This is a genomic window from Sphingomonas benefaciens (assembly GCF_052907485.1).
Map to the genome: position 1 here is coordinate 1 of NZ_JBREIC010000003.1, position 56,707 is coordinate 56,707.

Below are 56,707 nucleotides of genomic sequence, written 5' to 3' on the forward strand. Positions count from 1 at the left end.
CCGTCCCCGGATATCCAGCAACACTAAAATTGCCATGGATCTCCAAGTGTCGCGGGGTGGAGCAGCCCGGTAGCTCGTCAGGCTCATAACCTGAAGGTCACAGGTTCAAATCCTGTCCCCGCAACCAAACACCCCCGCAGCTCACGCTGACGGGGGCTTTTCGCGTCCCCCAAACCTCCCGCCGCACCCACCCTCCGCAATGGCCGCGCTACCGGAAGGACGGAACACGCCCCAACGGTGCAATCCAAATAATTCCACTTCGGACCCGTCCACGGGCGAACACATCGGCCCGTCGCGAGTTGGGCGAGGGCGAGGGTGCATTGGCTTCACAATGGTTTTGCCCCAGCGCCGCCATGACCGCACGGGAGCATCGTGATGAATGCCGCTTGGGCCTACCCCTTCATCTTCGCCGCCGGCATGCTGCAGGCGGTTGGTGCCGCGATGGGCGGTCAGCTCAACAAGTCGCTGCACAATCCATGGTTGGCGACTTCGATATCCTTCATGCTGGTGATGTTCACGACCGTCGCCCTCTTTGCCTGCATGCCTAAGCCGCTGCCTTCGGTCGGCGATTTTGCGCAGATGCCCTGGTGGGCGCCGCTTGGCGGTGTGGTTGGCGCCGTCGCGGTGTTCGCCGGCTTCATGCTGATCCAGAAGCTCGGCGCGGGGCCGGTCAATGGCGTCACGATTACGGCCAACATCATCGCAAGTCTGGCCATCGACCATTACGGTCTGCTGCGTATGGAGCAGCATGCGATGAACCCCTACCGTCTCGTCGGCGCGGTGTTGATGATCGCGGGCGTGACCCTCATCGCCATATTCTGATGGCCAGGGGCAATCAGCACGTCGGGCGGATCGCGCTGATCGTCGCACTGGTGGCGGCGATCGGCTTTACGGCCGTTCATGCCGTGCGCCTCGTGCGCGACGCCATCTATTGGAATGCCCATCAGGATGAGCCGATCGAGGGATGGATGACGATCGGCTATGTCGCGCATTCCTACCATGTTCCACCCCATGTGCTGTTTCTGGCGCTGGGCATGCCGCCGGGCCCGCCCGAGCGCCGCAACCTCGCGGCGATCGCGGCCAGTCGGGGGCAGAGCATCGGCGAGATACGCGCGATCCTGAACCGGGCGATCGTCCATGCGCGGCCGCCATATCCGCCGCCCGGGCCGCCGTCGCGCGCCGCTACTCCGAGCGCCGCCCGGTGAACGGCGAGCTGCTGGCGCTGCTGACCAGCTACGGGTTGCCGGCGCTGTTCATGATCCTGTTGATCACGTCGGCGGGCGCACCATTCCCTGATTCGCTGTTGCTCGTCGCAGTCGGTTCGTTCGTCGCGCAGGGCGATCTGGCATTCGTGCCGGTCGTGATGGTGGGAACGCTGGGCGCCGTAGCGGGAGACCAGATCGGCTATGCCATCGGTTATTGGGGCGGCCGCCCGCTCGCTGGCAAGGTTGCCGGCGCGGAGCGCATCGCAAAGGCGGAGGCGTTCTCGCGCAAATGGGGCGGCCCGGGTATCTTTTTCAGCCGCTGGCTGGTCGGGCCGCTCGGCCCGTGGATCAACATCACCAGCGGCATGACCGCCTATCCCTGGCCGAAATTCCTAGTGCTGGACGTCGCCGGCGAATTGATCTGGGTGATGCTCTACGTCTCGCTGGGACGCCTGTTCAGCGACAAGGTGCAAGCGATCGCGGATCTACTCGGCAATCTGACCTGGGTGGCGCTCGGTCTCCTGGCGATCGCCGTGCTCGGCTTTCGCCTATGGAAGGCCCGGTTGCGCCCAGGTGACGAGGGCGGGTCGGCCGATCATCAGCCAGGATAAGCCGCGCCAAGGCGCGTCACCGTCATCCGCCCCTTTGGCGGCCCGCAAGCGGCTCAAGCCGGCTCGGATACCGCTACCGTCCCCATCACCTGTGTGGCAAACCGCTCCATCTCCTCAGCCTGCGGGCTCATCTGCAGCAGCAGCAGGTCGAGGCCGGCCTCTTCATATTCCGCGATCCGTTCCTTCAGCTGTTCGGGCGTCCCAACCAGATTGGGCCGCAGACCACGGTTGGACACCGAATATTCCTGCAGCTTCAGCTCCCGCTCCAATTGCGTGCCCGACAGCCATTGATCGAAATTGGCGTAGCCTGGCGGCAGTTCGGTGACGCTGGTAATCCGTTCGAGCTCGCGTCGCGCCTCCGCCTCGCTGTCGCGGACGATCGCATAGGCCGCCATGCCATAGTGCATGCGGGGGCGGCCCATCGCGGCCCGGCGGGCGGCCATGTCGGCGATCTTGGGCGCGATCGCCGCCACTGGATCGCCGTGCATCACATAGGCGTCGCAGCGTTCCGCGATCATCGTCTTGGCCGCTTCGCTTTCGCCGCCGGCATAGATGGTCGGCCGCTTGACCGGCTTGGGCGCGCAGATCGCGGCGTCGGTGGTGTAGAACCGGCCGTCGAAGCTGAAGCGCTCTTGCGTCCACAGCCCGTCGACAACCTGTAACCATTCCGCCGTGCGGGCATAGCGGTCGTCGTGCTGGTCAAATTGCAGGCCATATTGTCGCGCCTCGTCCGCCCACCAGCTGGACACGACGTTGAGCGCCAGGCGACCGTCGGAGATGCGATCGATGTTGGCCGCGGCCTTGGCGAACAGCGCGGGGTGATGGAAATTGGGTCGCACCGCGACCATCAGTTCGAGCCGCTCGGTCACGGCCGCGAGCGCCGCCGCCGTCGACCAGGCGTCGAGCGCGGGCTGTTCGACACCCTTGATGTCGTTGAGGTTCAGTTCGGCGATCAGCGTCAGGTCATAGCCCCAACGCTCCGCATTCTGCGTCAGCGCTTTGGCATAGGCCCAGCTCGCCTCCATTCCCTCGTCGGGGACGTTGCGCAGCCAGCCGCCGAACACCGGCATCCAGAATCCGTATCGCATCAGCGTGTCTCCCCGATCCAACCGACGATCCGATCGACCAGCCGGTCGTGCGGGTCCCAGCCCAAGACGTCGAGCGGCTTGGCGACGAAATTCGACAGGGCGTTGACGTCATAGAAGCGTGGAACGCCATCGCGATCATCGATCATCACCTCTACCCCGCCGAGATCGAGTGTGGCGGCCTGCGCGATCGCCTCGGCGGCGGCACGCAGCTCGGCCGCGGGTTCCACCGCGGTCATGGTGATCGTGCTGCCGGGCACCTGACAGGCGTCGGCCGGGCAGAGATCAAACGCGCCGCCGCCAGCGACGTCGATGGCGTACAGATAGCGGCGGTCGAGGGTTTCGATCCGGGTGATCGTGCCGTTGCGGGCGGGGACATAATCCTGGACCAGCAGGACGCCGTCGATGCTGGTCGGTAGCAGGCCATCGGCGACCGCGGCCTTCAGTTCGTCGGCGCTGTCGAAGCGGGCGATGCCGGCCCCGGCACCGCCGATATTGGCCTTTACCACCAGCGGGAAGCCCACTGTTGCTGCGGCGGCTGGTACGTCGCCGGCGCGATGGACGACACGGGTGACAGGGATGGCGAGACCGAGGGAGGCGATCAGCGCCAACTGACGCGCCTTGGAGGTATCCACCGCAAGAGCGGCGGTGCCATTGAGGACGCGCGCGCCGGCGCGTTCCCATTGGGCGAACAATGACTGCGCCCAGAAGATCGGGTGTTCGGCATCGCGCAGAAAGGCCGACATCGCCAGCCGGCTGAGCACGAGCGGTGCTGGGCATGTAACATCCGCCGGATCGAAAGCGAAGTTGGTCGTCAGCGCCTGATAGGCGACACCGCGTCGATCGAGCGCCGCGAACAGCGGGGTAAACCATTGCGGATGTTCATAAAGAATGGCGAGATCGGTCATCAACGCAGCCATGCCGGAGTTGCCGGGCAATGCAATGGGTCTGCGCTTTTCTGTCAGAAAGAAGAGATTGTGCCGCAGCAAGGTGGAGATGATCGAACGGGCGATGACGCTCCTCCACTAACCGCATTCCGTAAAAGCTTTGCAATTCTATCCATTCCTGACTAAAGGCCGTCGCCTACGGTCAACGTAGCGGGGCATGGAAACCTCGGAGATAGCGAGCCGGATCGATCGACCGGGTGGCGGACGCGCATGTCCAGGCCATCCGGCTAAAGGCGTTCGCGCCTAGCGCTATCTAGGTTTCCAACACCCGGTTCCGAGCGACGACGCACCGTCCAGTGCGTCGCCGGCTCCGCATAGGGATTGCCATGGAAGCGATTGAACGCGCGCGTATCGTCACCTCGGCGCTCGATCTAATCGAGACGGCAGCCAAGATGCTCGACCTGTCGGGAGAGATGCAGATGGCGGTGCAGATCAGAGGCGTGATCGCTGCGGCGCCCAGCGCTCCGGCACGATCGACCATTCGTGCAGAACTGCGTGTACCACTTGCACTGACCGGCCTGGCGCTCGCTATCCTGGACGACGTGGGCGAGGGGAGCACGGGGATCGCGTGCGATCTGCAATCGGCGATCGATCGGCTCCATCGCACCGGCATCATACGGGCGGAGCCGATCTAGCACCGGCGCGCCTCCGGACGGCCGTTTGACGCGTTCTACACCGCCGCGCAGCACGTCACCGGCGTGCCAACCTGACGCGGGCGGCAATGACCGGAACCGGTCGCCCCGGAAGGCTTACAGTGCCAAGAACCAGGGTTAGGGCCACGATCGGCGATATCGCCGAGGCGGCCGGCTGGTCGAAGATGACCGTGTTCCGGGTAACGAGCAGTTCGGGGAGCGTGCGCCCGACAGGCGCGAGCGCGTCGTAAAGGCCGCTGAGGCGATGCGTTATGTGCCGAACCGCTCGGCGCAGGTGCTTTCGGGGGCGCAGCAAATCCGGGCGAGCCATAGCCATATACGCATGAACGGCTTCGCCGAGGCGATGGCGGCGCATCGCTTGCCGGTGCCCGATGTCTATGTCGCGCAGTTCTATCTTACCTATCGTTTCGGCCTCGATGCCGCCGAGGCAATGCTGCGTCTCGACGCGCGCCCTACACACTGATCGTGCGCCAGGCCGACGGGCCCTATACGGCCGTCGCCCCGTCAGCCTGACCTTCATTGCCATCTGAAGACGATCTAAGTCACTCAATTTCGCAGCGTTGGGAACCAGCGCCCGCCACGTGCACTTCATCATGGATCAATAAAACATGTGAAGGCGCCGCGGGTGACGAGACTGTTCTTCCTCCACGCGCTGGGCGCGAGTGCGCGCGAATGGGATCAGGTGATCGCCGGACTGGGCGACGTCGGGGACTGCGTCGCGCTCGACCTCCCCGGCTTCGGCGACAGCCCGGACGCCGACCTCGATGTCGCAGGACTGGTCGATTGGTTCGCGACGCAGGTGTCGGCACGGCAACCGCAGAGCTGGGCAGTGATCGGTCATAGCATGGGTGGCAAGATCGCCACGCTCGCCGCCGCCCGCGCGCGCGACGGCGATCCGGCCTTCGCCGGCCTGGCCGCGGTGGTGTTGCTCGCCGCCTCGCCGCCCGCACCCGAGCCGATGGCCGAGGAGCGTCGCGCCGAGATGATCGGCTGGTTCGCCGACGGCAAGATCGATGCGGACGAGGCGGCGACGTTCGTCGATGCCAATACCGCGCGGCGCCTGCCCGAACCGCTGCGCGATCAGGCGATTGCCGACGTGGAGCGCTCCGGCCGCCTGGCTTGGACCGGCTGGTTGGAGCGCGACAGCCGCGAGGATTGGCAGGCGGTGGCGGGGACGCTCGCGGTACCGGCGCTGATCGTCGCCGGCGGCGAGGACGGTGATCTGGGCGAGGATGCGCAGCGGCGGCTCAACCTGCCGCACTATCGGGACGCGCGCGTCGAGGTGGTGGCCGGTGCCGCGCATCTGTTGCCCTATGAACAGCCCGCTGCGGTCGCGGCCCTGATCCGGGACCACGTCACGCCGGCCTTTGCCCGAGCTTTGCCCGCGCCGTTCGTCGCGCTGCTCGCGTCCGATCGGGTCAGCCGCCGGACACGCGCGGTGATGACCGAGCGACACGCCGCCCCCGCGCCTGGCAAAGTGCTGTCGCCGCAGCAGCGGGCGGTGCTCGCCGCCCTGGTTGAGACGGTGCTGCCGGGCGCCGCCGATCCGGTCGACCTCGCCGCACGGATCGATGCGATGCTGACGAGCGGGATCGGCGACGGCTGGCGCAGCGCCGAACTGCCTGCCGACGTCGAGGTCTGGACGTCGGGCCTCGACACGCTCGACCGTCTCGCCCGCGGCTTCGCCGACGCCGCCCCGGCGGATCGCGAGCGATGCCTGCGGTCGATCGCCGACGGAACTGGCGACACGAAGGGCGATGACCTCGATCCGCGCCAGATGCGACTGTGGTTCGCCGAGGCGCGCGCGGAGATCGCGCGGCAATGGATGGCGCTGCCCGCGACCATGGCTCGGATCGGCTATGATGGTTTCGCGGTCGGCGGCGACGAACCGCACAAGCAGGGGTATCGGTTGACCGCGGCCGACACGATCGAGGATTGGCAGCGGCTGGAGTCGCGAGCATGAGCGCCGCGGCGGACGTGACCGACGTCGTTATCGTCGGCAGCGGCGCGGGCGGCGCGCCGCTCGCCGCGCGGCTGGCGGAGGCGGGCGTCTCGGTCGTCGTGCTGGAGGCGGGGCGCGCCTTCCGGCCCGACGATCATGTCGCCGACGAGCTCGCCGCAGACATCTATTGGATGGAGGAGCGGCTGAGCGGCGGTGCCGACGCCACCGCCTTCGGCGCCAACAATTCGGGGATGGGCGTCGGCGGCTCGACATTGCACTGGGGCGCTTTCTGCCCGCGGCCCGACGCGCGCGACCTGCGACTGCGCAGCGAGAGCGGGCAGGGTGAGGACTGGCCGATCGCGCATGACGAACTGATCGGCTATGTCGGCGCGGTCGAGCGCTTCATCGGCGTGTCCGGCCCGGCGCGCTATCCGTGGGACGAGGGGCGGCGCTACGAATTGCCTCCGGTCGCGCGCAACGCCCCCGCCGACGCGATGGCACGCGGCTGCGCGGCGCTCGGCATCGCCACGACCGACGCTCCCGCCGCTCTGATCTCGCGCGACCGCGTGCAGCCACACTGGGGTGAGCGCAAGGCCTGCATCAACTGCGGCACCTGCCACCAGGGCTGCCGCACGGCGGCCAAGGCGACGACCGACACGAGCTGGCTGCCCCTTGCCGTAGCCCATGGCGCCGAGGTGCGCGCGGAGTGCCGCGTCGTCGACATCGAACGCGACGGCAGCGGCCGGGTAACCGGCGTCGTCTATGTCCGCCGCGGCGAGCGTCGACGATTGGCCTGCCGCGCGCTGTTCCTGTGCGCGGGCGGAGTCGAGACGCCGCGGCTGCTGCTCAACCTCGATCTCGCCAATTCGAGCGGTCAGGTCGGCCGCAACTTCATGGCGCATGTCGCGACGCAGGTATGGGGCCGGTTCGACGCCGACATGCGTATGAACCGCGGCTATCCCTCGTCGCTGATCACCGAGGACATGATGCGGGCCGACGACGCCGATCACGCCGGCGGCTATCTGATTCAGAGCCTGGGCGTGATGCCGGTGACGCTCGCCGCCAATCTGGCGCGCGGCGCCGGGCTTTGGGGGCAGGCGCTGGTCGAGCTTCTTGACGGTTACAACCAATTGGGCGGGATCGGCATCAACGGCGAATGCTTGCCGTCCGACGACAACCGGCTGACGCTGGCGGACGAGACCGACGCCTACGGGTTGCGCAAGGCGCGGGTCGACTTCAGCTACGGGCTTAACGAGCGCGCGATCGACGCGCATGCGCGAAAGACGATGACCGCGATCTGGGAGGCGGCGGGCGCGCGCGACATCTTCGCGGTCGACCGCTCGGCACACACGATCGGTACGTGCCGGATGGGTGATGACGCCGACCGCGCCGTGGTCGACGCCGATGGACGCAGCTTCGATATCGATAATCTCTTTGTCTGCGACAATTCGGTGTTCCCGAGCGCGCTCGCCGCCAATCCGGCGTTGACGATCATGGCGCTGTCGCTGCGCACCGCCGACCGTTTCCTCGCAACGCGAGGCTGAAGGAGAGAGACATGGATTTGGGTATCAAGGGCCGCATCGCTTTGATCAGCGGGGCGGACTCGGGCATGGGCAAGGAAACTGCGCGGCTGTTGCTGGAGGCGGGCGTGCGCGTCGCGATCACCGACAAGCCGGACGGCACCTTGGACGAGGCGGTTGACGAACTGTCGCCGCTCGGCGAGATCGTGGCGGTGACCGGCGACGTCACCAAGCTCGACGAGGTAGCAGAGATCTGGCGTCAGGTTCGCGAGAAGCTGGGCGAACCCGATATCTACGTCAATGCCGCCGGCGTCACCGGCGCGACCGGCGACTTCCTCGACGTCGAGGACGCCGGCTGGCTCGAGACGCTCAACATCAATCTGATGGGCGCGGTGCGCATGTGTCGGGAGGCGATCCCGGCGATGCGCGAGAAAGGTTGGGGCCGGATCGTGCTGTTCGCGTCCGAGGATGCGGTGCAGCCCTATGTCGACGAGCTTGCCTATTGCGCGTCCAAGGCCGGGATCCTCAGTCTCGCGAAGGGACTGTCCAAGGCCTATGGATGCGACAACGTCCTGGTCAACACCGTGTCGCCGGCATTCATCGCGACGCCGATGACGGATGCGATGATGCGAAAGCGCGCGGAGGAGAAGGGTACCTCCTTCGACGAAGCGATCGCCAGCTTCCTGGAGGAAGAACGGCCCGGCATGGTATTGAAGCGGCGCGGCAAGCCGGAAGAGGTGGCGGCGGCGGTTGCCTTCCTCGTCTCCGAACGCGCCAGTTTCATCAACGGCGCCGGTATCCGCGTCGACTCCGGCTCGGTGTTCACGATCGCCGGCTGATCAAAAGCCGAAATGTCCCGGCGCCCTATGGCGCCGGGACGATATCCGTCAGGCGACGCCGGCACCGCCGGTGACACCATAGACCTCGCCGCTGATGAAACTCGCTTCCTGGCTAGCGAGCAAGACATAGACCGGTGCGATCTCGACAGGCTGACCGGGGCGGCCGTATTGGCTCTCCGATCCGAACTGCATCACCGCCTCCGGCGGCTGGCCACCCGACGATTGCAACGGCGTCCAGAACGGCCCCGGCGCGACCACGTTGGCGCGGATGCCTTTCTCGAGCAGCTGCTTGGCGAGTGCCTTGGTATAGGCGACGATGCCCGCCTTGGTGGTCGCGTAGTCGAGCAGGATCGCCGACGGTTCATAGGCCTGAATCGAGGCGGTGGTGATCACCGACGCACCGGCGGGCAGATGCGGCACCGCCGCTTGGGCGATCCAATGCAAGGCGTAGAGGTTGGTCTTCAGCGTCTTGTCGAAATCCTCCGACGTGACCTTGCTGATGTCCTCGCGGTTCTGCTGACGGCCGGCGTTGATGACGAGAATGTCGAGGCCACTGAGCTTGGCCATCGCCTGTTCGACCATGTCGCGACACCAATGCTCGTCGGTGATGTCGCCAGGCAGGTCGACTGCGATGCGACCCTCCGCCTCGATCAGTCGGATCACTTCCGCCGCATCATCGCGCTCCGCGGGTAGATAGGAAATGGCGACGTCCGCGCCCTCACGCGCGAAGGCAATCGCAGCGGCACGGCCGATGCCGCTGTCGCCGCCGGTGATCAGCGCCTTGCGACCGGTCAGCTTGCCGGAGCCCGTGTAGCTGGTTTCGCCATGATCTGGCGTCGGGTCCATCTTCGCCGCCGAACCGGGCACCGGCTGCGGCTGGCGGGGGAAGGGCGGGCGCGGATATTGCGCGCGCGGATCCTGCATCGTCATGCGGTCGGTCATCATCGTCTCCTTTTGGGGGGAAGGCATCAACCAGAAGGCGGTCGATCAGTCGCAGACGGCGTCCTCGTTGAGCACGGAGAGCGCCATCAGATGGGCCAGATGGCTGAGGCCCTGCGGCAGATTGCCGAGGAAGGCACCGCTGTCGGGGTCGACCATTTCGGCGAGGATGCCGTGGCCGTGCGACAGCGCTGCGGTCAGCCGGTCGAGCGCGGTTCGCGCCTCCGCGCGCTGGCCCAACAACGCGCGCGCCTCGACCATCCAGAAGGAACAGGCCAGGAAACAACCCTCCTCGGCCGCCATTCCGGTATAGCGGTAGTGGAACGGTCCGGCGCCGAGTTCCCGGTCGATCGCGTCCAGCGTCAGGCGCAGCCGCTCAGCACCGTCGAAACCGAAGCGCACGGCAAGGGCGAGCGAGGCATCGATGGCATCGCCGCCCGGGTACATGACAAACGCCTGCCGATCCTCCGACCAGCATTCCGCCTCGATCCACGCCTTGATCCGGTCGCGTTCGCGCTGCCAGCGTTCGCGGCAGGTGGTCGGCAGCTGGCCCTGATCGGCGAGCTCGACGGCGCGGGCGAGCGCCTGCCAGCAGCTGATCTTCGACATCGTGTAATGGCGCTGCTCCTGCAACTCCCACATGCCCGCGTCAGGCAGGCGCCAGCGATCGGCACATTGATCGGCGAGATGCGAGAGAAATTCGGCGCTGGCGCTGTCGAGGATGTTGCCGCTGGCGACGAAACAGGAGGCGGTTTCGAAGATGTCGCCATAGACGCCATGCTGCGCCTGGTCGGTGGCGAGATTGCCGGTGACGACCGGTTGGCTGCCGCGATAGCCCGGCATCGCCCATTCGGACACCTGAGGCACGACGCCGCCGCCGAGCGTGTAGCAGACGCTCGTGCCCGTCTCGCGAAGCTGACCAAGCAGCCAGGTGAAGGCCGCCTTGGCCTCTGCCTGCGCACCGGCGGTCAGAAAGGCCTTGATCGTATAGCCGGCGTCACGGACCCAGGCGTAGCGGTAGTCGTAATTCTTTTTGCCGCCGATCCCTTCGGGTACCGACGTGGTCGCGGCCGCGGCGATCGCCCCAGACGGCGAATAGAGCAGCAGCTTGAGGGCGAGGGCGCTGCGCAGGAAGGCCGCGCGATCCGCTCCCTGATAGGTGACGCCGGCCGCCCAGTCGCGCCATTCCGCGTCGGAAACGTCGATGCGCGCGTCGATCTCCTCGATCGGTGGCGCCACCAGCGGCTCGTCGCGACCCGCGACGATCGCGACGGTGCGTCGGTCGCCCGCCGCGACGGCGACCTCGCCCGTGATGCCCTCGTCCGACCAGCGGCAGGTGATGCGCGGATCGTGCACGAACAGGCCGAGCACGCGTTCGACGTGGAAGACCGTATGCTTGCCGATGGTCGAATGGTAGGGATTGACCGTGTCGCCGCGGCGGCCGGGCCGCATCGTCAGCAGGAAGCGGACCGTGCCGTCCAACCCTTCGACGCGGCGAGCCAATTCAGCCCAAGGTAGCCGCCCGGCGGTGCCGCTGTTGAGCGATTCGGTCAGTCTCGCGCGGCCGCCGGCGGTGGTGAACACCGTTTCCAGCACGTTGCTGTCTTGCCGATAGCGGCGCTCGACGGTGAAGTCGCAATCGGGGATCAGGCTGAAGCGGCCACCCTGATCGGCATCGAGCAGGCGATCGAACAGCGGCGGAGAGTCCATATTGGGAACGCACCACCAATCGATCGAACCGTCGCTTCCCGACAGCACCACCGAACGGCCATCGCCGAGCGCACCGTAGCGGGCGAGCGGCAGATAGCCGTCGACCCGGGCATCGAGCACACCCGCGTCGTGCGGTCGCCAGCGATCGAGCAATTCGGTCAGCATGCCGAGGGTCGTGATCCCGTTCGCCGTTGCCCGTCCTGCGCCATGCCCTGCCGCCCAAGTGGTTGAGCGGCTTATAATGTTCTTGATCCAGGTTGGTTCTGTCGGACACCAAATCAATTGTGCGCGGCCGTCGCGGTGGTGTGGTGAGGGAACCGCGATGCCCGGCAAACGCTTCGGCCTTCACCTACATCAATAACCGGAGCATCATGGTGGCCGCCACGGACGAAGCCCAGCCGCAATACAAGATCGACTATCGCGAGATTCAGCCGTTCGGCACGCTCAAGGAGCTGCCGCTCGGCCTGTCCGACAACGCCCGCAAGCAGAGCGTGTCGATCCTCAATCAAGTGCTCGCGGACACGATGATGTTACGCGACCTGTACAAGAAGCATCACTGGCAGATGTCCGGCGCGACTTTCTACCAGCTGCACCTGCTGCTCGACACGCATTACGAGAAGCAGGTCGAGTTGGTCGATATGGTGGCGGAGCGGATCCAGGCGCTTGGCGGGATCAGCATCGCGACGCCGCACGACGTCGCCGAGATGACGCGCATCCCACGCCCGCCCAAGGGACGCGAAGACGTGCCGACGATGCTAGCGCGGCTGCTGGAGGCGCACCGCATCGTGCTGGAACAGGCGCACGAAGGTGCCAAGGCGGCCGATGAATCGGGTGATGATGGCACCAACGACCTGCTGGTCAGCGACATCATCCGCTCCAACGAGCCGCAAGTCTGGTTCATCGGCGAGCATCTCGCGGCCACGGCGCTGCAGCGCGCCGACTGATCACCAGCGAAGGGACGGGCGAGGCCATGACGGAACGCAATTTGGCGGACGGCATCGCCTCGTCCGAACTCGACGACGGCGCTATCGTCGCCGGTAAGATTGGCGAGCAGGATGTCGTGCTGTTCCGCAGCGGCGGCAAGATCTGCGCCCTGGCGGGCGTTTGTACCCATGCCGGGGCGCCGCTCGACAAAGGACTCGTCGCCGACGGTACGTTGCGCTGCCCCTGGCACCATGCCCGGTTCGACGTTGAGACCGGCGAGGCGGTCGGCGCTCCGGCGTTCGAACCGCTCGACCGGTTCGCGGTGGTCGAGGACGGCGACACGATCCGGGTCGGCGACACGCTGCCCGCCGTCGCGCCGGTCTCTGCCGCCGGCCTATTGGAACGGATCGTCATCGTCGGCGGCGGCGCGGCGGGCCATGCCTGCGCGGAAATGCTGGCGCGGCATGGTGCAGGCAGCACGGTGACTTTGCTGTCGGACGAACCGGACGCGCCCTACGACCGCACCGCCTGCTCGAAGCAATATCTCGCGGGCAAGGCCGAGCGTGATGCGCTCATACTGCCCGAGCCGAAGGGCGCAACGATCCGCCTAGCAACGCGGGTGTTGGGGATCGATCCCGAGGTACGATCCGTGCAACTCGGTGCGGGCGAATCGGTCCCCTACGACCGGCTGGTGCTCGCGACTGGTGCCGAGCCGATCCTGCCGTCGTTCGATGGTGCGAACCGCGACGACGTCCATGTCGTGCGCACGCTCGCCGATGCCGATGCGCTGGTCGCGGCGGCGCGGGAAGGGCATCGGGCAATCGTCATCGGGTCGAGCTATATTGGGCTGGAGGTCGCGGCGTCGCTGGTCGGGCGCAAGCTGGCGGTGACGGTGGTGTCCGACGCCGACGTGCCGCTGGAGAAGACGGCCGGGCCGGAGGTCGGCGCGATGATCCGGCGGCTGCATCAGAGCAAGGGCGTCATCTTCAAAACCGGCCGCACGGTGACGGCGTGGGATGGGCAGGCGGCGACCCTAGACGATGGGACGCGGATCGACGCCGACCTGCTCGTCGCCGGCACCGGTGTCCGCCCGCGTACGGAGCTGGCGGAGGCGGCGGGCCTGACGCTGGCCGACGAGAAGGCCGGCGGCGGCGTTCAGGTCGATGCGCTGCTGCGCACGTCCGATCCGGTCATCCATGCCATCGGCGACATCGCCAGCGCCCCCGATCCGCGCCTTGGGCATCCGATTCGGGTCGAACATTGGGTCGTCGCCCAGCATATGGGTCAATGGCTCGCACGGCATTTGCTGGGGCTGGTCGACGGCGCTTATGCCGACGTTCCGTTCTTCTGGTCGGGTCATTATGACGTCAGCCTGCGCTACGTCGGGCATGTCGAGTCTCCCCAGGATCGCACCGTTGAGGGCGATGTCGAAAAACCGGACTTCGCCGTCTTTTTCGCCGAGGATGGCGAGCGGCAGGCGGTGCTGACCGGCGGGCGGGATGGTGCGGCGCTCGCGTTCGAGCGGGATCTGGAAAAGCGCTAGACGGCGCGTGCCGCGGGCGCCGGACGAAACGCACGCTCCGCCGGATTGACGCGCTCGATCGTCGCTGTTGTTCGCGGAACATCGGCTGGGGCCCCGGGGTTGGAAGCCTTTGGAAGGATTGCCCATGTCTTACATTCCGAGTTCCGTCATGAAGCACGCTGGCCCGCTGCATCACGACGAGCATCCGCCGCAGACGTCGGATGGGGAGGGGCGGCATCGGCACGGCGGCCTAGGCGCAGGTGCGTGGCTGGCGATCGGCGGCACGATCCTGGCCTCCGCTGCCGCAATCGCAGTGCCTCTGATCCGGGGCGGCAAGGCCAAGGCAGCCGGTCGCAGCGCTTCGAAAGCCACCCGCAAGCGCAAGAAGGCACCCGCGGCCAAGGCGGCCTAAGTCGCGTTAGCCAGGTATCGCGTCGCTGGCTTTACCCTACCTGTGAGCCTGGTCTATCCGCCGGCGAATAATGGGTTGCCGTGCGTCCGTAGATTGAAACCAATTTGCGAAATTGGGTCAGTCCGGCGTCGCGTTTCTCGACTTGTCATAGGCGACCACCGCATCCGCCATCGCCTGTTCCTGGGCCAAAGCCCACGAACAGAGCGCATCGAAGGGCTCGCGGAGCGAATGGCCTAGCGGCGTGATCGTATAGACGACGCCGATCGGCGTGGTCGGTATGACCGTGCGCGTGATCAGTCCATGACGTTCCAGGCGCTTCAGCGCGTCGGCAAGGGACTTGTGGGTGATGCCGTCGAGGCGTCGCTTGATGGCGTTGAACCGTGCCGGCTCAGGGCACAGCACGGTCAGGATCATGATCGTCCACTTGTCCGCGATCTTGTCCAGCACGGGGCGAATGCGGGGCACGTCCAGCATCGCCTTGCAGGACAGAGCCTGCAGGTCGGTATCGCTCGCCATATCTAGGCTACTCCGAGTGCATTCTTGATAGCAGATATGCACCGTATATCTGGTTCGCCCTATCAATTGGAAGGGCGCACGATGACGAATATGGCAGGCAAGGTCGCGGTGGTGGTCGGCGGAGCGAAAGGAATCGGGCTCGCCACCGCCCGCCGCCTTGCACAGGCTGGGGCCAAGGTTGTCCTGACGGGGCGTCGGGCCGACGAAGTCGCCGCTGCGGCGGAGAGCATCGGCGCTTCGGCGCATGGCATCACAGCCGACGCGGCGCGTCAGGTCGATCTGCAACAGGTCATTGGCGAGGTCCAACGTCTGCACGGGCATATCGATGCCCTGGTGCTCAACGCCGGACTGTCGGAGCCGGCCACGATCGGCGAGGAGACGGGCGAGCATTTCGATCGGCACTTCGCCGTCAACGTGCGCGGCGCGCTGTTCGGCATCCAGGCGGCGCTACCCGTGCTGCGCGACGGCGCCGCGGTGGTGCTGGTCGGTTCGATCGCCGACGTCATGGGCGTGACGCCGTTCAGTACCTATGGCGCGACCAAGGCGGCGTTGCGCTCCTATGCGCGCAGCTGGGCGGCCGAACTCGCGCCGCGTCGCATTCGCGTCAATGTCGTCGCGCCAGGCCCAACCGATACGGACATGATGGCGGCGGTGTCCGAGGAAATGCGGCAGCTGCTCATTGCGCCCATTCCGCTCGGTCGCATGGCTCGCGCCGATGAGGTTGCCTCTGCGGCCGTGTTCCTCCTCAGCGATGACGCCAGCTTCATCACCGGTGCCGAACTCTGCGTCGATGGCGGCATGCGCCAGGTGTAGCGTGATGGATGGGCGGCGCTGAAGGATTGACTCGGTCAGCGCGCGATCAGTGTCGGCGGTCGACGACGGCCAGTAAGGTCGGCCGATGCATTCAGAACCGGGGGAGGAGAGTGCGCCATGCCGTGCTGAACGGTCGGCCTATGTGGACAACGAGAACCAAGCTGCGGAAACCGGAACGTGCGTCCACCTGCCGCCGGCCGTTACCGGCGGCAGGTCGACATAATCCGTTGGCAAGCTTCAGGCGCTGGCGATCCGCACCGCGGTTCCCTGATAGCTGTGCAGCGCTGGCCTAGCCGTGTTGGCCTCGACATCGCTGGGGTCGTCGCCACCGCTCTGCGAGGTGATCCGACCGGTGCGGGATCGAAAGAAGTCCGCTGCCCCCGCACAGCTTGGAGCCATCTTTGCACAGCCCGAGACGGACACCATCTTAGGGTCTATGGATAATCTCGAAGACTTGGGTTTGGTAGACGATGCCGACATCGTCCTGGACGAGGCCGCGCTCGCGCTGGCGCTGCTCGATCATGATGCGATCGACATTGGTGCTTATGAAGACGTGCTGTCAGATATCGCGTCGCGCTTGGACGAGGTCGGCGTCGATGCTGCCGATGCGGCGGAGCGTGCCGCTTGCCTCGCGCAGGTGCTTGCCGGCGAATTCGGCTTCTCGGGTGACGCGGCGACCTATGACGATCCCGACAATGCGGACCTGATCCGCGTCATCGATCGTCTGCGCGGTCTGCCGATCAGCCTGTCGATCCTCTACGTCGCCGCCGCTCGACGCATCGGCTGGGCCGCCGAGATCTTGAACCTGCCCGGCCATGTCCTCGTCCTGGTCGGACAGGAGGCCAAGCCGGTGATCATCGATCCGTTTCGCGGCGGCACGCGCGTCGATGGCGACGAGATCAACGCGCTCCTGGCCGCGGCGAACAGCGGCGTTTCGGCCGCGGTGCGGCATGTCGCAGCCATGGAGAACCGGGCGATTCTCGTTCGGCTATTGCTCAACCAGGCAACCCGCGCTGAGAAGGCTGGCAAAGGCCGGCGGGCACTGGCGCTCTATCGTCGGATGACCTCAATCGCGCCACAATATCCCCATCCCTGGTGGGAGCGGGCCCGATTGGAGCTCGTCGACAATGACGTCGCGGCCGCGCGCCACAGTCTTACCGCGTTGCTCGAGATCACTCGCGATCCCGTGTTACGTGAGCGGGTCACCGGTACGTTAGTTGCCCTCGTCGCGGAATAGCGGCCTACTGCCAGGCGTTTACGCGTTGCATGTTGCACATGCGCCGACGTCACCGCATGCTTCGCAACGAAACGCCGGGGGAGACGACGCATGCGGAACGGGTTGATGATCGCGGGCCTGCTCGCCCTGCCGACGGGCGCGGTCGCGCAGCTGTCCCCGACGACCGTACCACCGCCCGCAGCGCTGCCAGGGGCGGGCAGCGCACAGGGCGACGTGTCGGTGACGATCTACAACGGCGACGTCGCGCTGGTGCAGGATGTTCGCCAACTCGACCTCGCCGCCGGCCGCGTCCGTCAGCCCTTCCCGGACGTCAGCGCTCAAATCCGCCCCGAGACGGTGTCGCTCAGCATGCCCGACGCCGGCATCGTCGAGCAGAATTTCGACTATGATCTGCTCAGCCCCTCGAGCCTGATGGAAAAGGCGGTGGGCGAGACGATCACGCTGATCCGCACCAACCCCGCCACCGGCGCAGAAACGCGGGAGCGCGCGCGGGTGCTGGCGGTGAATGGCGGCGTCGTGCTCGACATCGACGGGCGGATCGAGGTGTTGCGCGACGACGGCCTGCCGGTGCGCGCAGTATTCGACCGCGTGCCCGAATCGCTGCGCGCCCGCCCGACCCTGTCGGTGACATTGGCGAGCACGCGATCGGGAACGCGGCCGGCGAAGCTGTCCTATCTCACCCGCGGTCTCGGCTGGAGCGCCGACTATGTCGCGCTGTTCGACGACAAGGCCGGCACGATCGACGTGCAGGGCTGGGTGACGCTGCGCAACACGAGCGGCACCACCTTCACCAACGCCAGAACCCTGCTCGTCGCCGGCGAGGTCGGCAGCGCAACCGACGGGGACGATGCCCCGGTCCGTTCGCGGCGCCCGGTACGCACCCGTGCCGGTACCGAGACGTCGACGCGCGAGCAGCTCGGCGACTATTACCTCTACCCCCTCGCCGAGCGGACCACGATCGCCGACAAGCAGACCAAGCAGGTCAGCTTCCTCGATGCGAAGGGCGTCGCCGCCAGCTCCGGCTATCGCTTCGAGAACGGCTGGCTCGGCTCCGCCGACGCGCCGCGCAGCGCACAGAGCGTGCTCCGCTTCTCCAATCGCGGCGGCGCCGGTGGCGTCGGCGATGCGCTCCCCGCCGGTACGGTGCGCGTCTACATCCGCGATGCCCGCGGCCAGCCGCAATTTACCGGCGAGAACCGCATCGAGCACACGCCGCAGGGCTCGACGATCGCGCTGCCAACCGGCGACGCCTTCGACGTCAAGGTCCAGCCGACCATCGTCGAACACACGCGACTGGCCAGCGACCGGTGGCGGACGCGGATGCGCTATACGCTCACCAACGCGCGGCCGCGCGCCGTGACGGTCGAACTCGCCCAGTCCGGGCTCGACTGGACCGACACGCGCATCACCGAGGAAAGCCGCAAGAGCGAACGGCCCAACGCAGGCAGCGCGACATGGCAGGTGCCGGTACCTGCCAACGGGGAGGCGGTGGTCACCGCGACCTTCGACACGCGCTATTGATGCGCGCGCTGCTGACGGTCCTGTCGGCCCTCGTTGCGATCGGCGCCGCGCCGCCGCCAACGCCGCCGACGCCTGACGTCGTCACGTCGTCACAGCCTGCCGCGGTCGCGCTCACGGTCTATCGCGCGCCCTACGGCCGCGGCGCGATGAACCTCGACTATCTCGAGGGCTTTGCCTTGGTCACCGAAACCCGCCGCATCACCGTGCCGAAGGGGGCCTCGGTCCTGCGCTTCGAGGGCGTGGCCGAAGGCATCGTGCCGGTCAGTGCGGTGGTGGAGGGGCTGCCCGGCGGCGTGGTCGAGAAGAACCGGGATGCGCGCCTGCTGTCGCCCGCCGCGCTGATCGACGGCACGCTCGGCCGCGTCGTGACGCTGACCCGCACCGATCGCGCGACCGGCCGCCGCGTCTCCGAACAGGCGACGATCGTCGCCGGCCCCGCGCGCGGCGTCGTGCTGAAGACCCGCGCCGGGATCGAGACGCTGCGCTGTTCGGGGCTGCCCGAACGGCTGAGTTTCGCCGGCATACCCGGCGGCCTATCCGCCAAACCGGTGCTCAGCGTGACGACGATAAGCCCGGTGGCGCGCACCGTCACCGTCCGCCTGAGCTATCTCGCCCGCGGCTTCGACTGGCGATCGAGCTATGTCGCCACCGTCGCGGCCGATGGCCGGACGCTCGACCTCTTCGCCTGGCTGACGCTCGCCAACGCCAATCCCGAGCGCTTTCCCGATGCGCAGCTCAGCGCGGTCGCCGGCCGGCTCAACCGGGTCTGGACGCCGGCGCTGGAGCGCGCCGTCGGGGCGCTGTCGCTGTCCTGCTATCCGCTCGGCACGACGACGTCGGACCTGCCCGAGCAAACGATCGAGGAGGCGGCCGACATCGTCGTCACCGCGGCGCGGATATCATTGACACCGATAAGCGCACCGCCACCGCCGCCAGCTCCTGTGCCGATGGCGCCGCCGCCCGAGAATCTCGGCGACCTCAAACTCTATCGCGTGCCGATGCGCGTCACCGTCGCGCCGCGTGCACAGAAGCAGGTGGCGCTCCTCTCCCGCGCTGGTGTTTCGTTCGAGCGCCGATACCGCGCCCGCCTCGATCCGGCACAGGCCATCGAAAGCTCGCCGACGCGTATCGTCTTCGCCTTGCGCAACCGCCGTGACGCCGGCCTCGGGCTGCCGCTGCCAGCGGGCAGCACCGCGGTCTATACCACGCGCAATGGCGAGCGGCTGCTGCTCGGGGAGGGGGCGCTGACCGACCGCGCCGAGGGCGAATCCTTCCGCCTCGCCGCGGGGATCAGCCGCCAGGTAACGGTGATGCAGGAGCGTATCTCCGCCGACATCATGCGGATCGTGGTGACCAACGCCAGTGGCACGTCCGCGCCGGTCGATGTGCCGATCGGCACTGGAGGACAGCGCATTGAGGCGATCGACGCGACGCTGCCGATCGTCGATGGCGCCCCCACGTGGACGGTGTTGGTCCCGCCCGGCGAAACCGCCGAACTGCGCTATCGTTACTGCTGGGACCGGTGCCAGCGCTAGCTTACCGTACCGGTCCGGCCGGCTCCGTCAGAATGGATCGCCATCGCGCCAACCTCTCGCCGGCGCATGGCGCGGAGGCAGTATCCTTACCTGCTTTTCTTCGTTGCGTTGCGCGTATTGATCCTCACTACTGCCGGCCAGGCGCTTTCGCTTATCGCGTGCCACGTTGCCGCCCGAACGGAGTAGGTGATCCGCGACTCTCGACACTAGTGGATAGCCCCCAGTCCGCTTTCGGGGGAACCACCCCGTAAGTTGCCGGTCGTTCAGGTGAGGGTAGGGGCCTATGAACGCCTGAACAGGTGGCAAAGCGGAACGTCTGCTTATCGGAAGATCCGATCCGGTTCTGAATAACCAAAACTGGTCACGCTGATCCTTGATCAGCTGCGGGCGGCAGGGTCGGTGGAACGCTGTCCTAGATCGGCGCATGACATTCTGGTCACGCGTGATGCTTATGTGCGCTTTGCTCGCGGCGCCAGTGTCGGCTGAACACGTCATCAGGGTGGAGCGCGCCGCTCGCGACGATGCCACCCAACACGCAACGAATGTCGCCGCTGCGGCTTTTTGCATGTTGGGGGACGCGGGCACCGCGATCGCCTTGGGGGATCATGGTGGAAGATACGGTTATGCTTCTCGTCGTCGGCGTGGCCGTCGCCGGCGTATTTGGCCAATGGCTCGGTTGGCGGCTGCGGCTGCCGGCCATCATCCCTCTGCTGATAATGGGTGCCATCCTCGGGCCGATTGGCGGCTTCGTCCGTCCGTCAGTTGCCTTGGGTGACGTGATGCGGCCGGCGATCGGCATGGCGGTGGCGATCATCGTCTTCGAAGGGGGCCTGAACCTCAATTTGCGGGAGCTTCGCTCCGCAGGTTCCGGGATTGCACGGCTAGTGGCGGTGGCGCTGCCACTCAACTGGTTGATGGGTACGATCGCAGCACATTGGGTGGCCGGACTGTCCTGGCCGGTCGCGATCCTCGTCGGTGCCATTCTGGTCGTCACGGGGCCGACGGTGATCATGCCCCTGCTGCGCCAGGCCAAGCTGGAGCCCCGGGCTGCGGCATTCCTCCGGTGGGAGGCGATCGTCAACGACCCGATCGGCGCTACGCTGACGCTGCTGGTGTTGAGCTACCTCACACTCGCGACCAGCATGAGCGGGGGGGCGGCGATCGTTAGCCTCGCCTGGCATACCGTTCTTGGTGCAGGTGTCGCCGCGGCACTTGGCCTGGCAGTGCCCTTCGGCATCCGGACCCTGTTCGCGCGCGATCTTGCTCCTGAATACCTCAAGACGCCGATCCTGCTGGCTGGTGCGCTGGGCATATACGCGGCAGGCGAAGCGATACAGCCGGAGACCGGGCTGGTCGGCGCGACGCTGTTCGGGGTCGTGCTGGCCAACATCGACGTCACGGGGCTGCAGGAGCTGCGGCGATTCAAGGAGGCGCTGACGGTCTTCCTGGTCTCGGGACTCTTCATCCTCCTCACCGCCAACATCGATCGCGGCACGGTCCAGATGCTGAGCTGGCCGATCGCGCTGACCACGCTGGTCATCTTGTTCATTGTCCGGCCCTCGGCCATCTGGCTGGCGACGATCGGCGCGAATGCAAGCTGGCGGGAGCGGCTTCTGGTGGGCTGGATCGGTCCGCGCGGCGTGGTCGCGGCGGCAATTGCTGGCGTCGCGGGGGAGCGGCTCACCCAAGCGGGCTATGCCGACGCCCGCCTTGTGCTTCCTCTCGTATTCGCGGTCATCGCGTCGACGGTACTTCTTCACGGCCTGACGCTCGCCCCGCTTGCACGACGGCTGAAGCTGGCTTCGGGAGGTCGCGGCGGCTTGCTGATCGTGGGCGCATCCCGCTGGAGCATCAGGCTGGGCGAGGTTCTGCATGGAGCCGGCATTCCAATCGTCGTGGTGGACCGATCCGCCCTCGCACTGAAGGCGGCGCGGCTTGCCGGGCTCGCCGCGCTGCGCGTCGAGGTTCTCTCTGTCATCGGGGAGGAGGTCGTCGATCTGCGCGATGTGGAGCAGGTGCTCGCCGCGACGCCGGACGATGCATACAATGCACTGGTGTGCACGCGCTTCGCACCGGAGCTTGGTCGGGAACGCGTTCATCAGCTTGCGCCAGATGCCGCCGGGACCAGGCATGAGGCGTCCCGTGAATGGCGCGGCAAGATCGTCATCGGGGAGGACATGACGTTTCAGCGCCTTGCCGATCTCATGGAAGCGGGCGCGAGCGTCATCGTGCAGCCCTTCGGTATTGGCGAGACCGACGTACCCGGTCGCGACGACGGTTGGCCGGTGGCGCTGATCCGTGCTGGTGGCGAACTCGTGTTTTTCGGCGTCGATCACGATGTCGACCCTGCACCCGGCGATCTCGTCGTGTGGCTATACAAGGCCGCGCTTGCGCCGACTACCGAGCGAAAGCCTGCCCGGTGGCGTCGCCTGCTGGGCGCAGGTCGGCAACGCGCGACGGGCCTCCCCAGCAGAGCGGGCGGATCAGCGCCTGAATGAACAGACCGTCTGAGCAATATCGTCGAATAGGCTAAGCTGGCGGCTGAAGGCGTTCACCGGTGGCTTCGCGCTCGTTGCTCCCACATGACTTTTGCCGAGGCCAACGACCTCCGATCTCGACTTCCAGAGAGAGATCAGGAACGTGCGGATGCCCATGCACTGCGGCTTCGTTATACGCCGGAATTTACCGTGAGCGGGACCGGGTCGTCGAACGGTGCATGGTCCAGACTGCGAACTGCGATGAACGAGCGTCCGCTTTCGAGAAGGCCTTTGATTGCCGATGATCGGCTGGAATTGGTTCTCACGGCAACACAGCAGGGCGGCCGCTATATCTACTATGCAAGAGGGTCAGCGAGTGTCGGTGTCCTGCCGCCGTATCCTACCGTGGCGGCCAAGCACTTGATCGCGATCAGTGTCATAGGTGAAATATGCCGCTAGGACTGACGGGATGTTGTTCGGCGATCTCACCTGATGAAACAGTCGCCTGCAGGTCGTATTCGCGTCGCAATCTGTGTGCCTGCCCGCAACGAGGCGGACGCATTGCCACGGCTTTTCGCGGCGCTGGACAGGCTCGACCGGTACGGCTTGGACCCCGTCATCTGTCTCCTGCTCGACAGCTGCGACGATCGAAGCGCGGCGGTGGCGCACGACTATGCTGCGCGGGCGTCGCTGCCGATACGGATCGACTACGCTACCCAGGCGGAACCCAATGCCGGCCGTGCCCGGCACGGGGCGATGCTGCTGGGCGAACGGGCGTTGGACGGTCGAGGGCTTCTGTTGACCACCGACGCCGACAGCCTGCCCGCGGTCGATTGGCTGCAAGCGATGGTCGCAGCGCTCGGCCAGGTCGACGTTGTCGCGGGGAAGGTGGTGCGCACCGTCACTTGGCCCAATCCGGCGCAGGATCGTCTCGAACAATATTATGAGTCGCTCTACGCGATGCGGCGCGTGCTCGACCCAGTCGTGTGGGAGGCGGCGGCGGCCCACCATCAGACAAGCGGCGCGAACTTGGGCATTTCTGTGCACCATTACCGGCTACTGGGCGGCTTCCCCCCGATCCCCGCGGCTGAGGACGCCCAATTGGTTGATGACGCGTCACGCGCGGGGCTGCGGGTGCGGCGCGATGCGGCGAGCGTGGTCTACACGTCGGATCGGCGGACCGGCCGCGTGGTCCATGGTTTCGCCGGGGGACTGCGAGTACTCGATCGCGATGGCGATGCGGTAATGGTCGCGCACCCTGAGGATGCCGCCTGGCAGTATCGCGGTCATGCTTTGGCGCGCCGCGTGTATGACGACGGGGATGTCTCTCCGCTCGCCGACGCGATCGGGCTGACCTGCGATCATCTCGTTGGCGTCCTGCGCGACAGCCCCAACGCCGAAGCCTTCGCGATGCGCGTCGTACCGGTGCCGCCGGGCGGCATGCGCCGGGTGACGCTGGCGGTGGCGGAAGCGGGACTGGCGACGCTTTCAGCGGGAAGGTTTGCCGCGTGAGCGCCCTGAGGCAGGCTATCGCGGTGCGCGCAGCGCTGTTGCCGGATTTGGGCGATCCGGGCCAACCCAGTGCGCTGTTGCATCTGCTACGGCTGCTTTACGAAACCGGTCGCGTCGATCTGCCTCTCGGCCGGCTCCTCGAAGGGCATGTCGACGCGATGCAAATCGTGCAGCGCTACGGCACCCCGTCTCAGCGTGCGCAGGCCGCCGCGACCGTTGCGCGTGGCGGCGCGTTCGGCGTGTGGAACGCCGATCTGGCGGGGGAGCCGCTTCGACTGATCGGAAACAGGCTGTGTGGCGGTAAGAGCTTCGCCAGCGGAGCCGGGCTGCTTTCACACGCGCTGGTCACCGCGGATGGCGGCGGCGGGCGACAGCTGATCCTGCTCGATCTTGCGCGCACGACGCCGGCGGTCGATCGGACATTCTGGCAGGTTGCCGGGATGCAACGGTCGGAGACGCACGTCGTGCGCTGGGACGACGCACGCGTCACCGCCGACGACCTGATCGGTGCGCCTGGCGATTACGTCCGCGAACCGTGGTTCAGCGGTGGTGCGCTGCGGTTCGTTGCCGTGCAGGCCGGGGGAATTGCCGCGCTGCTCGACCATACGCGCGCGCATCTCGTCGCGGCTGGGCGCGCGGACGATCCGCATCAAAAGGGGCGCCTTGCGGCGCTCTACGAGCTGGCCGAAACCGCGGCGGGGGCAATACGCACTGCCGCGGCCGGCTGGTTCGGTGATCCTGCCGCGCGTCTGCCGCTGGTCGCCGCCGCGCGTGCGGCGATGTATGCGGCTGGCGGTCAGGCTATCGAACTTGCCGAGCAGGCGGTGGGCGTTCAATCTCTGTTCGTCGACCATCCACTCGCCGCAGTCATCACCGACCTGTCGGTGTATCTCCGCCAGCCATCGCCAGATGCGCAGCGCATGCAGGTGGGGGCCGCGGTCGCGGCGGGCACCCTGACCGCGCATCTGTGACGCTGCGGGCGGGAACCCCGCGCCGGCTGCTTGTGGTCGCGCCGCACCCCGACGACGAGGCGATCGGGGCGTATGTGATGATGACCCGCTTGCGACGACGCGGCGTGGCGGTGCAGGTTGTCGTCGTTACCGATGGCGCCGCGTCGCATCCCTCCAGTGTGCGCTGGCCCCATCGAAAGCTGGTGGCGGAACGCCGACGCGAGTGTCGGCGCGTGCTGCGCCGCATCGGGGTGACGGCGGCTGCCGTGACGTTCCTCGACCTTCCAGATGGTCAGCTGCACATGTGTGCGGCGGCAGCGCGTCGCGGCCTCGCCCGCGCGATGGGCAATCACGGCCCGACGCTGTTGGTGTCCCCCGCTCATGACGACGACCATGCCGATCACCGCACTGTGGCTGCGTGCGTGGAAGCGCTGCGGCGGCCAGGCGTCCGCACGCTCGCCTATCCGGTATGGCCGGCCGGCTGCGCGGTCACGGGGGCAGGCGCGCTGTTCCTGACCGGGCAGGAACGGCTGGCAAAGCGCTACGCGCTCCGCAGCTACCGAACCCAGACCGGGCGGATCACCGATGATCCGAACGGCTTCACGATGACCCGCGCGCAGATCGCAGCATTTACGGGTCCGCGTGAAGTCTTCGTGGAGCGGCGGCGATGAGGCCGATCACGCTCGACAGCTTTGCGGCGAAGTTTGCCCAGAACGATGACCCTTGGTCGACGTTTACCGATCGGAACGAGGAGTTGAAGCGCCGCGCTATTCTGCATGCGATGGGCGCCGGACCATGGGGCCGCGTTCTCGAGCTCGCCGCTGGGAACGGGTCGAACAGTGCTGCCATCGCGCCACGCGCTCTGCGCTTCGACGCCACCGAGGCAACGTCGACTGGTGTGGCGCTGGTCGCCAAGGCGGTCGCGGGGCGAACGCGGGCGCGGGCGATCAAACTGGCCGTGCCCGCCCGTCTGCCGCGACCGCGGTACGACGTCGTGGTTGTCGCAGAGGTCCTGTATTATCTGACGGCTCACGACATGGCGCAGACGGCACGCGATGCCGCGGCCGCCTTGCGCCGGGGCGGCATGTTAGTGTTGGCGCATCATCGGGTCGATTATCCTGATTTCGCGCAGCATGCCGCGCATTTGCACCGGGCATTTCTGGCGGCGACAGGGCGTTCCTGGCAGGTGCGGGTGGCGCGCCGTACCGGCCGCTGGATCGTGCTGGCATGCCGCATTCGCGCAAGCCGAGCCGCCAGCGATTAGCCCAAGGGTTCATGGCATCAGCGGCAAAGGTCCCGCGCCTGACTATATCCCGTCCCACTCTTGGCTGACGTCCTAACTCCGCATCGTGCGGCATGATTGACCTGACTGCGCAGGCTTATCGTTATTGCAAGTGTCGGCTGAGGACGGCCGGCTGGCCTCACATCAGTCGGCAAAGACACGGTTCATTGTTTAATGCCGGACGGAATACCGCTGGTCCTTGCCATTTACAGGAATACGCGTCTGCTTTCCGGCAGCGGCAGGGCCTGCCTCACGTCGGCTTCTGGGTCATCGCGTCGAGGGGCAGGGTTTAGTCGAAAGTACGATCTTGCGGATGGAGCTTAATTCGCTTGCTTAATCTAACATCGCCTCAGGTCGGATCGGCAGGTCGCGGACGCGCACTCCGGTCGCGTTGAAGACGGCGTTGGCCACGGCTGCAGCGACACCGATGATGCCAATCTCACTCAGTCCCTTGATCCCCGCAGGATTCACCGCGGTGTCTTCATCGGCCACCATGACCTGAACCGCGCCTAGGTTGTCGGAGGCCGTTGGATGTGAGTCACGCTGCCATATCGACGATGTTTGCGGCAGCATAGTATTGCTCTTCGGCTTCGGCGGGCGGGACGTTGCCGATGGGTTCGAGCAGCCGGCGATAGTTGAACCAATCCACCCATTCGAGGGTGGCGTACTCGACCGCCTCGAAGCTGCGCCATGGGCCGCGGCGGTAGATCACCTCGGCCTTGTAGAGGCCGTTGATGGTTTCCGCCAAAGCGTTGTCATAGCTGTCGCCCACGCTTCCGACCGACGGCTCGATGCCCGCTTCGGCCAGGCGCTCGGTGTACTTGATGGACACGTATTGGCTGCCGCGGTCGGAATGGTGGACGAGGCCGCCACCCCGCCTCGGTTGTCGGTCATGTAGCGCCTGCTCCAGCGCATCCAGGACGAAGCCGGCATGTGCGCTCCGGCTGGCGCGCCAGCCAACGATCCGGCGAGCATAGGTGTCGATGACGAAAGCCACGTAGACGAACCCCGCCCAGGTCGCGACGTAGGTGAAGTCCGACACCCAGAGCATGTTCGGCGCCGGTGCACGGAACTGCCGGTTGACTCGGTCTAGCGGGCATGGCGCCGTCCGGTCGCTGACGGTGGTGCGGGCCGGCTTGCCGCGGATCACGCCGGCCAGCCCCATCGCCCGCATCAGGCGGGCAACGGTGCAGCGGGCGACATCGAACCCTCCGCGCCGCAGCTGCCGCCAGACCTTACGCACGCCGTAGACGCGAAAGTTCTGCTCGAACACGCGGCGCACCTCCGGCCCAAGCGCATCGTCACGCCGAGCCCGAGCCGACCTTCTGGTCGGCTCAATCCTGCTCGCTACATGGGCGTGGTAGGTGGATGGGGCGATCGGCAGGACCCGGCAGATCGGCTCGACCCCGTACACCTCGCGATGCGCGTCGATGAACGACACCATCACCTCGCTCGGCGGTCGAGCTCCGCCATCGCAAAATACGCCGACGCCTTGCGCAGGATCTCGTTGGCTTGGCGCAGTTCGCGGTTCTCCCGCTCCAGTGCCTTCAATCGGTCGGCGACATCGCTTGGCACCCCGGCGCGCATGCCGCTGTCGACCTCGGCCTTCTTCACCCACTCGTGCAGCGTCTGCCCCGCGCACCCGATCTTCGCCGCGATCGACACCACCGCAGCCCAACGCGATGCGTGATCCTTCTCATGGTCCAGCACCATCCGCACCGCACGCGCGCGCACCTCAGGCGAGAACTTGTTCGTCGTCTTGCTCGTCATAGCCCCCTCCTCTCAGGAGTTAGAGCCTCCGACAAACCCGGCGCGGTTCAAACGAGACAATGATCTCGTGAACGAGCGCTCGCTCGGAGGCGTTGTGGGTGCACTTGACCACGTCTCGGGATGGGGCTCTGTTCGTGTGAACGATGCTGGCCCCTCGAACCTCAAGATAGCCGGCTAGCTTGCACCACTTCGCTCTTGATAGGGCGTTTGCCGTTTGCGAGGACTACCGCCGACCTGCCGCTCTCCGAGCAACATGCATCAGGTAAATAAAGGCGGTCGCGGGGCGTCTGAGGGTTGCGCCCCCAAGTGTCGGTTGCGACTATGTCCTGCCGGGGGGGCGCCGCGGAGAGATCGCATCATGGCGCAAGACGACGACACCGTTCACTACGACGGCCCCTCAGGCGGCTTCGGATCGCTTCAGGGCGTTGCGCGCATCTTCGGCAAGGAATGGGCGACTCCCATGGCGCTGGAGACGTTGCGCCGACAGAACAAGCCCGGCGGCTTCATGTGCGTGTCGTGTGCGTGGACGAAGCCGGAGCATCCGCACCCTGCGGAATTCTGTGAAAACGGTGCCAAGGCGACGCTTTGGGAACTCACGACCCGGACGTGCGAGCCGTCGTTCTTCGCCGAGCATACGGTCAGCGAGCTGAAGGGCTGGACGGACTATGATCTCGAGCAGACGGGGCGGTTGACGCATCCGATGCGCTACGACCGGGCAACCGACAGATACGTCCCGGTGAGCTGGGACGAGGCGTTCACCGCGATCGGCGCCGAGCTGAAGGCGCTCGATCCCAAGTCCACCGTCTTCTATTCGTCGGGCCGCGCCAGCCTCGAGACGTCCTACCTCTATGCGCTGTTCGCCCGCCTCTATGGGCACAACAACCTGCCCGACAGCTCGAACATGTGCCACGAGACGACCTCGGTCGGGCTGAAGAAGGTGACGGGGTCGCCGGTCGGCACCTGCCAGCTCAAGGATTTCTCCTTGTGCGACGCGATCTTCTTCTTCGGCCAGAACACCGGCAGCAACAGCCCGCGCTTCCTCCACACGCTCAAGGATGCGGTCGAGCGCGGCTGCAGGATCGTGACGTTCAATCCCGTGCGCGAGAAGGGGCTGATCGAGTTCGTCGACCCGCAGAACCCGATCCAGATGATCACCCAGAAGCCGACCGAAATCTCGTGCCTGTATTATCAGGTGCGGCCGGGCGGCGACATCGCCGCGATCATGGGGATGATCAAGCACGTCCTTGCGGTCGAGGAGCGGCAATGGGCGGAAACCGAGCATCACCTGCTCGACGTCGATTTCATCGCCCAGCACACGCACGGCTTCGACGAAATGGTCGCCAAGCTGAAGGCGACGACATGGGAGGAGATCGAGGCGGAGTCGGGGCTGTCGCGGGCGGATTTGGAAGCCGCAGGACAGGTGTATTGCGATGCCGGCAAGGTCATCGGCATCTATGGCATGGGGCTGACGCAGCACGTCCATGGCTCGCAGACGATCGGGATGCTGGTCAACCTGCTGCTGCTGCGCGGCAACATCGGCGTCGAGGGCGCCGGCATCTCGCCGGTGCGTGGCCATTCCAACGTGCAGGGTCAGCGCACGGTCGGGATCTCCGAGAAACCCGAACTCGTGCCCTACGATTATCTCAAGCGGATCTTCGATTTCGATCCGCCGCCCGAAAAGGGGGTGAACACCGTCGAGGCCTGCGAAGGCATCGTCGATGGCAGCATCCGCGCCTTCATCGGCCTTGGCGGCAACTTCGTGCGTGCCATCCCCGAGCGCGAGCAGATGGAGACGGCGTGGACGAGCATGCGCCTGACCGTCCAGATCGCGACCAAGCTCAACCGCAGTCACCTGATCAACGGAGAGGTCGCCTATCTGCTGCCGTGCCTAGGCCGCTCTGAGGAAGACATGCAGGAAGGCGGCCCGCAGACCGTCACGATGGAGGACTCGCTGTCGATGATCCACGGATCGGTCGGCAAGCGTAAGCCCGCCAGCAAGCATCTGCTGTCCGAGCTGGCGATCGTCGCCGGCATCGCCAAGGCCACCTTGCCGCCCAAGCCGACGATCAGATGGGACGAATGGGTCGGCGACTATGGCAAGGTCCGCGACCTGATCGAGGCGACGTATCCGGACAAGTTCAAGGACTTCAACGCCCGGATGTTCACCCCCGGCGGCTTCTTCAAGGGCAATCAGGCGCGCGAGCGGATCTGGAAGACCGAGAGCGGCAAGGCGGAGTTCACCACGCCGACGACGCTGAGCGCGATGGGGGTGCCCGACCGGCCAGGCCGATATCGCCTGATCACGATGCGCTCCAACGACCAGTTCAACACAACGATCTACGGCTATTCGGACCGCCTACGCGGGATCGAGGGGACGCGCGACGTCTTGCTGATCAGCCCCAAGGAGATCGCCGCCGCGGGACTGCGCGAAGGGCAGGTCGTCAGCCTCGCCAGCGATGCCGGAGACGGGGTGCATCGGCAGGTCGACGGACTGACGGTCACGCCGTTCGATCTGCCGGACGGGTGTCTCGGCGCCTATTATCCGGAGATGAATCCGCTGGTGCCGCTCTGGTACCATGACAAACTGTCGAAGACGCCCGCGGCAAAGGGTGTGCCGGTGCGCATCGTCGTCCAGGCAGACGTCGGCTGAGCAAGCAGGCGATGGCAGGCAGCAGGCTGAAAAGGCGCCGCACGAGAGGCGCTTTGGTCGCCCTCGCGCTGCCACTTCTGCTCGGCGGCTGCGCGGCGTTGCAGCTCGGCATCGTCAATCATGCCGGTCCGGTCGCGGCGGATCAGTGGCACGTCTATGTCATTCTCTCCGTCGTCCTGATCTTCGTCGCCGGCCCGGTGTTGCTGCTGGTGCCGCTGATCGCCTGGCATTACCGAATATCGAACACGCGGGATGCGTACCGCCCCAATTGGGGCTTTTCCTGGCCGCTTGAGATCATGGTCTGGGTGCCGCCCATCGGGATCGTCATCGGCCTTGCATTCCTGCTCTGGAATGCGACGCATCGGCTCGATCCCTATCGCCCGCTCTTCGCCGCGCAGCCGGCGGTCGAGGTGCAGGCGGTCGCGCTCGATTGGAAGTGGCTGTTCATCTACCCGGACGAGGGCATCGCCAGCGCCAACCGGCTGGTCATCCCGGCCGGGCGGCCGGTCCATGTCAGCCTGACGAGCGGCACCGTCATGCAGTCGCTGCTGATTCCGCAGCTGGCGGGGCAGGTCTATGCCATGGCCGGCATGCGCACCCAGCTGAACTTCGCCGCCAGCCGTGCGGGCGTGTTTCGCGGCGAGAACACCCAATACAATGGCAAGGGCTTTCAGGACCAGAAGTTCGACGTGATCGCCATGGACGCCACCCGCTACCGAGCGTGGCTGACCAAGATACGCGCCACGCCGGTCCCATTGGACGGCCGCGCGCTGACGCGGATGACCGCACGATCGGTAGAGCCGCGGCCGCTGGCGTTCTCGCGCGTGCCGCCGCATCTATTCGACAGGATCATGTCCGTTACCCGGACGAAAGAGGGGCAATGAGCATAGCCGTTTGGCCGGAGGTGCTGGGCCGGTTCGCATGGCACGACCTGCCGTTCGTCCGTGCCTGGGAAGATCCGACGATCAACGAGCTGATCGGCGCCGGCGCGGGGGCGATGGTGGTCGTGGGTGCGCTCGCCGTGGCCCTGCTGCTGACGGTGACGCACCGTTGGCGATGGCTATGGTCGGAATGGTTGACCAGCCTCGATCACAAGAAGATCGGCATCATGTACGTCGTGATCGCGTTCGTCATGCTGGCGCGCGCCCTTATCGAAGCCAATCTGATGCGGCTGCAGCAGGCGACGGCGATCAACGCGCCCGGCCTGGTGGCGCCGGAGCATTTTGCCGAGCTGTTCAGCACCCACGGCTCGATCATGATCTTCTTCATGGCGATGCCGTTCCTGACCGGCGTGATCAACTATCTCGTGCCGTTGCAGATCGGCGCGCGGGACGTCGCCTTTCCGTTGCTGAATGCGATCGGTCTGTGGCTGACCGGCAGCGGCGCGGCGTTGATGATGATCAGCCTGGTGATCGGCCGCTTCTCGACCGGCGGCTGGAGCGGCTATCCGCCCTATACCGAGATCGCCTTCAACCCCGGCGTCGGTCCCGACTATTGGATCTGGGCGGTGACCCTCGGCTCGATCGCGTCGACGCTGGCGGGCATCAACATCGCGGTCACGATCTACAAGCTGCGCTGCCCCGGCATGCAGTTGATGCGGATGCAGATGTTCTGCTGGACCAGCCTGTGCACCGCGATCCTGATGGTGTTCGCGATGCCGCCGCTGACGGTCGCGACCGCGCTGCTGGCGCTGGACCGCTATCTCGGCTTTCATTTCTTCACCAACGCGGCCGGCGGCAACATGATGAATTACGCCAACCTGTTCTGGATGTTCGGCCATCCGGAGGTGTACATCGTGATCCTGCCCGCCTTCGGCATCTATTCGGAGGTGGTGTCGACCTTCTCGTCGAAAGAGCTGTACGGCTATGTCTCACTGGTGATCGCGACCATGGCGATCGCGGTGCTGTCGTTCACGGTCTGGCTGCACCACTTCTTCACCATGGGGCAGAGCCCCAGTATCAACGCGGCGTTCGGCATCGCGACCATGACCATCGGCGTGCCGACCGGCGTCAAGATCTACAATTGGATCTGGACGATGTTTCGCGGCGAAGTGCGCTTCACGGTGCCGATGCTGTACGCGCTTGCCTTCATGGTAACCTTCGTGCTGGGTGGCCTGACCGGCATCATCCTCGCCTTCCCGCCGCTCGACTATGTCGTCCACAACACGACCTTCCTCGTCGCGCATTTTCACAACATGCTGATTCCGGGGACCCTCTACGGACTGATCGCGGCTTACACCTTCTGGTTTCCCAAGGCCGTCGGCTTCCGTCTGAACGAACGATGGGGGCGGATCGCCTGCGCCTGCTGGGTGGTCGGCTTCTATCTGGCCTTCATGCCGCTCTACGTGCTCGGTGCGGCAGGACTGGCGCGGCGTACCCAGGCGGTGATGGAGCCGGTCTACCGGCCCTGGCTGTATGCCGCGGAACTCGGCGCGTTGATCCTCTTCTGCGGGCTGGCTGCGCTGATCGTACAATTGTGGGTGAGCATCCGCGACCGCGATGCCAATCGCGTGTTCGCGGGCGATCCCTGGGACGGGCGAGGCCTGGAATGGTCCACATCGGCGCCGCCACCGGAATACAACTTCGCCCGGCAGCCGCATGTCGACCACCGCTACGCCTTCTACCAGGAGAAGCGGGAGGGGGCGCCCTATCATCCGCCGACGGGATACCGGTCGATAGAAATGCCCCGCAACAGCGTGGTCGCGCCGGTGATCGGGATCGCCAGTGCAGCCGCGGGTTTCGGCCTCGTCTGGCATATGTGGTGGCTCGCGATCGTCGGCATTCAGGTCGTCGTCGGCACGGTGATCGTGCGCAGCTTCAACCGCGATACGCAGCGGCGCATCCCCGCGGACGAAGTGGCGCTGAGGGAAGCGGCATGGCTGGCCGCCGTGGCCCGCGCGCAACCGATTTCGCGCGAACTGGAGACGACCCGCGCGAACCAGGGCTTGGCGGAGGTACAGGCATGAGCGGAGCCGAGGTCCTGCACGCCGGTCTCAACCTCGGCGATACCGACAGGGACACGCACGACGCGGCCGGCACCGCGATGTTCGGCTTCTGGATGTTCCTGATGAGCGATGCAGTGGTCTTCGCGCTGCTCTTCGCGACCTATGGGGTGATGCTGCCGGCGACGGTGGGGGGTCCGACGCCGGCATCCGAATATAAGATCGGCCCGACGTTCGTCGAAACGCTGCTGCTACTCACCAGCAGCCTGACCTACGGCATGGCCTCGATCGCCATGAAACATGGCGCACGGCTTCGCCATATCCTGGCGTGGATGGGCGTGACGCTGCTGCTCGGCGCGGCTTTTCTGGCGATGGAGTGGCACGATTTCGCCGACATGTTCGCTCACGGCGCTTATCCAACGCGCAGCGGCTTCCTGTCCGCCTTCTTCGGTCTGGTCCCGCTCCACGGCCTGCACGTCCTGATCGGCAGCCTGTGGCTGATCGTCATGATGGCGCAGCTGTTGGCCTTCGGCACCGATGCACGGGTCAAGATCAATCTGTTGCGGCTGGGGTTGTTCTGGCACTTCCTCGATATCGTGTGGATCGCGATCTTCTCCACCGTCTACCTGCCTGGGCTGATGCGATGAGCGATGTGCGAGACGACAAGCGGCGTGAGCTTCGCACCTATCTGATCGGCTATGTCGGTGCGCTTGTCCTGACCGGCGCCGCCTTCGCCCTTGTCCATTGGCCGGTGCTCGCGTCAGACACGCTCTTTGCCATCGTGCTCGGCCTCGGACTGGTGCAGATGGTGGTGCAGTTCCGCTGCTTCCTCCACATCAGCCTCGCCCGCTCGGCGCGGGACGATCTGCAACTGATCCTCTTCTCGGCGTTGATCGTCGCGCTAATGGTCGGCGGGACATTGGTGATCCTGTTTAACCTGCGCGAGCGGATGATGTAGATCGGGCGCGGCGATGCGCTCAACTGGCGCGGCGGCCGTCCGATCAACCGGATCGCAGGCCTCGCGCGCGCACGTCAAGCGGATGTTTTCATCTCGAGCATAGGCATCCCTGGTCACGGGTAATCGGCGCCGGCTTGCTGACCAAGCCGGCGCCGGCAAATCGGCCCCGATTAGCGACCGATCCTGTCGAGTTCGGCCAAGGCGTCTTCGGGCAGGGTGAGCCGCGCCGCCGCAAGGTTCTCGTGAAGGTGCGCGGCCGAGGATGTGCCGGGAATCAGCAGGATGTTGGGCGACCGTTGGAGCAGCCAGGCCAGCGCCACTTGCATCGGCGTCGCCTTGAGCCTTGCGGCGACGTCGGACAGCACCGCCGATTGCAGCGGGCTGAAGCCGCCGAGCGGAAAAAAGGGGACATAGGCCACACCATCGGCGGCCAGCGCGTCGATGAAGGCGTCGTCGTCGCGGTGGGCGAGGTTGTACTGGTTCTGCACGCAGACGATCTCGGTAATCGCGCGCGCTTCGTCCAATTGCCTGGGCGTGACGTTGCTGAGGCCGATATGGCGCACCAGTCCCTGCCGCTGCAGGTCCGCCACGGCTTTGAGCGGCGCGGCTAGCGACCCTTCGGCCGGACCGTGCACGTCGAACATCAAGCGCAGGTTGACGACGTCCAGCGCCTCCAATCCGAGGTTCGACAGATTGTCGTCGACGGCGCGCGCCAACGCATCCGGTGCGAACGCCGGTAGCCAGGCGGCGTCGTCGCCGCGACGTGCACCGATCTTGGTCACGATCAGCAATTCGTCCGGATAGGGGGACAGGGCCTCACGGATCAGCCGGTTGGTGACGTGGGGACCGTAGAAGTCGCTGGTGTCGATGTGATTGACACCAGCCGCGATGGCGGCGCGCAACACCGCGAGCGCCGCATCAGGGTCGCGCGGCGGACCAAATACGCCGGGGCCGGCGAGTTGCATCGCGCCATAGCCAAGCCGATTGACGGCGCGTCCGGCGAAGAAATACGTGCCTGCCTGTTCGATCATCATGCGTCTCCTACTGTGACGCAAAGATACGGCTTGCGGATCATCACGATAAGCGTGAGTGATCCGCACGGGCTGTACGGAAAGCCGAACAATGCAGGCTGACCTCTCCGATCTGAACGCTTTCCTCGCGGTCGCACGGGCACGCGGATTCCGGGATGCGGCGCGTGCCGTCGGGGCGAGCGCTTCAACCCTGAGCGAGGCGGTGCGCCGGCTCGAAATTCGTCTGGGCGTTCGCCTGCTCTATCGCACGACGCGTAGCGTCACGCCGACCGAAGCGGGATTGCGGCTGATCGAGCGTCTGGCGCCGGCGCTGAGCGAAGTCGAGGCCGCGCTCGACGTCGTCAACCTGTTCCGCGACCAGCCCGCTGGCAGGTTGCGCCTCAACGTGCCGGTGAGCGCTGCGAAACTGGTGCTCCCGGCGATCCTGCCCGGCTTCCTTGCCGCTTATCCCGACATCGCGGTCGAGATCGTTGCCGAGGACGGCTTCGTCGACATGGTGGCATCCGGCTGCGACGCAGGCATTCGTTACGACGAGCGGCTGGAACAGGATATGATCGCATTGCCGATCGGCCCGCGCGTGCAGCGCTTCGCTCTCGCGGCCTCGCCTGCCTATCTCGACGCGCGGGGGCGGCCAGCGCACCCGCGCGAGCTGCTCGCGCACGCTTGTCTGCGCGGCCGTTTCAGCAGTGGCGCACTAACCGCCCCATGGGAGTTCGAGCGGGATGGCGAGATCGTGCGGATCGAACCCCATGGGCCGCTGATCGCCAGCGTTGCCGGTGCGATCGACCTGCTCGTCGACGTCGCGGTCGCCGGCGGCGGCATCGTCTCGCTGTTCGAAGGCTGGCTGCAGCCGGCGCTGGACAGCGGCGCGCTTGAAGCGGTGCTGCCCGACTGGTGGCAGTCGTTTTCCGGCCCGTTCCTGTATTACTCCGGCCGCCGCCTGGTGCCGCCGCCACTACGCGCCTTCATCGACTTCGTGCGCGCCTAGCACGGGCCCCGTCGGCGCGGCGGCATCTGCAGCACCGTTGTGGTGGATCGCCAGGGAGCAGCGCCGTGCTCCGCACCGGAATCGCAAAATTTACAAAGTTTTTCAGCCTTATAGCTAGATGGGTCGGCTTCCCCGGCCGCGCTCGCGCATCGGGGCCATTTCCAGCGCCGGGGGGCTGCCGATGAAGAATCTAATTATCCGCAACAAGCTGTTGCTCGCCTTCGTGCCGATCGCGCTGATCATCGTCGGCTTTGCGGCGTTCACCGTCTCCCAACTCGCCTCGCTCAACGAAGGGACGGACGAACTCGCGCATCGTCGCCTGCCGATCAACATGGCGGTGTCGAGCATCGACACGGCGACCTCGGATTATCTGATCGCGCAGCGCGACGAGATCCTCGACGTCGATCCCGGTCGCATCGCCGTGGACGTCAAGCAGAAGCAGGAGCGCGCCGCCTTCGTCGAGCGGCAGATCGCCAATCTGCACGGCATGATGCAGAAGCCGCATTCGCGGGAATTGCTCGCGACCTTCCAGCACAATTGGCAGGCCTATGTCGCGGCATCGGCGGTCGCGAGCCAGCTTGCCAATGCCAATCGGAACGATGCGGCGCTGACGGCGCTGCGCCGCGCGAACGGCCTGTACATCACGGCCGAGACGACGCTGCAGGAGCTGCTGACCTACCAACAGTCGATCGCCGACGGCACCGCCGCCGCTGCCTTCGCGTCGTTCGAGCGCGGCAAGTGGCTGTCGCTCGCCGCCGTCATCCTGGGCATCGCCCTGATGATCGCCGTGCTGGCCCTCCTGGTCCGCTCCGTGGCGACGCCGATCAGCACCTTGACCGTGGCGATGCGTCGTCTTGCCGGCGGAGACCTGAGCGTCGCCGTCGACGACGATGCACGCGCCGACGAGGTCGGCATGCTAGCCACGGCGCTCCGGCAGTTCCGCGACCAATTGGACGCCGCCGAACGGTCCAAGGCGGCGCAGACCGCCCTGATCTGTGACAGCATCGGGGCGGGCCTCGCGAGACTGGCGCAGGGCGACCTTGTCACCCGGGTCGACGCCGAATTGGTCGGCGCCTTCGCCAAGCTGAAGGACGACTTCAACGCCGCCGCCGCCGCCCTTCAGGCGACGCTGGCACAGGTCGCGGAATCGACCGGCGAGATCCACAACGGCGCTAACGACATCCGCCGGGCGTCCGACGACCTGTCGATGCGCACCGAGCAGCAGGCCGCCAGCCTTGAGGAAACCGCCGCCGCCATGGACCAGATTACCGCGACCGTCCGCATGACCGCGGCGAATGCGGCCAAGGCCAATGACGCGGTGCGGCTCGCGCGCGAGCGCGCGGACCATTCGGGGCAGGTCGTCGGCACCGCGATCCGCGCGATGGACGAGATCGAGCGGACCTCTGCGGAAATCTCCGAGATCATCAGCGTGATCGACGCCATCGCCTTTCAGACCAATTTGCTCGCGCTCAATGCGGGGGTGGAGGCGGCGCGCGCCGGTGACGCCGGCAAGGGCTTCGCGGTCGTCGCATCGGAGGTCCGCGCGCTGGCCCAGCGAACGGCTGATGCGGCCAAGGACGTCAAGGCGCGGATCACCGCCTCGTCCGAACAGGTCAAGTCAGGGGTTCACCTCGTCGGCGAGGCGGGCACCGCGCTGCATCACATCGTCGAGCAGATCGTCTCGGTCGACGCTTTGATGACGTCGATCGCTACGGCGACGGAGCAGCAGGCGACCGGCTTGCAGCAGATCAACACCGCCGTCGCCGAGATGGACGGCGTGACTCAACAGAATGCCGCGATGGTGGAGGAAGCCACTGCCGCTGCGCGGACTCTGGCATCCGAAGCGGACCGGCTGGCGGAGCAGATCGCGCGGTTCAACACGGGGAAGGGCGGGGGAGCACATCCCGTGCCGATCCGGCGCGCTGCCGGCCGGACGTCGATCGGCCACGCAAGGAGCGGGCCGGTGGCGCACAGCCGTGGCGCGACAGCCCTGGCCGTCAGCCACGACGACTGGTCGGAATTCTGACGACACGTACCGATCCCGCCGCGGCGGATCATGATCCTCTCGGCGGGCGGTGTGTGGCTATGCTGCGCCGCCCGCCATCCCGCTGGCGTCCCCCGCCCGGTCGATCCCGACAGCGGGCGGGGGGTCGCTCTCGCTGAACCCCGGCGGCCTAACGGATCGCCACGCCTTTGGCGCCATCGGCCGGTGCGATCCAGCCGCCGGCGGTGGCGACATAGAGGCGGGCGACGTTGAGGAACTGCCGCGTCCGCGCGACGACCAGGCCGTTGCTGGCGCGCTGGTAGAGGCGTTCGGTCTCCAGCACCTGCAATATGCCCGAATTGCCGACCTCGAAGCTGCGCCGCGACAGATGGCGCGAGCGTTCGGCCACTTCGACCGAGGCCTGTTGGTCGGCGACCGAGCGGCTGTCGTTCTGCATCGCCGACAACAGATCGGCGACCTGGCTGAACGCGACCAGCACCGTCTGTTCGTAGCTCGCCTGGCTGGCGCGGGCCCGGTCGACCGCCGCTGCGCGCTCGGCCTTCAGCGTGCCGCCGTGGAAGATCGGCGCGGTCAGGCCGGCGAACAGGTCGTAGCCGCGGAAGGCGTTCTTGACGAGGTCGCCGACCGCGGGCGCGCCCTGCGTCAGTGTCGCGCCCAGAGTGATGTCGGGATAGAGGCGAGCGGTGGCGACGCCGATCGCGGCGGTGGCGGCGTGCAATTGCGCCTCCGCCTGGAGGATGTCGGGGCGGCGGTGGACCAGCGCCGACGGCAGCGCCACGGGAATCGTCGCCGGCAGGGTCAGCCGGTCGAGCGCGACGTCGGTCGGCGGCAGCGCGTCGGGCGTGGTGCCGATCAGCGTCGCGAGCAGGTGCCGCGCTTCGGCGAGCTGCTGGTCGAGCTGCGGCAGATCGCCGCGGTCGGCGGCATATTGGCTCTGCGCGTTGAGCACCTCGACCAATGTGCCCTCGCCGCCGGCGCGGCGCTTTTGCGTCAGGTCGACGTTGCGCTGGTCGTCGGCGAGCAGCGCGCGGGCGGTGGCGATCTGCGCGTTGAGCGCGGCGATGGTCAACACCTGATTGACCACCTGTCCGGCGATGGAGAGATGCGCCGCCTCGGTCTGGCGTTGCTGCGCCTCCGCTTGCGCCGCGCTCTGCTCGACGCTGCGGCGCAGGCCGCCGAACAGGTCGAGGTCGTAGCTGATGCCGCCGCCGACGGTGTAGAGGTTGAATTCCGGATTGCCGCCGGGCGCGAGCGGATTGCTGCCGGAAAAGCCGAAGGCGGCGAGATTGACCTGCTGCTGGTCGGCGCGGGCATTGGCGTCGACCTGGGGCAGGCGGCGGCCGGCGATGGCGCGGACCTCGTCGCGGCTGGCGGCGAGCGTCGCGTTGCTCGCGGCGAGGCTGCGGTTGTGCGCGATCGCCTGATCGACGAGCGCGTCGAGCTGCGGCGAGCCGAAGGCGGTCCACCAGCGCTGCTCCGGCCCGTCACCGAACGCGACGCGCGGCGGCGCTGCCTCGCCGGCGGGCTGGTAGCCGCTCGCGGCGGGGGCCTGCGGCCGCGTGAAATCGGGGCCGACGGTGCAACCGGCGAGCGCGCCGGCCACGACGGCGGAGAGGAGCAGGGGGGCAACGCGCATCGGATCAGTCCATGTGGATCGTCGGGCCGTCGCCGCCGCCGGCGCGGGGGCGGCGCATCAGCAGCAGCAGCGGGATGACGGCGAGGGTGAGGATGAAGAGCAGCCAGAAGGCATCGACGTAGGAGACCATCGCTGCCTGGCGCGTGATCTGCGCGTTGAGCATCGCGACCGCCGACGGCGCGTCGAAGTCGAAGGTGGACGGCAGCAGCGGATTATCCGGCCGGATCCCCTCGACCAGCCGCGCGTGCACCGTCGCGCCGTTGCGGATGGTCAGCGCCTGCAGCATCGAGATGCCGACCGCCGAGCCGATGTTGCGGGTCAGCGTGAACATCGCCGCGCCCTCGTTGCGGTAGCGCGCGTCGAGCGTCGCGAAGGCGATCGTGGTCAGCGGCACGAAGACCAGGCCGGTGCCGATGCCCTGCACGAAGCCCGAGACGATCACCAGCCGCTCGTTCATGCCGAGCGTGAAGCCCGACATGATGTGCAGCGAATAGGCCGCGATGGCGAAGCCGACGAAGATCAGGATGCGCGCATCGACCGTCTTGATCAGCCGGCCGACGACGATCATCGAGATCAGCGTACCAATGCCGCGCGGTGCGGTGACCAGCCCGGTCAGCACGACGGGATAGCCCATCAGCGTTTCCAGCATCGTCGGCAGCAGCGCGAGCACGCCGAACAGCACGGTGCCGAGGAAGAAGCCGAAGATCGATCCGGTCAGGAAATTGCGGTCCTTGAACATGCCGATGTCGATGAACGGCCGTCGCGCGGTGAGCGTGTGGACGACGAACAGATAGCCGAAGAACAGGCCGAGCGCCGCCTCGAGGCAGATCTCGGTCGAGCTGAACCAGTCCTTGGTCTGGCCGCGGTCGAGCATCAGCTGGATCGAGCCGATGGCGAGCGCCAGCATCGCGAACCCGAACAGGTCGAGCCGGGGCCGCGCCGCATCCTTGGTCTCGGTCAGGAAGCCCGACAGGCCGGCAAAGGCGAGCGCGCCGATCGGCAGGTTGATGTAGAAGACCCAGCGCCACGACAGATTGTCGGTCAGCCAGCCACCGAGCGCCGGCCCGATGATCGGCCCGAGGATCGCGCCCATCCCCCATACCGCCATCGCCGGGCCGTGGCGTTCGGGCGGGTTGATGTCGAGCAGGATCGCCTGGCTCATCGGCACCAACGCCGCGCCGAACACGCCCTGCAACAGGCGGAAGCCGACCAGCTCGCCGAGGCTGTTGGCGATGCCGCACAGGCCGGAGACCGCGGTGAAGCCGACGATCGACCACAGCATCAGCCGCTTGCGCCCGAACCGCCCGGCCAGCCAGCCGGTCAGCGGGGTCATGATCGCGGCGGCGACGATGTACGAGGTGAGCACCCAGGTGATCTCCTCGCCCGAGGCGGAGACGCTGCCCTGGATATGCGGCAGCGCGACGTTGGCGATCGTGCTGTCGAGCGAGTTCATCACCGTCGCCGCCATCACCGCGGCGGTGATGAAGCGCCGCGAGACCGGGTCCGGATAGGTGCCGGTCATCGTGCGGCGGCGTCACCGCCGAACAGGTGGCGGCGGTAGCCGGTGTCGACCTCGACCTCGACGCTGAGTCCGGCGTGCAGCGGTACGTTCTGCGGCAGCCGGTCGATGCTGAATTCGACCGGCAGGCGCTGGACGACCTTGACCCAATTGCCCGTCGCATTCTCCGCCGGCAGCAGCGCGAAGCTGTTGCCGGTGCCGGGGCTGAAGCTGGTCAGCCGGCCGGTCAGTTCCAGATCGGGGAAGGCATCGACGTGGAAGGTCGCGCGCTGGCCGACGCGCATATGGTTGAGCTGGTCTTCCTTGAAATTGCCCTCGACCCACAGGCGCGTGCCGGCAAGCGTGAACACCGGCTTGGCGGCGGTGACGTAGCTGCCGCGCTGGAGCTGGTCGACCTTGGTGACGATGCCGTCCTGCGCGGCGCGCACCACCGTATAGCCGAGGTTGAGGCGGGCGCGTTCCAGCGCCGCCTCCGCCCGCTGCACCGCCGGTTGCGCCGCGGTCGGCGCGTCGACGCTGCCGGTCAGCGTCGCGGCGACGCCGGCATTCTGTTGCACCGAGGTCTGGATCTGCTGGCGCGCGGTCTGCGCGGCGAGCACCGCCTGGTCGTACTGGTTCTGCGACGAAATGCCCTCGGCGAGCAGCGACTTCTGCCGCGCCGCCTCACGCTCCGCATAGGCAAGCCGCGCGCGGGCGGCGGCGAGGCCGGCCTCGCCCTCGCGGTAATTGGCGCGCAGCGACGACACCTGCGTGCGGGCGTTGGCGAGCTCCGCCGCCGCCTCGTCGACCGCGGCCTGGAAGGGGGCGGGGTCGATCCGGAACAGCACGTCGCCGGCGCGGACGCGCTGGTTGTTGTGGACCATCACCGCGACCACGGGGCCGCTGACGCTGGCGGCGACCGGCACCAACCCTGCCTGGATATAGCCGTTGTCGGTCGACTGGTAGCGGCCGCCGCTCAGGTAGAAGAACAGGCCGATCGCGATGGCGATGATCGGCGCGGCGAGCAGCAGCGGCAGGCGCAGCCGGTTGCGTCGCGCCGGGGTCGGGTCGGCCGCCTGCACGACGGGGGCGGGATCGGTGATCGGCGGCGCATCGGCCAGCGTATCGGGGTCGGTCCGGTGGTCGGGGCGGGAATCGGCGTGATCGTCCAGGCTCATGCTACCTCGCGGATCCGGGGACTCGCCCCGATGATCTCGGTCAATGTCGCGCCGGTGCACCCGTTGGGAATGGAAAGCAACCTGATAATAAGGCAACTTACAGATAAGTGACATTGACCTTTATCGACGGAGCCGCAACACGCTGACAGCCGCCGACGGTACGGTTAGGGTGACGCCGCCACGAGTTTCGCATGGGACGAAGATATTCGATGACCGCTCCTGCCGGAGCCTCCCCCGAACCCGCCGCCGAGGGTGTCCAGCGCAGCTTTGCATCGCAGATCGCGCTGATCGCCCGGCTGCTGCGCAAGCGATTCGACGAGCGGGCGCGGGCGATGGCGTCGAGCGCGGACGAGGCGCTGACCCAAGCACAATGGCGGGCGCTCGGTGCGATCTGGCTGCATCCCGGCTGGACGCAGAAGGAAATGGCGGAGAAGCTGGAGATCGGCCCGGTGGCGATGGGCCAGACGCTCGACCGGCTGGAGGCGCTGCAATGGGTTGAACGGCGCAGCGATCCGGGTGACCGCCGGGTCAAGCGACTATACGCGACCGACGCGGCAGAGCCGATGGTCGCCCGCCTCGGCCTGCTTGCGGGTCGCGAGGACCATTATGCCAGCGTCAGCCTGTCGCCGGAGAAGATGCGGACGCTGACCGGCCTGCTCGACGAGGTGATCGAAAGCCTGACCGCGGGCGAGTGACCGGCCGTCAGCCGGTGCCGTCGCCGAATCCGGTCTGCGCCAGCCAGTGCGCGCACAACGTCGGCCAGATCGACACCGGCAAGTTCTGCGTATCGAGGGCGAAGCCGTGCGGCGCGTCGGCAAAGACGTGCAGTTCCGCCGATCCGCCTGCGGCACGCCATGCCGCGTCGAGCCGATGGGCATTGTCGACCGGAACGACGTCGTCGGTGGCGGCATAGACGATGAACGCCGGCGGCGGCGCCGCGGTCAGCTGCGCGTCCGGCTGCATGCGATCATAGAAGGCCTGTTTCTCGGGCGGTGCGAGCGGCGGCTTGTCGGGGACGATCGTCCGACCCTTGGCATTGGTGGAGATCGGCGCATAGCCGATGACCAGCACGTCGGGACGCCGCATCGCCAATCCATCCGCCGTCTGCGCCAGCGCCCATTCCGCCGGATAGTCGGCGGCGAGGCAGGCGGCGAGGTGGCCGCCCGACGACAGGCCGACGACGCCGACACCCTGATAGCCCGCCAGTCCTCGGATCGTCCGCATCGCCGCGATCGCATCGTCGAGCGCTGCCGAAACGCCATGCGTCGCGTTGGGAAAGCGGTGGACGAGAACATAGGCGTGGCAGCCGAGGCGATTGAGCCAGCGCGCCACCGCGACTCCCTCACGCCCGACCATCAGCGCGGTATAGCCACCGCCTGCAAGTACCAGCATCGCCCGTCCGTTGGGTCGTTCGGGCGCATAGCCGAACAGCCAGGGGCGATGCACGTCGGCGACCACCGCCGCGTCCGGCGCGGCATCGGGATCGGCGAAGACGATCGCGCCGTCGAGCGGCGTGTCGGGCCAGAGGGGGTGGAGCGTATCGGCGTCGAGCAGGGCGGGCATGCCCTCCTGCTAGTCGCGGAACGTCCGCGGGTGAAGCGTCGCTCGCCGCCCCTGGTGATTTCGTGCACGGGCCACGCCATGCCCGACTAGCCCCCGACTAGCCTTTCGGCGGGATCGTCACCGTGCCGGTCGCTTCCGGAGCGTCGCGCAGGCGCAGCGTCAGGCTGCCGGGCATTGCCCGGGCGGACAGCGGCACATCGACCGACCCGGCGGTGAAGCCGTCGGGAACCGCCTGCGCCGGCCCATCCGTCCCGGCGGCGATCGTGGCGATCAGGAACAGCCGGTTGCCGCTGACCGTGCAATGCGCCGGTGCGGTCGCAAGGCAGGCGACGGACTGGACGTCCGGCAGGCGGACGGCCGTGCCGAGCGCGGTCCAGCGGCTTGCCTCGCCATTGCGGACGATGCGGAACTGCAGCGCACCGTGCACCGCCGTGCCGAGCGTCTCGGCCGGGACGAAGGCGACGATGCCGGTGGTCGTATCCTGCAGGTCATAGCCCTTGCCCTGGGCGATCGACGTGACCGCATCGCCGGCGACGGTGCCGATCTCGATCGTCTCCGCCCCGGTCAGCGGGGTCGCCGGATCGAGGCGGAAGGCGAAGGTGACACGGCCGTCCTGCGCGAACATCGTGTCGGGGCCGAGGGCGATCGGCAGCGAACCGGCATGCGGTGGCCGCTCGACACTGCGATGCAGCAGGACGGGGGTCTGCCGCGCCGCCGCCACGGTGAGCGTGACCGTCCTGTGGCGGTTGCCGGTGAAGGTGACCTCTGCGTTGAGCCGCGCGCCCTCGGTCAATTTGGCCGCCGCGGCGGGATCGCGCGGTTGCAGCATCAGCCGGTCGGTATTGGTCGCGCGCGTCAGGGCACCCGGCTGCCATTCGCTGCCAGCGATCGCGACGCTGCGCACCTGATCGAGCCGCGACCCGGTCAGCACCGCCTCGTTGTCGCCGGCGGCGAAGGTCAGCGCGTCGATCCGGCCGACCTCCTGCAGCGCAGGAACGGAGAGCGAGACCGGCGTCGCCTGGCCGGTCGCGGCGATGGTCAGCGTCACCGGTCCCGGTGCGGCCTTGGTGAGCGGCAGGTCGATGCTGATCGCATCGGTGCCGACCTGCTTCCAGGTCACGGTCTGCGGCGCGTCGTCGCCGATCCGCGCCTCGACCCGGGTGATGCAGCCGCCGCCATCCCCCTTCAGCGTCAGGCTGTTGGTGCGCCCGACGACCAGAGATGCATCCGGCGCCGCCGCCCAATGCTGTACGCGCGGGTCCGACAGGCGGAAGCGCGGCCCGTCGAACGGGGTAAAGCCCCAATTGCCGCGCAGGCGGCCGGTGACGGTCGCGCCGCGGCCTACGTCGGGCAATCCCTTGTCGAGCACGAAGCCGCCGCGGCGCGGATCGGCATGGACGGGGATGTCGACCGGTGCGCCGCCCGCGCCGTCGAGCCGCAGCGTCATCGCATGGGCATAGCGGGTCGCGAACACCAATGGCGCGCCTTCGACCGGCAAGACCGCACCGACATTGCCGCAGAGCAGCGGCGCGTCGCCCGCGGCCTGCAAGGGAGGCGGCTTGGCGGCCTCGATCGCCGGCAGGCCGATGACCATGACCGAGGCCGGCTTGGCGAAGGACAAGGGCGTGTTGAGCAGCAGGGTGACGCCGCCGTCCCCCATCTTGGCGAGCGCGGGGACGAATTGCAGCTGGGTCGACTGGAAGGCGCCGAACAGCCGGAACAGATCGCGGACCACCCCGATATAGGAACTGTAGGTGCCATAGCCCGCCTGCGGTGTCGCGCTGAGCTGGAAGGCGAGGTCGACCGGCGCGCCGGTCAGCGTGTCGGCCAGCGCGGAACTGTGCGTATCGGCGAACAGCAGGGTCTCGCGATCGCCGGTCAGGCAGGCGGCCTGCAGGGCGGCGGGCTGCTGCAGGCATTCGGTCTTGAGCTTGATCGCCAGGCTGCGGGTCAACGCCTGCGAGGCGGCGTTGACCGCGGTCGGATCCTCGCGCCCGACCTGGAACAGCATGTCGAGATAGGTGTCGAGCCGCGCCCGGTCGAGCGACGCCTGGTTGAGGTCCTGTGCGGCGCGGACGAAGGTGCCGGGTTGTTTGCGGACCGCGCTGACGATCGACTTCTTGCCCGCCTGGTGCACCGGCAGCGCGAACAGGACGAGCTGCTGCGCGCCCTTGGGCACGACCAGCGACAGGTCGCCCGCCTTGCTCTTGCCGGTCACCGTGTCGTGAAACCAATCGTCGGGCGGCCGGTCGATGGGGCCGCGCAGGAAGGCGGAGACGAGGCGGAATTGGTCGGCCTGGCCGGACGGCAGCGTCAGCTTGACCGAGATGCGGTCGCCTTCGGCAAGGTTGGGCACCCATTCCAGCGGCAGCGTCTGGCCGTTGCGGGTCACCGCCACCTCCAGCCGCGGGCCGGTCAGGTCGAAGGGCGACGGGGCGGCATCGGCGGCGACGCCGGCCAGGATCAGGGCCAGGCCGCCCAGTGTACGAAGAAGACGCGACATCCGAACCGGCTTGCCCTCACGAGGAACCGCAGTGATCGACCGCGCCTGTGCCGCGCGGTTGTGGTCACAATATGTCCCTTAGCGTCGGCGGGGACATTTGCCGATGCCGTTCGTTGGGTGGGAATGGCGAGCAGGGCGGTATCGGACGCGGGAACGGAACGAGCTTGGCGGCCGCGTCGCCTCCTGGTGACGCGCGCGGCGATGGGGTTCGCGCATGGCCGCGCGATCGCGGATCGTGCCGCCGCGCTCGACGTCGAGGTGCAAGTGCTGGCCGGCGACCGGCTGGCGCTCGACCTGTCCGACGATCCGCGCCAGGCCTATGCCGCCGCCAAGTCGACGCTGGCCGTCGTCGTCGCGCCGCCGTCGAAGCGTAGGCTGCAGCCGATCGCACCGAGCGCGGACTGGCGCGTCGACCTGGCCGAAGGATGCCCGGCGCATTGCAGCTATTGCTATCTCGCCGGTTCGTTGAAGGGGCCGCCGATCACGCGCGTCTACGCCAATCTCGACGAGATCCTCGCGGGCCTGCCTGCCTATCTGGGGCAGGGTGCGGTCACCTCGCGCAGCGCGGCGCGGGCGCATGAGGGCACGACCTTCGAGGCGTCGTGCTACACCGATCCGCTCGCGTTGGAGCCGATCACGGGATCGCTGTCGACCGCCATCGCCTGGTTCGGCGGGTGGGATGTCCCGGCGCAGCTGCGTTTCACCAGCAAGTTCGCCGACGTCGCGCCGCTGCTGACCCTCGATCATCGCGGGCGGACGCGGATGCGGGCCTCGATAAATCCCGCGCGTTTCGCCCGCTTCGAGGGCGGCACCGCACCGGTGGCGGCGCGGCTGGCGGCGCTCGGCCGGATGGCCGCGGCGGGCTATCCGGTCGGGCTGACGATCGCGCCGATCATCGCCGCCGACGGCTGGCGTGAAGCCTATGACGGACTGCTGGTGGCGGCCGCCGCCGCGCTGGCGGACATGCCGGGGCTCGACCTGACGATCGAACTGATCACCCACCGCTTCACCGCCGGTTCGAAGGCCGTGCTCGACAGCTGGTATCCGGGCTCGTCGCTCGACATGGGCGGCGGCAACCGCACCACCAAGCGGACGAAGTTCGGCACGGAGAAACAGGTGTACGACACGGCGACGATGCGCGCGCTGCGCGGCTTCTTCGAGGAGCGGATCGCCGTGCTGCTGCCGGCGGCGCGCATCCTCTATTGGACATGAGCGTCTTCTTCACCGCCGACACGCATTTCGGCGACCACCGCACGATCAACATCCAGCGCCGGCCGTTCGCCAGCGTCGCCGAGATGGACGCGCAGCTGATCGCGCGCTGGAATGCGACGGTCGGGCCGCAGGACGTCGTCTGGCATCTCGGCGACGTGGCGCGGCGGCCGGCGGACGTGGCGGCGCTGCTCGCGCAGCTGCACGGTGACAAACACCTGCTCCGCGGCAACAACGATCCGGAGGCGACGGGGCTGGCGGCGGGGTGGGCGAGCGTCGGCGACTATGCCGAAGTCACAGTCGACGGCCACGCCCTCGTGCTGTGCCATTACCCCTTCCGCAGCTGGAACGGCCAGCACAAGGGCGCGATCAACCTGCACGGCCACAGCCATGGCCGGTTGAAGCCGATGCCGCGGCAGTTCGACGTCGGCGTCGATCCCCGTGGCTTCGCGCCGGTCCGCCTCGCCGACCTGATCGCAAAGGGCGCGACCGGATGATTGCGCGCTCTGGCCGATTCGGGCAGTTCGGAACGCCGGTGGGGGCCGGGCGCTTGTTGGCGCGGCGGCGCCCCGGCCGCCATGGAGCGATGTGATGGCCGACGCGCAGACTGCGATCCTCTACCGTATGGTCCTGCCCGACCATGTCTGTCCGTTCGGCGTTCGTGCCAAGGCGATGCTGGAGGCGGCGGGCTATACGGTCGACGACCGCATCCTCGAAGACCGCGAGGCGGTCGAGGCGTTCAAGGCGGACCGCGGCGTCGACACCACCCCGCAGATCGAGATTGATGGCGAGCGGATCGGCGGCAGCGACGATCTGGAACGCTACCTCGCCACGCGGGACGGGCGTTGATCCGACCGCGCGGCTGATGGCGCGCAACCGTTATTACCAGGGGCCGCCGAGCGATCATTTCGACGGCACCCGCTTCTTCAATCCGGGCCAGCCGCCGACCGATCGCGGCCTGCGCGACCTGATTCGCTGGCGACTGGCGGGCGAGACGGCGCGCTGGCCCAGATCCGTGCCGGTGACGAAGGCGCGCCCCGCGGCCCGCGTCGCCGGGCTGCGGGTGACGATGGTCGGTCATGCGACGCTGCTGATCCAGGCGGCGGGGATCAACATCCTCACCGACCCGATCTGGTCGCCGCGCGCCAGCCCGTTCCGGTTCGCCGGTCCGCAGCGGGTGACCGAGCCGGGAATCGCCTTTGACGACCTGCCGCCGATCGACGTCGTGCTGCTCAGCCACTGCCATTACGACCATTGCGACGTCGCGACGCTGCGTCGGCTGCAGGCCGCGCATGCGCCGCTGATGGCGATGCCGCTGGGCAACGACACGATCGTCCGCGCCGCGGTGCCCGGCGCCCGCTGCGTCACCGGCGACTGGTGGGACCGGCTGACGCTGGGCGAGGGGATCGCGACGACGCTGACCCCCGCCTATCACTGGGCGAACCGCTGGCCGAGCGACGTGCGCATGGCCTTGTGGTCGGGGCATCATCTCGCCACGCCGGCGGGCACAATCTGGTTCGTCGGCGACACCGGCTATGGCGACGGCACCATCTTCGGCGAGGTCCGCGCCAGGCTCGGTGCGCCCGACCTCGCGCTGATCCCGATCGGCGCCTATGCGCCGCGCTGGTTCATGGCGGCGCAGCATGTCGATCCCGCCGAGGCGGTACGGATTTGCGCGACGGTGGAGGCGCGCCGCGCGCTCGGCATTCACTGGGGTACCTTTCAGCTGACCGACGAACCGCGCGAGGAACCCGCTGCCGCGCTGGCCGAGGCGGTGGCGGCGCAGGGATGGGCCGCGGACCGCTTCGTCGCGGCGGTGCCGGGCAGCGTGTACGAGGCCTCCGCCAGACCCTGACGGCCTACAGCATCTCCAGCGGCTGGCGCTGGCGGGGCCGCGGAAACATCGTCTCCAGGCGCCGGCGATCCTCGGCGGTCAGCATCAGATCCGCGGCGGCGCGGTTGTCGCGGACATGGGCGAGCGAGCCGGCCTTGGGGATGGCCAGCACGCCATCGCGCGCCAGCAGCCAGGCGAGCGCGAGCTGGGCCGGCGTCACCTGCCGTTCGCGCGCGAACTGGACGAGGCCGCGGTCGGCGATCAGCCGACCCTGCTCGACGGGGCTGTAGGCCATGACCGGCATGTGCCGCTGCGCCAGCCACGGGATCAGGTCGTGCTCGGGTCCGCGGCGGGTAAGATTGTAGAGGATCTGGTCAGTCTGGCAGCCGCTGCCGCCGGCCGCAATCAGTTCCGCCATGTCATCCGAGTCGAGATTGCTGACGCCCCAACGGCGGATCTTGCCGGCCGCGACCAGCCGCTCCATCGCCTCCACCGTCTCCGCCAGCGGCACGCGACCGCGCCAGTGCAGTAGGTACAGGTCGATGCGGTCGGTGCCGAGCCGGGCCAGGCTCGCCTCGCAGGCGCGGGGCAGGCGATCGCGCGACGCATTCTGCGGATAGGCCTTGCTGACCAGGAAGACCTCGTCGCGCAGGCCGCGGATCGCCTCCCCGACCAGCCGTTCGGATTCGCCGTCGGCGTACATTTCGGCCGTGTCGATCAGCGTCATGCCGAGGGCGACGCCCTTGCGCAGCGCGGCGATCTCATCGCCGCGGCGCGCGGGGTTCTCGGCCATCATCCAGCTGCCCTGGCCGAGCGCGGGAACGACGGTGCCGTCGGGGAAGCGGATCGTCTGCATGCCGTCGACAACGCGTCGCGGCGCCGATCGGCCCATCCCGGCGGCACGTCCCGATCAGCGGATGCCGCCGCTCGCGGTGATATTCTCGCCGGTCAGCCAGCCCGCCGCATCGGAGGCGAGGAAGGCGACGACGCCGGCAATGTCTTCCGGCTGGCCGGCGCGACCCAGCGGCGTCTGCGCGACGATGCCGGCCGCCATGTCCGACTGGACGATGCCCGCGCTGTGCGTTCCCTCGGTGACGACGAAGCCCGGGCTGACCGCATTGACCCGGATCTGGCGCGGTGCGAGCTCATTGGCGTGCACACCGGTGATCGCGTTCACCGCGCCTTTCGTGCCCGCATAGACCGCCGCGCCGGGCGTATGCACGTGCGTGATCGCGGACGAGACGTTGACGATGCTCGCCCCGGCCTGAAGGTGCGGCGACGCCGCCTGGGTGACGAGCAGCGTGCCGAGCACGTTGACGTCGAACTGGCGCCGGTAATGCTCCTCCGTCACCTCTTCGATCGGCGCGAATTCGTAGATGCCGGAATTGTTGACCAATACGTCGAGCCGCCCGAACCGCTCCACCGCCGCCGTCACCAATGCCCGTGCGTCGTCCGCCTTGGTCACGTCGCCCCGCACCGCGATCGCCTGTCCGCCGGCGGCGGCGATCCCGCCGACGACCGCGTCGGCATCCGCCTGGCTGGAAGCATAATTGACCACCACCGCTGCGCCCTCCGCGGCCAGCGCCTTGGCGATTCCCGCACCGATGCCCTTCGATGCCCCCGTGACGATCGCAACCTTGCCGCTAAGTTTCGCCATGACCTGAACCTTCTGCTATGGGCCGGCACCACGACGGCAACCGTTAATCCCATAGTTCGGGAATCTGGAACTAACCGAAGCGGGATCAAGACCCCTTATGCAAAAAACATGCGACCCCTGATCCACCCGGCGATCGAAGACATCCGGCCCGACGCGATCCTGCACGCACTGTCCGACCCGGCGCGCGCCGCGATCTTCGCGACGATCATGAAGGCGGGATGCGTCGACGCCTGTTCGGCGGTGGCGTGCGTCGGCGATCGGGTGATCCCCAAATCGTCGCTGTCCAACCATATCAAGATCCTGCGCGACGCCGGCCTGATCCGCAGCGAGCGCCATGGGGTGGAGGTGCGCAACACGCCGCGCTGGGACGAGGTGGAGGCACGATTCCCCGGCCTGCTGCCCGGTATCATCAATGCCTATGCGGTCGATCTCACCAACGACAGCTTCGCCGCCGCGGCCGCGAAGTCTAGGCAGGGCTGACCCGCATCGATGCGACGGTCGGTGATCTCTGCAGCCGGCGATCTCGCGAAGTCACGCGCTGAAACGGGCGCCGGCCGTTTGATCGACAGTAAGACATCGCAGTCTCGCCGTCGCGGCATGACCATCCGGATGCGATAACGTCCAGGCCACGGAGGGCGATAGGCCAAACGCCCGCCCCGTCACCTGCCCACCCAGGGCGGCAGTGCGACCGGTCCCCCGACGACCTGGCACGGCAAGAGCATCACCGAGGCGGTAAATGCCGATGTCCGGAGGTGCCCCATCGCGGCAGCGCCGACCAGTACTCCGCGCTTACAGGATCGTGAGGTCGTCCTTTCTCAAGAACTCGGCTGCCCCGGTGCAGCCGGGCGCGTCGCCGACGGCACCGGCGTCGCCTTGACCTCCGGTGGCGCGGGCGACGTCGATGCTGCTTCCGCTGCAGGATTCACCGTGGGAGCAGGCGTGCCCACATCCGCAGGCGCCGCAACGTCACTCGCCGCAGCCGCACCGGACGACGGCGGGATCGCGACCGTCGCCACCGGGGTCGCCGCGGCGGGCAGCGTCGGAACGACCGGCGGCGGCGTCACCTTCGGCTCGTAATAATCGCGCCATTTGTCGAAGGCGGTGAAGAAGTCGATGAACGGCTTGTCGAGCCGCGCCAGCGCGCCGCGCGCGTGCAGCGGCAGATCGGCGTCGGCGACCGGCGCGACGGCGGCGATCTCCTGCCGCGCGACCGCGCAGAAGGCGACGCGGATCGCCGGCTGGCTGTAGAAATTGTAGAGGCGGGTCTGCTGATTGTCATAGGCCGCCTGCCAATCGGCCCAGCCCGTCTCTTCCCATTCGTGCTGGTAGCGTTTGACGTAACCGTCCAGCCCGTCGCGATGGGCGACGATCCAGGCGTTATATGGGTCGGTGACTCCGCCGCCCGCACCGTCGCAGGCCAGTGCCGCGACGTTCAGCGCGCCGCGCAGATGCCAGACGGCCGCCGCGTCGGTCATCTGGAAATTGGGGGTGACGTAGCTGCCGTCGTCGCGCTTGGCGGCGATCTCCATCCCGGCATAGCCGCCGCGCGGCATGGTCGGCGGCGGCGGGGGAGGGGGCGGCAGCGTCGCGACGACCGGCGGCGGCGTGACGCGGGGGGCGGCGCAGCCGACCAGACCCGCGGCCAGCGCGGCCACCGCCGCCAGCGTCCAGGGCGTGCGCAGCATCGTCGTCCAGTCTCCTTCGGCCGGATCCGTCGGCCCCTGTATCCCGGTCGCGCGGAACCGCGCGATGGCGCGCATAGCGCCGGCCGATCGAACGCGGCAACCCGCCTGTCGATCCGCCGACGCAACGACACGCCCGGCCGAGCGAGCGTCAGCCGGTGATCGGCCCGCCCGCCGCCTGCAGCAGCGCCACCGTGTCGGTCAGCCGTGCGGCACGCGCCTGGATCAATTGCTGCCGCGCCTGGGCGTCGGCGGCGGTGGCGTTGAGCAGGTTGAGCGTGCCGACGCTGCCCAGCGCCAGCTGCCGCCGTGCGAAGGTCAGCGCCTGGTCGGCGGCATTGCTCGCCCGCGTCGCCGCGGTCAGTGCGTCGCCATCGGTCGTCAGGCCGGTCAGCGCATTGGCGACGTCGCCGAAGGCCTGCAGTACCGCGGCGCGATATTGCGCCTTGGCCGCCTCCAGCGCCGCTTCCGCCGCCTTCTGCTGATGACGCAGCGCGCCGGCATGAAAGATCGGCTGGGTGATGCCGCCGAGCAGCGTCCAGAAGGGATTGCCGCTCTTGAACATGTCCTCGAACCGCTGGGCGGTGCCGCCGCCGGTCGCGGACAGCTGCAGGCTGGGCAGCCGTGCCGCGATCGCTGCGCCGACATCGGCGCCCGCCCCTTCCAGCTGCGCCTGGGCGGCGCGTACATCGGGGCGGCGCGCGACCAGATCGGACGGCACGATCGCCGGCAGGGTGGCGGGCAGGGTGAAGGACGCCATGTCGGGCAGCACCGGCAGCGGATCGCCGGCGGGGCGGCCGATCAGCGTGCCGATCAGCACCCGCTGCTGCGCTTCGGCGCGGACCAGCGGCGGCAAGACGCCCTCCGCGGTGGCGAGCGCAGTCTGCTGCGTCGCGACGTCGGCCAGGCCGATGTCGCCGAGCTGCTGGCGGCGTTGCAGCGCGGCGAGGATGTCGCGGTTGACGCGGATGCTGGTCTGCGCCGCGACGATCTGGTCGGCCAGGGCGGCGCGGGTGATCGCGGCTGTGACCAGATTGGCGACCAATGTGGTCCGCGCGGCGTCGCGCCGATGCGCCTGGACCGCCGCCGCGGCCCGCGCCGAGCGGACGCGGGCGCGGGTGCCGCCGAACACGTCGGGCGCGTAGGAGACGGTGACCTGCGCGGTGTGCAGCGTATAGATCTGCTGGTTCTGGTCGGCGACCGCGGGCGACAGCGCGTTCGACACGCGCGTGCGTTCGACCTGGTAGCTGGCGTCCGCCTGCGGCAGCAGCGCGGCGCCGGCGGCGCGCGCCTGCTCCTGCGCCTGGCGCAGCGTCGCCTCGGCGACCGCGACGTCGGTGTTGTGCGCCAGCGCCTCGCCGACCAATGCGTCGAGCGACGGGCTGGCGAAGCCATGCCACCAGTCGGCGGCGACCGGCGCGGTGCCGGTCGCCTGCACCGGGCCGCCGGCAGGCGCCACCGTCACCGGCGCGGGCGCCGGCGGCAGCACGGCATGGGCGTCGAGATTGTGCGGCCCGACCGCGCATCCGCCGAGCAGCGAGCCGGCGAGCAGGGTGGTGGCGAGCATCGCCGTCCGTGTCCGCGTCATGCCAGCGCCTCCGTCTGCGGCGCATCCGGGCCATGGGGGCCGGGATCGCGCGGATGATGGCCGACGTCGCGGCCGTGGGCGCCGCGATCGACCGGCGGCACGCGATGCGAGAAGCGGGCGATCAGCACCGGGAGCAGCAGCAGGATCAGCACCGGCGCCAGCGTCATGCCGCCGACCACGACCAGCGCCAGCGGCTTCTGCACCTGGCTGCCGATGCCGTGCGACAGCGCCGCGGGCAGCAGGCCGATCGCCGCGACCAGACAGGTCATCACCACCGGACGCAGGCTGTTCTTCACCGTCGTCGCCAGCGCGACGTCGCGGCTCGCGCCCTCGTCGATCGTGTTGTTGTAGGTCGTCACCACCAGGATGCCGTCCATCACCGCGATGCCGAACAAGGCGACGAAGCCGATCGCGGCCGAGATGCTGAACGCCGTGCCGGTCAGCGCCAGCGCGGTGACGCCGCCGACGATCGCCATCGGTATCGCCGAGAAGGCGAGCAGGCTGTCGCGGATCGAGCCGAAATTGGCGTAGAGCAGCAACAGGATGACGAGCAGGCTGATCGGCACGACGATCTCCAGCCGCGCGATCGCATTCTGGAGGTTGTCGAGCTCGCCCGCCCATTCCAGGTGATAGCCGGCGGGCAGGTGGACGTTGCGTGCGATCCGCGCCTTTGCCTCGCCGACCGCCCCGCCGAGATCGCGGCCGCGCACCGAGAATTTGATCGGGATGTAGCGTTCCTGATGCTCGCGATAGATGAACGAGGCGCCGGTGGTCAGCCGCACGTCCGCGACCTCGGAAAGCGGCACCTGGATCGTGCCGGTGCCGTCGGGGGCGGGCGCGCCGATGGTGATGCGTCGCACCGCCTCCAGCGAATCGCGCTGTTCGGGCTTCAGCCGCACCATGATCGGGAAGTGCCGGTCGGTGCCCGCCTCGTACAGATCGGCGGTCGATTCGCCGCCGATCGCGGCCGCGACGGTGGCGTTGACGTCGTCCGGCGTCAGGCCGTAGCGCGCCGCCTTGCCGCGATCGACGTCGATGCGCACCGTCGGCTGGCCGAGCGATTGGAACACGCCCAGATCCTCGATGCCCTGCACCTTGGCCATCTGCGTCTTGATCTGGTCGGCGTATTTTTCCAGCGTGGCGAGGTCGGGGCCGAACAGCTTGATCGAATTGGCGCCCTTCACCCCCGACGCCGCCTCCTCGACGTTATCCTCGATGATCTGCGAGAAGGAGAAGTCGACGCCGGGATATTTCGCCTGCAGCTTGTTCGACAGCTCCTCGATCAGCTTTTCCTTGGTCATGCCGTGCGGCCATTCGTCGAACGGCTTCAGCGGCACGAAAAATTCGGCGTTGAAGAAGCCGGTCGCGTCGGTGCCGTCGTCGGGGCGGCCGTGGGCGGAGAGGACCGCGGTGGTTTCCGGATATTGCGCGATGATCCGGCGCACGCCGTTGACGATCGGCTGCCCCGCCTCGAGGCTGATCGACGGCGGCAGCGTCGCGCGGATGTACATGTTGCCCTCTTCGAGGTGCGGCAGGAACTCGATGCCGAGCGACCGCACGCCGACCACCGCCAGGCCGAGCATCAGCACGCCGCCGCCGATCGCGAGCAGCCGGTTGGCGAGCGCGAAGGCCGCCGCCGGCTCGTAGACGCGGCGCAGCTTGCCGACGATCCACGTCTCCACCTCCGACAGTCTGTCGGGCAGCAGCAATGTCGCCAGCACCGGCGCGACGGTGAAGGTCGCGAGCAGGCCGCCGGTGATCGCATAGGCATAGGTCTTGGCCATCGGGCCGAAGATGTGGCCCTCGACCCCGGTCAGCGTGAACAGCGGCAGGAAGCTGGCGATGATGATCGCGGCGGCGAAGA

The 56,707-nt window shown here is 67.6% G+C and carries 51 protein-coding genes, 1 tRNA gene and 1 other annotated feature (1 of these 53 cut by a window edge); of the genes, 34 read left to right on the forward strand and 18 right to left on the reverse strand.

The genetic code is table 11. From position 1 onward, the window contains the following. Positions 1-50 precede the first annotated feature (50 nt). The 4 genes from ACU5AX_RS11130 to ACU5AX_RS11145 all read left to right on the forward strand — a co-directional run bounded on the left by ACU5AX_RS11130 (position 51) and on the right by ACU5AX_RS11145 (position 1,816). Positions 51-127, forward strand: a tRNA-Met gene (locus ACU5AX_RS11130). Between the two features lie 248 nt (positions 128-375). Next, the gene (locus ACU5AX_RS11135) at positions 376-822 is read left to right on the forward strand and encodes a DMT family transporter (protein WP_446690960.1); all 447 of its coding nucleotides are present in this window, start codon (positions 376-378) and stop codon (positions 820-822) included. Continuing rightward, positions 822-1,205, forward strand: a complete 384-nt coding sequence (locus tag ACU5AX_RS11140; protein ID WP_446690961.1) for a hypothetical protein — start codon at positions 822-824, stop codon at positions 1,203-1,205. The genes ACU5AX_RS11135 and ACU5AX_RS11140 overlap by 1 nt, the downstream gene beginning before the upstream one ends. After that, entirely contained in the window at positions 1,202-1,816 is a 615-nt protein-coding gene (locus tag ACU5AX_RS11145) for a DedA family protein (protein WP_446690962.1), read from the forward strand. Before ACU5AX_RS11140 ends, ACU5AX_RS11145 begins: the two co-directional genes overlap by 4 nt. Before the next feature lie 53 nt (positions 1,817-1,869). On the opposite strand, the gene ACU5AX_RS11150 is transcribed toward ACU5AX_RS11145, so the two are convergent. Further along, positions 1,870-2,904 (reverse strand): LLM class flavin-dependent oxidoreductase, encoded by a 1,035-nt coding sequence (locus ACU5AX_RS11150; protein ID WP_446690963.1) that lies wholly within the window; start codon positions 2,902-2,904, stop codon positions 1,870-1,872. Then, positions 2,904-3,809 carry an ATP-grasp domain-containing protein gene (locus tag ACU5AX_RS11155; RefSeq protein ID WP_446690964.1) on the reverse strand — a complete coding sequence of 302 codons (906 nt, stop codon included), beginning with the start codon at positions 3,807-3,809 and terminating at the stop codon, positions 2,904-2,906. The genes ACU5AX_RS11150 and ACU5AX_RS11155 overlap by 1 nt, the downstream gene beginning before the upstream one ends. Before the next feature lie 365 nt (positions 3,810-4,174). Between ACU5AX_RS11155 and ACU5AX_RS11160 the strand changes: the two genes are divergently transcribed. The 5 genes from ACU5AX_RS11160 to ACU5AX_RS11180 all read left to right on the forward strand — a co-directional run bounded on the left by ACU5AX_RS11160 (position 4,175) and on the right by ACU5AX_RS11180 (position 8,802). Then, a complete protein-coding gene (locus tag ACU5AX_RS11160; RefSeq protein WP_446690965.1) occupies positions 4,175-4,483 on the forward strand; it encodes a hypothetical protein in 309 nt (102 codons plus the stop codon). Between the two features lie 340 nt (positions 4,484-4,823). Continuing rightward, on the forward strand, positions 4,824-4,964 hold the full coding sequence (locus ACU5AX_RS11165) for a hypothetical protein (RefSeq protein ID WP_446690966.1): 141 nt from the start codon (positions 4,824-4,826) through the stop codon (positions 4,962-4,964). 162 nt (positions 4,965-5,126) lie between these two features. After that, positions 5,127-6,464, forward strand: coding sequence for an alpha/beta hydrolase (locus ACU5AX_RS11170; RefSeq protein WP_446690967.1), 1,338 nt, complete (start codon positions 5,127-5,129; stop codon positions 6,462-6,464). Further along, positions 6,461-7,987 (forward strand): GMC family oxidoreductase, encoded by a 1,527-nt coding sequence (locus ACU5AX_RS11175; protein ID WP_446690968.1) that lies wholly within the window; start codon positions 6,461-6,463, stop codon positions 7,985-7,987. The genes ACU5AX_RS11170 and ACU5AX_RS11175 overlap by 4 nt, the downstream gene beginning before the upstream one ends. An 11-nt stretch (positions 7,988-7,998) precedes the next feature. Next, entirely contained in the window at positions 7,999-8,802 is an 804-nt protein-coding gene (locus ACU5AX_RS11180; protein WP_446690969.1) for an SDR family NAD(P)-dependent oxidoreductase, read from the forward strand. Positions 8,803-8,850: 48 nt separating this feature from the next. Here the strand turns inward: ACU5AX_RS11180 and ACU5AX_RS11185 are convergent, their stop codons facing one another. After that, positions 8,851-9,744: an SDR family oxidoreductase gene (locus ACU5AX_RS11185; protein ID WP_446690971.1), complete on the reverse strand. Its 894-nt coding sequence runs from the start codon at positions 9,742-9,744 to the stop codon at positions 8,851-8,853. Between the two features lie 45 nt (positions 9,745-9,789). Next, positions 9,790-11,616: a glycoside hydrolase family 15 protein gene (locus ACU5AX_RS11190; RefSeq protein WP_446690972.1), complete on the reverse strand. Its 1,827-nt coding sequence runs from the start codon at positions 11,614-11,616 to the stop codon at positions 9,790-9,792. 206 nt (positions 11,617-11,822) lie between these two features. On the opposite strand from ACU5AX_RS11190, the gene ACU5AX_RS11195 reads away from it, so the two are divergent. From ACU5AX_RS11195 to ACU5AX_RS11205, 3 genes are all read left to right on the forward strand, one after another. Next, on the forward strand, positions 11,823-12,395 hold the full coding sequence (locus ACU5AX_RS11195; protein WP_446690973.1) for a Dps family protein: 573 nt from the start codon (positions 11,823-11,825) through the stop codon (positions 12,393-12,395). 26 nt (positions 12,396-12,421) lie between these two features. Continuing rightward, positions 12,422-13,918 (forward strand): FAD-dependent oxidoreductase, encoded by a 1,497-nt coding sequence (locus ACU5AX_RS11200; RefSeq protein ID WP_446690974.1) that lies wholly within the window; start codon positions 12,422-12,424, stop codon positions 13,916-13,918. Between the two features lie 124 nt (positions 13,919-14,042). After that, positions 14,043-14,309 carry a hypothetical protein gene (locus ACU5AX_RS11205; RefSeq protein WP_446690975.1) on the forward strand — a complete coding sequence of 89 codons (267 nt, stop codon included), beginning with the start codon at positions 14,043-14,045 and terminating at the stop codon, positions 14,307-14,309. 117 nt (positions 14,310-14,426) lie between these two features. Here the strand turns inward: ACU5AX_RS11205 and ACU5AX_RS11210 are convergent, their stop codons facing one another. Then, a complete protein-coding gene (locus tag ACU5AX_RS11210) occupies positions 14,427-14,825 on the reverse strand; it encodes a winged helix-turn-helix transcriptional regulator (protein ID WP_446690976.1) in 399 nt (132 codons plus the stop codon). An 81-nt stretch (positions 14,826-14,906) separates the two neighbouring features. Here ACU5AX_RS11210 and ACU5AX_RS11215 point away from each other — a divergent pair, with 81 nt between their 5' ends. The 9 genes from ACU5AX_RS11215 (at position 14,907) to ACU5AX_RS11255 (ending at position 26,134) form a co-directional block, all read left to right on the forward strand. After that, positions 14,907-15,638 (forward strand): SDR family NAD(P)-dependent oxidoreductase, encoded by a 732-nt coding sequence (locus tag ACU5AX_RS11215; RefSeq protein ID WP_446690977.1) that lies wholly within the window; start codon positions 14,907-14,909, stop codon positions 15,636-15,638. A 340-nt stretch (positions 15,639-15,978) separates the two neighbouring features. Continuing rightward, entirely contained in the window at positions 15,979-16,875 is an 897-nt protein-coding gene (locus ACU5AX_RS11220) for a transglutaminase family protein (RefSeq protein WP_446690978.1), read from the forward strand. A 90-nt stretch (positions 16,876-16,965) separates the two neighbouring features. Beyond that, positions 16,966-18,396: a DUF4139 domain-containing protein gene (locus ACU5AX_RS11225; RefSeq protein ID WP_446690979.1), complete on the forward strand. Its 1,431-nt coding sequence runs from the start codon at positions 16,966-16,968 to the stop codon at positions 18,394-18,396. Further along, positions 18,396-19,931 (forward strand): DUF4139 domain-containing protein, encoded by a 1,536-nt coding sequence (locus tag ACU5AX_RS11230; protein WP_446690980.1) that lies wholly within the window; start codon positions 18,396-18,398, stop codon positions 19,929-19,931. The genes ACU5AX_RS11225 and ACU5AX_RS11230 overlap by 1 nt, the downstream gene beginning before the upstream one ends. A 605-nt stretch (positions 19,932-20,536) precedes the next feature. Next, positions 20,537-22,429 carry a cation:proton antiporter gene (locus tag ACU5AX_RS11235; protein WP_446690981.1) on the forward strand — a complete coding sequence of 631 codons (1,893 nt, stop codon included), beginning with the start codon at positions 20,537-20,539 and terminating at the stop codon, positions 22,427-22,429. A 471-nt stretch (positions 22,430-22,900) separates the two neighbouring features. After that, entirely contained in the window at positions 22,901-23,920 is a 1,020-nt protein-coding gene (locus ACU5AX_RS11240) for a glycosyltransferase family 2 protein (RefSeq protein WP_446690982.1), read from the forward strand. Next, entirely contained in the window at positions 23,917-24,891 is a 975-nt protein-coding gene (locus ACU5AX_RS11245) for an acyl-CoA dehydrogenase family protein (protein ID WP_446690983.1), read from the forward strand. Before ACU5AX_RS11240 ends, ACU5AX_RS11245 begins: the two co-directional genes overlap by 4 nt. Continuing rightward, positions 24,888-25,541, forward strand: coding sequence for a PIG-L deacetylase family protein (locus ACU5AX_RS11250; protein WP_446690984.1), 654 nt, complete (start codon positions 24,888-24,890; stop codon positions 25,539-25,541). Before ACU5AX_RS11245 ends, ACU5AX_RS11250 begins: the two co-directional genes overlap by 4 nt. After that, entirely contained in the window at positions 25,538-26,134 is a 597-nt protein-coding gene (locus ACU5AX_RS11255) for a methyltransferase (protein WP_446690985.1), read from the forward strand. The genes ACU5AX_RS11250 and ACU5AX_RS11255 overlap by 4 nt, the downstream gene beginning before the upstream one ends. Before the next feature lie 351 nt (positions 26,135-26,485). On the opposite strand, the gene ACU5AX_RS11260 is transcribed toward ACU5AX_RS11255, so the two are convergent. Then, positions 26,486-26,647, reverse strand: coding sequence for a hypothetical protein (locus tag ACU5AX_RS11260; RefSeq protein WP_446690986.1), 162 nt, complete (start codon positions 26,645-26,647; stop codon positions 26,486-26,488). A 43-nt stretch (positions 26,648-26,690) separates the two neighbouring features. Then, a protein-coding gene (locus ACU5AX_RS11265; protein WP_446690987.1) for an IS3 family transposase occupies positions 26,691-27,922 on the reverse strand; the annotation gives its coding sequence in 2 pieces (ribosomal slippage) (positions 26,691-27,631 and positions 27,631-27,922; 1,233 coding nt in all). Next, positions 27,522-27,638 (reverse strand) — a sequence feature (AL1L pseudoknot). Its footprint overlaps the gene before it by 117 nt. Positions 27,923-28,280: 358 nt before the next feature. Here ACU5AX_RS11265 and ACU5AX_RS11270 point away from each other — a divergent pair. From ACU5AX_RS11270 to ACU5AX_RS11290, 5 genes are read left to right on the forward strand one after another with little or no spacing between them, the layout of a single operon-like run. After that, on the forward strand, positions 28,281-30,572 hold the full coding sequence (locus ACU5AX_RS11270) for an FdhF/YdeP family oxidoreductase (RefSeq protein ID WP_446690988.1): 2,292 nt from the start codon (positions 28,281-28,283) through the stop codon (positions 30,570-30,572). A 53-nt stretch (positions 30,573-30,625) separates the two neighbouring features. Then, positions 30,626-31,456: a cytochrome ubiquinol oxidase subunit II family protein gene (locus ACU5AX_RS11275; RefSeq protein WP_446690989.1), complete on the forward strand. Its 831-nt coding sequence runs from the start codon at positions 30,626-30,628 to the stop codon at positions 31,454-31,456. Continuing rightward, on the forward strand, positions 31,453-33,537 hold the full coding sequence (locus ACU5AX_RS11280) for a cbb3-type cytochrome c oxidase subunit I (protein WP_446690990.1): 2,085 nt from the start codon (positions 31,453-31,455) through the stop codon (positions 33,535-33,537). Before ACU5AX_RS11275 ends, ACU5AX_RS11280 begins: the two co-directional genes overlap by 4 nt. Beyond that, a complete protein-coding gene (locus ACU5AX_RS11285) occupies positions 33,534-34,160 on the forward strand; it encodes a cytochrome c oxidase subunit 3 (protein ID WP_446690991.1) in 627 nt (208 codons plus the stop codon). Before ACU5AX_RS11280 ends, ACU5AX_RS11285 begins: the two co-directional genes overlap by 4 nt. Beyond that, positions 34,157-34,471 (forward strand): cytochrome o ubiquinol oxidase subunit IV, encoded by a 315-nt coding sequence (locus tag ACU5AX_RS11290; RefSeq protein WP_446690992.1) that lies wholly within the window; start codon positions 34,157-34,159, stop codon positions 34,469-34,471. Before ACU5AX_RS11285 ends, ACU5AX_RS11290 begins: the two co-directional genes overlap by 4 nt. Positions 34,472-34,641: 170 nt before the next feature. Here ACU5AX_RS11290 and ACU5AX_RS11295 read toward each other — a convergent pair whose 3' ends face one another. Continuing rightward, positions 34,642-35,505 carry an aldo/keto reductase family oxidoreductase gene (locus ACU5AX_RS11295; RefSeq protein ID WP_446690993.1) on the reverse strand — a complete coding sequence of 288 codons (864 nt, stop codon included), beginning with the start codon at positions 35,503-35,505 and terminating at the stop codon, positions 34,642-34,644. Positions 35,506-35,593: 88 nt separating this feature from the next. Here ACU5AX_RS11295 and ACU5AX_RS11300 point away from each other — a divergent pair, with 88 nt between their 5' ends. Both ACU5AX_RS11300 and ACU5AX_RS11305 read left to right on the forward strand, forming a co-directional pair. Next, the gene (locus ACU5AX_RS11300) at positions 35,594-36,490 is read left to right on the forward strand and encodes a LysR family transcriptional regulator (protein ID WP_446690994.1); all 897 of its coding nucleotides are present in this window, start codon (positions 35,594-35,596) and stop codon (positions 36,488-36,490) included. Between the two features lie 181 nt (positions 36,491-36,671). Continuing rightward, a complete protein-coding gene (locus ACU5AX_RS11305; RefSeq protein ID WP_446690995.1) occupies positions 36,672-38,516 on the forward strand; it encodes a methyl-accepting chemotaxis protein in 1,845 nt (614 codons plus the stop codon). A 148-nt stretch (positions 38,517-38,664) separates the two neighbouring features. Here the strand turns inward: ACU5AX_RS11305 and ACU5AX_RS11310 are convergent, their stop codons facing one another. From ACU5AX_RS11310 to ACU5AX_RS11320, 3 genes are read right to left on the reverse strand one after another with little or no spacing between them, the layout of a single operon-like run. Then, on the reverse strand, positions 38,665-40,131 hold the full coding sequence (locus ACU5AX_RS11310) for an efflux transporter outer membrane subunit (protein ID WP_446690996.1): 1,467 nt from the start codon (positions 40,129-40,131) through the stop codon (positions 38,665-38,667). 4 nt (positions 40,132-40,135) lie between these two features. Next, entirely contained in the window at positions 40,136-41,653 is a 1,518-nt protein-coding gene (locus tag ACU5AX_RS11315; protein ID WP_446690997.1) for a DHA2 family efflux MFS transporter permease subunit, read from the reverse strand. Beyond that, on the reverse strand, positions 41,650-42,807 hold the full coding sequence (locus ACU5AX_RS11320; protein WP_446690998.1) for an HlyD family secretion protein: 1,158 nt from the start codon (positions 42,805-42,807) through the stop codon (positions 41,650-41,652). Before ACU5AX_RS11320 ends, ACU5AX_RS11315 begins: the two co-directional genes overlap by 4 nt. A gap of 209 nt (positions 42,808-43,016) precedes the next feature. On the opposite strand from ACU5AX_RS11320, the gene ACU5AX_RS11325 reads away from it, so the two are divergent. Then, on the forward strand, positions 43,017-43,502 hold the full coding sequence (locus tag ACU5AX_RS11325) for a MarR family winged helix-turn-helix transcriptional regulator (protein WP_446690999.1): 486 nt from the start codon (positions 43,017-43,019) through the stop codon (positions 43,500-43,502). 7 nt (positions 43,503-43,509) lie between these two features. On the opposite strand, the gene ACU5AX_RS11330 is transcribed toward ACU5AX_RS11325, so the two are convergent. After that, positions 43,510-44,370 (reverse strand): alpha/beta hydrolase, encoded by an 861-nt coding sequence (locus ACU5AX_RS11330; protein ID WP_446691000.1) that lies wholly within the window; start codon positions 44,368-44,370, stop codon positions 43,510-43,512. A 97-nt stretch (positions 44,371-44,467) separates the two neighbouring features. Beyond that, on the reverse strand, positions 44,468-46,873 hold the full coding sequence (locus ACU5AX_RS11335) for a hypothetical protein (protein ID WP_446691001.1): 2,406 nt from the start codon (positions 46,871-46,873) through the stop codon (positions 44,468-44,470). 201 nt (positions 46,874-47,074) lie between these two features. Here ACU5AX_RS11335 and ACU5AX_RS11340 point away from each other — a divergent pair, with 201 nt between their 5' ends. The 4 genes from ACU5AX_RS11340 to ACU5AX_RS11355 all read left to right on the forward strand — a co-directional run bounded on the left by ACU5AX_RS11340 (position 47,075) and on the right by ACU5AX_RS11355 (position 49,937). After that, a complete protein-coding gene (locus tag ACU5AX_RS11340) occupies positions 47,075-48,085 on the forward strand; it encodes an SPL family radical SAM protein (protein WP_446691002.1) in 1,011 nt (336 codons plus the stop codon). Next, positions 48,082-48,579, forward strand: coding sequence for a metallophosphoesterase family protein (locus ACU5AX_RS11345; protein ID WP_446691003.1), 498 nt, complete (start codon positions 48,082-48,084; stop codon positions 48,577-48,579). Before ACU5AX_RS11340 ends, ACU5AX_RS11345 begins: the two co-directional genes overlap by 4 nt. A gap of 94 nt (positions 48,580-48,673) precedes the next feature. Continuing rightward, positions 48,674-48,931, forward strand: coding sequence for a glutaredoxin domain-containing protein (locus tag ACU5AX_RS11350; RefSeq protein WP_198354978.1), 258 nt, complete (start codon positions 48,674-48,676; stop codon positions 48,929-48,931). A gap of 16 nt (positions 48,932-48,947) precedes the next feature. Then, positions 48,948-49,937, forward strand: coding sequence for an MBL fold metallo-hydrolase (locus tag ACU5AX_RS11355; RefSeq protein ID WP_446691004.1), 990 nt, complete (start codon positions 48,948-48,950; stop codon positions 49,935-49,937). Between the two features lie 4 nt (positions 49,938-49,941). Here the strand turns inward: ACU5AX_RS11355 and ACU5AX_RS11360 are convergent, their stop codons facing one another. Next, complete coding sequence (locus ACU5AX_RS11360; protein WP_446691005.1) at positions 49,942-50,772, reverse strand: aldo/keto reductase; 831 nt, start codon at positions 50,770-50,772, stop codon at positions 49,942-49,944. 54 nt (positions 50,773-50,826) lie between these two features. Then, positions 50,827-51,573: a glucose 1-dehydrogenase gene (locus ACU5AX_RS11365; protein ID WP_446691006.1), complete on the reverse strand. Its 747-nt coding sequence runs from the start codon at positions 51,571-51,573 to the stop codon at positions 50,827-50,829. Between the two features lie 108 nt (positions 51,574-51,681). Here ACU5AX_RS11365 and ACU5AX_RS11370 point away from each other — a divergent pair, with 108 nt between their 5' ends. Then, entirely contained in the window at positions 51,682-52,053 is a 372-nt protein-coding gene (locus ACU5AX_RS11370; protein ID WP_446691007.1) for an ArsR/SmtB family transcription factor, read from the forward strand. A gap of 335 nt (positions 52,054-52,388) precedes the next feature. On the opposite strand, the gene ACU5AX_RS11375 is transcribed toward ACU5AX_RS11370, so the two are convergent. The 3 genes from ACU5AX_RS11375 to ACU5AX_RS11385 all read right to left on the reverse strand — a co-directional run. Continuing rightward, positions 52,389-53,333 carry a hypothetical protein gene (locus tag ACU5AX_RS11375; RefSeq protein WP_446691008.1) on the reverse strand — a complete coding sequence of 315 codons (945 nt, stop codon included), beginning with the start codon at positions 53,331-53,333 and terminating at the stop codon, positions 52,389-52,391. 73 nt (positions 53,334-53,406) lie between these two features. Then, complete coding sequence (locus tag ACU5AX_RS11380) at positions 53,407-54,843, reverse strand: efflux transporter outer membrane subunit (RefSeq protein ID WP_446691009.1); 1,437 nt, start codon at positions 54,841-54,843, stop codon at positions 53,407-53,409. Continuing rightward, positions 54,840-56,707 carry the 3' portion of an efflux RND transporter permease subunit gene (locus ACU5AX_RS11385; RefSeq protein ID WP_446691010.1) on the reverse strand. Its footprint extends 1,342 nt past the window's final position, so only the last 1,868 of its 3,210 coding nucleotides appear in the window; the start codon falls outside the window, past its right edge — the gene reads right to left on this strand; the stop codon is at positions 54,840-54,842. The genes ACU5AX_RS11380 and ACU5AX_RS11385 overlap by 4 nt, the downstream gene beginning before the upstream one ends.

Bases quoted from the DNA above. Each gene is read 5' to 3' on its own strand.
- ACU5AX_RS11135 (WP_446690960.1), top strand. From the start codon at position 376: ATGAATGCCGCTTGGGCCTACCCCTTCATCTTCGCCGCCGGCATGCTG.
- ACU5AX_RS11140 (WP_446690961.1), top strand. From the start codon at position 822: ATGGCCAGGGGCAATCAGCACGTCGGGCGGATCGCGCTGATCGTCGCA.
- ACU5AX_RS11150 (WP_446690963.1), bottom strand. From the start codon at position 2,904: ATGCGATACGGATTCTGGATGCCGGTGTTCGGCGGCTGGCTGCGCAAC.
- ACU5AX_RS11155 (WP_446690964.1), bottom strand. From the start codon at position 3,809: ATGACCGATCTCGCCATTCTTTATGAACATCCGCAATGGTTTACCCCG.
- ACU5AX_RS11160 (WP_446690965.1), top strand. From the start codon at position 4,175: ATGGAAGCGATTGAACGCGCGCGTATCGTCACCTCGGCGCTCGATCTA.
- ACU5AX_RS11165 (WP_446690966.1), top strand. From the start codon at position 4,824: ATGAACGGCTTCGCCGAGGCGATGGCGGCGCATCGCTTGCCGGTGCCC.
- ACU5AX_RS11175 (WP_446690968.1), top strand. From the start codon at position 6,461: ATGAGCGCCGCGGCGGACGTGACCGACGTCGTTATCGTCGGCAGCGGC.
- ACU5AX_RS11180 (WP_446690969.1), top strand. From the start codon at position 7,999: ATGGATTTGGGTATCAAGGGCCGCATCGCTTTGATCAGCGGGGCGGAC.
- ACU5AX_RS11185 (WP_446690971.1), bottom strand. From the start codon at position 9,744: ATGACCGACCGCATGACGATGCAGGATCCGCGCGCGCAATATCCGCGC.
- ACU5AX_RS11190 (WP_446690972.1), bottom strand. From the start codon at position 11,616: ATGCTGACCGAATTGCTCGATCGCTGGCGACCGCACGACGCGGGTGTG.
- ACU5AX_RS11195 (WP_446690973.1), top strand. From the start codon at position 11,823: ATGGTGGCCGCCACGGACGAAGCCCAGCCGCAATACAAGATCGACTAT.
- ACU5AX_RS11200 (WP_446690974.1), top strand. From the start codon at position 12,422: ATGACGGAACGCAATTTGGCGGACGGCATCGCCTCGTCCGAACTCGAC.
- ACU5AX_RS11205 (WP_446690975.1), top strand. From the start codon at position 14,043: ATGTCTTACATTCCGAGTTCCGTCATGAAGCACGCTGGCCCGCTGCAT.
- ACU5AX_RS11210 (WP_446690976.1), bottom strand. From the start codon at position 14,825: ATGGCGAGCGATACCGACCTGCAGGCTCTGTCCTGCAAGGCGATGCTG.
- ACU5AX_RS11215 (WP_446690977.1), top strand. From the start codon at position 14,907: ATGACGAATATGGCAGGCAAGGTCGCGGTGGTGGTCGGCGGAGCGAAA.
- ACU5AX_RS11225 (WP_446690979.1), top strand. From the start codon at position 16,966: ATGCGGAACGGGTTGATGATCGCGGGCCTGCTCGCCCTGCCGACGGGC.
- ACU5AX_RS11230 (WP_446690980.1), top strand. From the start codon at position 18,396: ATGCGCGCGCTGCTGACGGTCCTGTCGGCCCTCGTTGCGATCGGCGCC.
- ACU5AX_RS11235 (WP_446690981.1), top strand. From the start codon at position 20,537: ATGGTGGAAGATACGGTTATGCTTCTCGTCGTCGGCGTGGCCGTCGCC.
- ACU5AX_RS11240 (WP_446690982.1), top strand. From the start codon at position 22,901: ATGAAACAGTCGCCTGCAGGTCGTATTCGCGTCGCAATCTGTGTGCCT.
- ACU5AX_RS11255 (WP_446690985.1), top strand. From the start codon at position 25,538: ATGAGGCCGATCACGCTCGACAGCTTTGCGGCGAAGTTTGCCCAGAAC.
- ACU5AX_RS11260 (WP_446690986.1), bottom strand. From the start codon at position 26,647: ATGGTGGCCGATGAAGACACCGCGGTGAATCCTGCGGGGATCAAGGGA.
- ACU5AX_RS11270 (WP_446690988.1), top strand. From the start codon at position 28,281: ATGGCGCAAGACGACGACACCGTTCACTACGACGGCCCCTCAGGCGGC.
- ACU5AX_RS11280 (WP_446690990.1), top strand. From the start codon at position 31,453: ATGAGCATAGCCGTTTGGCCGGAGGTGCTGGGCCGGTTCGCATGGCAC.
- ACU5AX_RS11285 (WP_446690991.1), top strand. From the start codon at position 33,534: ATGAGCGGAGCCGAGGTCCTGCACGCCGGTCTCAACCTCGGCGATACC.
- ACU5AX_RS11290 (WP_446690992.1), top strand. From the start codon at position 34,157: ATGAGCGATGTGCGAGACGACAAGCGGCGTGAGCTTCGCACCTATCTG.
- ACU5AX_RS11295 (WP_446690993.1), bottom strand. From the start codon at position 35,505: ATGATGATCGAACAGGCAGGCACGTATTTCTTCGCCGGACGCGCCGTC.
- ACU5AX_RS11300 (WP_446690994.1), top strand. From the start codon at position 35,594: ATGCAGGCTGACCTCTCCGATCTGAACGCTTTCCTCGCGGTCGCACGG.
- ACU5AX_RS11305 (WP_446690995.1), top strand. From the start codon at position 36,672: ATGAAGAATCTAATTATCCGCAACAAGCTGTTGCTCGCCTTCGTGCCG.
- ACU5AX_RS11310 (WP_446690996.1), bottom strand. From the start codon at position 40,131: ATGCGCGTTGCCCCCCTGCTCCTCTCCGCCGTCGTGGCCGGCGCGCTC.
- ACU5AX_RS11315 (WP_446690997.1), bottom strand. From the start codon at position 41,653: ATGACCGGCACCTATCCGGACCCGGTCTCGCGGCGCTTCATCACCGCC.
- ACU5AX_RS11320 (WP_446690998.1), bottom strand. From the start codon at position 42,807: ATGAGCCTGGACGATCACGCCGATTCCCGCCCCGACCACCGGACCGAC.
- ACU5AX_RS11325 (WP_446690999.1), top strand. From the start codon at position 43,017: ATGACCGCTCCTGCCGGAGCCTCCCCCGAACCCGCCGCCGAGGGTGTC.
- ACU5AX_RS11330 (WP_446691000.1), bottom strand. From the start codon at position 44,370: ATGCCCGCCCTGCTCGACGCCGATACGCTCCACCCCCTCTGGCCCGAC.
- ACU5AX_RS11335 (WP_446691001.1), bottom strand. From the start codon at position 46,873: ATGTCGCGTCTTCTTCGTACACTGGGCGGCCTGGCCCTGATCCTGGCC.
- ACU5AX_RS11340 (WP_446691002.1), top strand. From the start codon at position 47,075: ATGGGGTTCGCGCATGGCCGCGCGATCGCGGATCGTGCCGCCGCGCTC.
- ACU5AX_RS11345 (WP_446691003.1), top strand. From the start codon at position 48,082: ATGAGCGTCTTCTTCACCGCCGACACGCATTTCGGCGACCACCGCACG.
- ACU5AX_RS11350 (WP_198354978.1), top strand. From the start codon at position 48,674: ATGGCCGACGCGCAGACTGCGATCCTCTACCGTATGGTCCTGCCCGAC.
- ACU5AX_RS11355 (WP_446691004.1), top strand. From the start codon at position 48,948: ATGGCGCGCAACCGTTATTACCAGGGGCCGCCGAGCGATCATTTCGAC.
- ACU5AX_RS11360 (WP_446691005.1), bottom strand. From the start codon at position 50,772: ATGCAGACGATCCGCTTCCCCGACGGCACCGTCGTTCCCGCGCTCGGC.
- ACU5AX_RS11365 (WP_446691006.1), bottom strand. From the start codon at position 51,573: ATGGCGAAACTTAGCGGCAAGGTTGCGATCGTCACGGGGGCATCGAAG.
- ACU5AX_RS11370 (WP_446691007.1), top strand. From the start codon at position 51,682: ATGCGACCCCTGATCCACCCGGCGATCGAAGACATCCGGCCCGACGCG.
- ACU5AX_RS11375 (WP_446691008.1), bottom strand. From the start codon at position 53,333: ATGCGCGCCATCGCGCGGTTCCGCGCGACCGGGATACAGGGGCCGACG.
- ACU5AX_RS11380 (WP_446691009.1), bottom strand. From the start codon at position 54,843: ATGACGCGGACACGGACGGCGATGCTCGCCACCACCCTGCTCGCCGGC.